Genomic DNA, 55,947 nt, shown 5'->3' on the forward strand with positions numbered 1-55,947 from the left:
CGCACCTGCTGTTCGAGGCGAACGCGCCCGCGCCGGAGCGACCGGGCGACGACGAGGCGACCGCCCACCGCCGGGAGTTCAACGGCTGCGTCGGCGTCGCCGTCTCGGAGTCGGGCGACCCGCTCTCGTGGGAGCTTCGCCCGCCCCTGCTGGACGCGGTCGAAGTCAATCAGGAACTGGAGCGCCCGCACGTCGTCGTCGCCGACGGGCGCTACTACCTGTTCGTCTGCAGCCACGTCCACACGTTCGCGCCGGGCGTGACCGGGCCGGACGGGCTCTACGGCTTCGTCGCCGACGCGCTCGACGGCGAGTACCGCCCCCTGAACGGCTCCGGGCTCGTCGCCACGAACCCGCCCGAAGCGCCGTTTCAGGCGTACTCGTGGATGGCGTTCGCCCACGACGAGGAGGTGCTCGTCCAGAGCTTCCTCAACTACTACGACTTCGCGGGCGACTCGCTCGACGCGATCGCCGACCTCCCCGAGGCCGAGCAGCGCGAGCGGTTCGGCGGGACGCTCGCCCCGACCCTCCGACTCGCGCTCGACGGCGACAGCACCCGGCTGCGCGGAACGCTCGACGCGTGGCGTATTCCCACCCCGGACGAGCCGCTACCGCCGGCCGACGATTCGGAACTCCCGGGCGGCGACGCGCTCAGCGGTCGGCTCCGAGAAGGCGGGAGCGGCGGCGGGTACGCCGGGGGACCGAGCGGCGCGGTCGACAGCGAAGGCGATAACTCGCTCGGCGACGCCGAAACGGGAGACGACGGCGGCTCTCACGGCGCTATTTAAATATCGAGCCGCCCGAGAACTCGCGAGTCGGACGCCGCTGGCGAGCGAAGTGACCGATCAGTCAGTCGGGGGTTCGGGGGAGCTGAATCCGATCGGCTCCGACGCGTGGACCGAAACGTCCGGATGCCGAGTGGTAGAAGGCTTATACCTGATCGACCGATAAGTTCGGGTATGCAGCGATCGACCTCGCAGAAGCGGCCCTGGCTCGCGGCCCTTCTCGGAGCGCTCGTGACCGGGTTCGGTCACCTCTACCTGCGTCGGTGGCGCCGCGCGGTCGGCTGGCTCGCGGTGCTGTTCGCGGTGAGCTACGTCTTCGTCGAGCCGGCGGCCATCGAAGCGCTCGCGGCCGGGGGGCCGGTCGATCCGCTGAGCATCGCCCCGACCCTGCTCGTGGGCGGCGCCAGCGTCGTCGACGCGTACGTCCTCGCCCGCGCGCAGAACGCGCTCACGCGGACGAGCGGCGCGGCTGAGTCGGCGAAGAATCCGGGAGAGCCGATCGACAGCTGTCCGAACTGCGGCAGGGAGGTCGATCCGGCGCTCGACTTCTGTCACTGGTGTTCGGCCGATCTGCCGGGCGGTGCGGAGGCCAGATCCCGGGGCGGTGAGCCAGAACGGTCGGAACGCTAAGCGTCGCCCTCACGGAGCGTCGCGTCGACGTACTCCGCCGCGGTCGCCCGCGCCCTCTCGTACTCGCCGACGTCGTCGAACACCACCGATCGGGTGCGGGCGCCGTCGACGATCGTCAACAGCGACCGCGTGACGCGGTCGGCGTCGACGTCCGCGAACGCGCCCTCGTCGATGCCGTGGTTGATGACGGCCTTGACCAGGTAACGGACGTACTCGTCGTTCTGGCGGAACCGCTCGGCGAACGCCTCGTTGTAGGGCGCTTGACTCCGCATTTCCAGTAGGGCGACGGACAGGTCCGGGTTCTCCTGCGGCGCGACGAGCAGCTTGTCGAGCAGAACCGTCAGGCGCGCTTCGGGGTCGGTCGTCTCGACCTCGCGGATGGAGGCGACGAACCGGTTCAGGATGTAGTCGAGAAACGCCGCCAGCAGCTCCTCCTTCGTGTCGTAGTGGTAGTGTATCGCGGCGGTCGACTTGCCGTACTCCGCCGCGATCCGCTTGATCGTAAGGTCGGCGTACCCGTACTCGCGGAGCGCGCGGTAGGTCGCCCGCATGATCTCCTCGTCCGCGTCCGAGAAGGTCCGCCCCGATGGTTCGGCCATGTCACGACGGTTCCGGCCACGGGCGAATAACGATTGCGGCCGAGATCGCCGTCCGTCTGCAGTATCTGACCGAGAGATCACCGGTGGAAAACGACTATGACCACCCAAAGACCGTACATGGATATCTACTCCGCCTCCAGAAAGTTTTTGACTAACTAGTTAGTAAGTTCGACAACGACCACGATGGAAGACGGAGCCACAGTGATCTCGAAAGTGACGGTCCGTACCGACAGCGAGCGCGGAGGATCGGGAGTCAGTCTCCCGGTCGACGGGCCGAAAAAGCGCGCGGAGGCGTCCCGCTGATGGGGCTCCTCGACCGCGTCGACGCCCTGTTCAAGGGCCCCGATGAGTTCGACCTCACGTCGGGCGGGATCGCGAAGCCGCTCTTTTTCCTCTCGATGCCGATCGTCGTCACGAACCTCTTTCAGACGGCGTACAACCTCGCGGACACGTTCTGGCTGGGGCAGTACAGCACGGACGCGCTGGCGGCGATCAGCTTCGCGTTCCCGATGGTGTTCCTGCTGATCTCGCTCGGGATGGGGATCTCCGTCGCGGGGAGCGTGCTCGTCGCGCAGTACACCGGCGCGGGCGAGGCCCGGGAGGCGGAGTACGCCGCCTCGCAGACGGTGACGTTCGCGGTGATCGCCTCGGTGGTCCTCGGCGGCGTCGGCTACTTCTTCGTCGGCGAGTTCCTCGAGTTGATGGGCGCGTCGGCGGACGTGTTGCCCCTCGCGGCGAGCTACATGGAGGTCATCTCGCTCGGGCTCGTGGCCATGTTCGGCTTCGCGGTGTTCATCGCGCTCATGCGCGGGTACGGCGACACGATCACCCCCATGCTCGTGATGTTCGGCTCCGTCGTCCTCAACATCGCGCTCGACCCGTTCCTCATCTTCGGCTGGGGGCCGTTCCCCGCGCTTGGGATCGAGGGTGCGGCGATCGCGACCGTGTTCTCTCGGGCGCTGGCGCTTGTCGTCGGGCTGGCGATCATGTTCCGCGGGGTGCGCGGGGTCCGGATCAACGTCGCCGACATGGTCCCCGACGCGAGCTACCTGCGCCGGCTCCTCCGCATCGGCCTGCCGGCCTCGATCGAGGGGACCGGGCGGGCGGTCTCGATGAACCTCCTGCTTTTCATCGTCGCGCTGTTCCCCGACCCGGTCGTCGCCGCCTACGGGATCGGTACGCGGGTGTTCTCCGTGATTTTCCTCCCGGCGATCGCGGTCGCCCGCGGCGTCGAGACGATGACCGGCCAGAACATCGGGTCGGACAAGCCCGACCGGGCCGAACGGGCCGCGAACCTGGCGGCCAAGACGCTATTCGCGGTTCTCTCGGTCGCCGGCGTCGCCGTCTTCCTCGTCCCCGAGCCGATCGTCTCGGTGTTCGTCGGCGCGGATCAGGCCGACGCCGGCCGGGTGGTCGCGGTCGGCTCGCAGTTCCTCCGGATCGTCGCGCTGACCTTCGGCTTCATCGGCATCATGCGCGCGTACACCGGGAGCTTCCGCGGCGCGGGGAAGACGCTCACCGCCGCGGCCATCTCGGTGCTGATGCTCGGCGTCGTCCGGTTCCCGATCGCGTGGGTCGCCGCCGGTCGGATCGGCGAGACCGGCATCTGGCTGTCGTTCGCGGTCTCGAACGTCATCGGTGCCGTCGTCGCGTACGCGTGGTACCGCCGGGGAACCTGGCGGAGCGGCGACCTCACTGACCGGAGCGCCGCCGGCGACGTCGACGAGCCGGTGGTGGCCGCGGAGTCGACGGACGATTGATCGACCGCCGTCTGGACCGCTCAGTCGCCGTCCGTCGGCATCGCCTCGCCGAGTTCCCACGCCGACAGCGACGCGATCTCCGCGCGCCCGCCCTCGGCCCGCGCGGAGACGCCGACCGCGTCGTCGCGGGTCGGGTACACCCGGCTCGTGAGACAGTGGCGACCGTTGGCGTAGATCTCGATCACGGAGCGGTCGAGGAAGACGCGCAGCGAGAGGGGCTCGTCGTAGGGAGGAACCGCCATCGATTGCGCGTCGGCAAACGCGCGCGGGTCTCGGCTCGACGGGGTGCGATCGATCGACAGAGTCCCGTCGCGCGCGTAGCGGATCGGGGTGTGTTCGGCGCGGTCGGGCGTCTCGAACACGGATATCTCGACCGCCTCGGCATCGTCAAGTGCGATCTCTATCTCTATCTCGATCGCCGCACCCGAGACGTCGAGGCGGCGCTGGTCGTCGGGCGCGAGCGCGACCGTTTCGCCGTCGGCGAGCCGCTCGGTCCGGAGGTCGGTCGCCTCGTCGGCCGGACGCTGGCGGAGGTCGCCGTCGGGGGCGGTCTCGATCACCCGGGGGAGCGAGAGCGCGCCCGACCAGCCGGCGTCCCACTGTGCGTCCACGTCGCGGGCCTCGGGGAGCCACCCCCACGTGAGCGAGCGCTCCGTATCAGTCTCATCTTCGGCACCTCGGTTCGAGTCCGAGAGGGACTGCGGCGCGTAGAAGTCGCCGTGGTCGAGCACCCCTTCGGAGTCGACCACGAACTCGCCGTCCTCGACGGTCCCGAGGAAGTAGACGACGTTCTCGTAGTCTGAGACGTGGAGGAGTCGGCGGTCGCCCAGATCGAGCAGTTCGGGGCACTCCCACACCGCGCCGGCGTCCGGCCCACCGGCGAGCAAGGGGCCCTCGTAGGTCCACTCGGTGAGCGTCTCTCCGGTGTACAGCAGGGCCGCGCCGCCGCCGTCGACGAGCCCGGTACCGACGAGGTGGTGCCAGCGCCCGTCCTCGCGCCAGACGTTGTGGTCGCGGAACTCGGCGCGCCAGTGCTCCGTTTCGAGCACGTCGAGGTCGGCCGGCGGCGACTCGATGACTGGGTTCCCCTCGTACTTCTCCCACGACCGGAGGTCGGGGTCGTCAGTCGTCGCGAGACAGGGGAGCTGATCACGGCCGTTTCCGCCGGTGTACAGAAGCGTTGGGGTACCGTCGTCGTCGACCGCACAGCCCGACCAGCAGCCGTCGCGGTCGGGGCCGTCCGGGGAGGGTGAGAGCGCGACCGGCTCGTCGCGCCACGTCACGAGGTCGTCGCTGACGGCGTGGCCCCAGTGGATCGTGTTGTGGAACGGGCCGCCGGGGTTGTACTGGTAGAAGACGTGGTACCGCCCGTCCCATCGGATCAGCCCGTTCGGGTCGTTCAGCCAGTTAGCGGGTGGCGTGAGGTGGTACTTGGGACGGCCGCCGGGGCCGTCCTCGCCGGCGTCATCGATCCGATCGCGGAGCCGGCGCATGTCGTCGGCGTCGGTCGGGCGAGCGGGCGTCCCGTCGTCGACGGCGAGGCTTCGGAGGCAGCCGGCAACGAGGCAGTCGCGCGTCCCGGCAAGCCCCGGGGCGTCGGGATCGTGGACCTCCAGATCGTGGGCGTGATCGTCGATACCCGGCGGATCGGCGAACAAGACGGGCGCGCCGAGTCCGACGACTGCACCCCCCGGCCCGCCGCGCTCGTCGCCCTCCCCGACTCGCCACGAGACCGCCGTCACCTCGTCCGGGATCGCGGTGTCGCCGCGGAGCGTGGAGGCGAGCGGTTCACCGCGCTCGGGGAGCACGCGCTCGTACCGGACCGTCGGGACCGTGCCGCGCTCCCGGACGTGGTGTCGGAGTCCCTCCAGCGACGCCATCGCCGGGTGGTCGGCGTACAGCGACCGCCACAGCACGCCGGTCGGCTCCCCGAGCGAGTCCTCGCCGACCCGGTCGGGCGGGACCGACTCGACGGAGAGGCGGTCGACCGACGCCATCGCGCGGAGCGTCAGGAGGAGACCACCGCCGGCAGCGAGGTATCGATCGATCCCTTCGGCCGCGTCGGCGAGGGGATCGCTCTCGGCGATCGGGGCAGCGCGATGCCACCAGAGCGCGTCGAACCGGCGAAGCGGGTCGGTTCGGGATCTGCGGTCACCGACACCTAGGCCAGGATACGACTCGTCCGGGGACGGGTGGGACGACTCTGCGGACACTTCCGTGGATGATTCCGAGGACGCATCCGAGATCGGTGCGGCGAGATCGTCGAACGCGACTCTCTCGATCGCGATCCCGTCGCGCGCGGCCAGCCAGTCGGCCGCGGCGCGCTGCTCCTCGGAGAAGTCCCCGTCGGTGAGAATCCCGACACGGGACGGCGACGCCGTCATACTCCGGTTCACTCGCTACCGAGTCAAAACCGTATCGCCCGGGCCGCCGGCGCCGGCAGGGTTTTTATCGTTCGGACGAAACATGTTCGCATGAGCACCGAAACGGTCGATACGGGAAGCAACCCGGCGATCGAGGTGACCGCAGACGCCGCGACAGAGGCGCTCTCGCTTTTGGAGGATGAGGGCCTCGACACGGAGGTGGCCGGGCTTCGACTGTTCGTCCAGCAGGGCGGCTGCGCAGGCCTCTCGTACGGGATGCGGTTCGACACGGAACCGGAAGACGACGACCTCGTTGTCGAACACCACGGGCTGCGCGTGTTCGTCGACCCGGCGAGCCGGAACTACATCGGCGGGAGCAAACTCGACTACGAGCACGGCCTGCAGGCCGCCGGCTTCGAGGTCGAGAACCCGAACGTGGTCTCCGAGTGCGGCTGCGGCGAATCGTTCCGAACGTAACCGGGCTGTCGGACCGAGTTCCGAATTGTCCCGGCCGCAACCCGGCCGGCGGTCCTGCGGTCGAGTCATCCTTTTAAACGGTTCCGACCGATACGGACGAGTATGAGTCTTGACGCGTCGACGACGGCCGACGGCGAGCGGGTGTACACCGACCGGACACAGGTCGAGCGGGGCGCCGAGGGCCCCTTCTACGTCGTGTTCGCCGACGCCGACGGGTCCTCGCGGTGGGGGTACCGCTGCGGCAACTGCGGCTCGTTCGACACCGCGATGGACACGATGGGACGGATCCAGTGTACGGAGTGCGGCAACCTTCGGAAGCCGGACGAGTGGGACGCCGCCCACGAGTAGCGGGACGCCCACAAGCGAGCGAGACAGCAGCGAGAGGGTGAGATCGAAGGCGAGAGGTGGTAGAGCAGTCGGAATCGCAGACGGGACCGTGGGCAAAATCGCCGACACGATCACGGCGACACGATCAGGGTTGGGATCGCGGGAAACCGAAATCGTGAGAAAGTTTATCACGGAAGCCGGCCAACGTCGAGGTAGATGGCCACTGCGAGCATCCCACCGACGACGGAGGCCAGAGACGTCTTTCGTGAACTCGGGTACACCGTCTCCGAGGGCGGACAGGAGTTCGTCGCGGAGCGAAAATGGCGGCGTGTGCTCGTAACCGTGTTGTGTATGGAGAACGACGATATCGGTCGGTATCTGGCTGACGGCGGCGACACCCCGCGCCTCCGCTGTTTCGTCACGTGGCGCAACCGGGCGGGAGATCTTCGGGACCGCCTCGTCTCCAAGAAACCACCGTACGACTGGGCGGTGATCGGCATCAACGCCGACGGCAAGGACTTCGCGGTGATGGAAGGCGCACCCGGCAGTCCCTGACCGGTCCCTCGTCCCCATCGCCCTCTTTCGTTCCCATCGCCCCCTTTTATATCGGTGTGTGTCCAACTAGCGCGTGACATGGTGTTTAAGAAAATCACGCTGATCGGGACGAGCGAGGAGAGCTTCGATGCCGCCGCCGACGAGGCGATCGACCGCGCCGAGGACACGCTGGAGAACGTCTACTGGGTGGAGGTAGAGGAGTTCGGCGTCGAACTGAAGGGCGCGGCCGATCGGGAGTATCAGGCGGAAGTCGAGGTCGCGTTCGAGCTCGAAGGCTGAGATCGATCCGCGTCTCGTCGAGCGGCGGTTTCGGTTTTTTAAGTGTTCGTGTGGATCGTGAAGTGTCCAGCCGCTCGTTTATAAGTGATAATTGCAGATCGGCGGTGACCACCTCCAAAGCCGCAGTCGCTCAGTTATAAGTGATCGCCGAGCCGCCCACCTATTTATCCGACCGCCACCACGAACCGCCAATGACTGCGTCACGCGCGCCGGCGGAACCCGAGGTGCGGGAGTTCGAGGCGACGGTCGAATCGGTCGACGACCGGGCGATCGTCCTCGACGAGACGTACTTCTACGCCGAGTCGGGCGGTCAGCCAGCGGATCGGGGAACGATCGACGGGATCCTCCTCGCAGACGTGATCGAGCGCGACGGCCGAGTCGTCCACATCCTCGACCAAGACGCCGAGACGCTTCCCGAGGCCGGCGAGACGGTCTCGGCGGTCGTCGACGACGCGTTCCGGACCTACTGCACCCGCGCGCACACCGCCTCACACGTCCTGTACGGCGCGGCACGCCGGACCTGCGATGACCTCGGCTACGCCGGCTTCGACATCTCGGCGACGAAGGTTCGCGTCGACCTGACGACCGCGGAGCCGCTCGACGACGCGGACCTCGTCGAGTTAGAGCGGCTCGCCAACCGGGCCGTCTGGGACTCGCTCCCGGTGTCGTGGGAGGCGCTCCCCGAGGACGAGGCCCGCGCGGTCGACGGGATCGCGTTCAACACGAAGACCGAGGAGGGTGCCATGAGCGGCAGCGAGGCGGTTCGCGTCGTGACGGTCGGCGAGCGGGGCGGCGAGCGCGACGGGGAACACGGCGGAGAGAACGCGCCGACGTGGGACGTGGCCGCCTGCGGCGGGACCCACGTCCGGAACACGAGCGAGATCGGCCCGATATCCGTGCTCGACCGGTCGAACCCCGGCGAGGGCGTGACCCGCGTGGAGTTCGCGGTGGGGCCGACAGCGATCGACCGCGAGGCCGCGGTCCACGCGGCAGCGCTCGACGCGGCGACGGCCCTCGACGCGCAGATCGGGGACCTCCCGGACGCGGTCGACCGGCTCCGAGAGCGAGCCGACCGGCTCGAAGCCGATCTGCAGGCCGCCACGGCCGACCTGCTCGCCGCGCGCCTGCGCGAGTTCCCGGTCAACAACGTCGACGCCGACGGCGACGATGGCGCGACGTGGGCGGTCGGAACGGTCGACGACGCGGACCCGAACGACCTGCGCGAGCCGGCCCAGCGCGTCCTCGCGGAGGCGGACGCCCCCGACGCGATTGCGGCGGTCGGGACCGGCGACTCGCCGTTCGTAGTCGCCGCGGTCGCGGAGGAGGCGGTCGGTGGGGGAGATGACGACAACGCACCCAATGCCGGCGCAGTCGTGGACGCCGTCACCGACGAGTTCGGCGGCGGAGGCGGCGGCGGCCCGACGTTCGCACAGGGCGGCGGGCTCGACGCCGACCCGGACGCCGTCGTCGCGTGGCTCCGCGACCGATGACCGGCAAGCTCGGTCCCGATGCGCTCGCAGAGGTGCTCGCGGCGACCGGCGCCGACGATGCCGCGGTCGACATGGGGCCCGCCTACGGCGAGGACGCGGCCGCGATCGACTTAGCGGGCACAGAGTCCACCCTCGTCGTCGCCGCGGATCCGCTGTCGCTGGCGGCGGACGCGGTCGGAGAGCTAGCGGTCCACGTCGCCTGCAACGACGTGGCCGCGAGCGGCGCGGACCCGCGGTGGCTCACCCACACGCTCTTTCTCCCCGACGACGACGCGACACGCCGGCGGACAGTCACGCAACAGGTCGACGCGACCGCCCGCGACCTGGGCGTCGCGATCGTCGGCGGTCACACAGAGGTGTTGCCGTCGCTGGAGCGCCCGCTCTGCTCGATGACGGCACTCGGCACCACGGACCGATTCGTGTCGAGCGGCGGAGCCGAGCCGGGCGACCGGCTCCTGCTCACGAAGGGCGCCGGCATCGAGGCGACCGCGATCCTCGCGACCGACTTCCGCGAGGCGTGCGCCGAAGCGGGCGTGTCGGCCGCGACGCTCGACGCGGCCGCGGGCTTCCTCGACGAAGTGAGCGTCGTCCCCGACGCGGCCGCCGTGCGCGACGCCGCGACCGCCATGCACGATCCCACCGAGGGCGGCCTGCTGACCGCGCTGGTCGAGACCGCGAGCGCGAGCGGGACCGTCCTGTCCGTGGAGCGCGACCGGGTCCCGGTTCGACCCGAAACGCGGGCCTGCTGTGACGCGCTCGGCGTCGACCCGCTGGCGACGTTCGGCTCCGGCGCGCTGCTGGCGGCGGTTCCCCCTGAGCGAGTCGACGCGGTGACTGACGCGCTGGCGGCCGCCGGAATCGATGTCGGCGAGATCGGAGAGGTGCGGGCGGTAGACGACAGCGAGGGTTCCGACGACGGACACCTCCTCCTCGACGGCGACCGGATCGACGAAGCGCCGCGCGACGAGCTGTACCCGTTCTGGGAGTAGCGAGCGGAGAAGACGACGCGCGGGCCCCCACCCCCGATCGCTCACCTTTTTCCGTGTGAGATCGAACCGGAAGGCATGACTGGCGCACGCGTCGGCTCGTCGCTCACCGACGAACAGGAGGCGATTCGCGACCTCGTCCGCGAGTTCGCGGCCGAGGAGGTCCGGCCCGGGGCCGGCGAGGCCGACGAGGCCGAGTCGTTCCCGGAGGAGGTGTGGGACGGGCTCGCCGAACTCGACCTGACCGGGCTGACGGTCCCGGAGGAGTACGGCGGCTTCGACGCCGACGAGACGACCTACGCGGTCGTCAACGAGGAGCTCGCGTACGGCCACCTCGCGGTCGCGACCGCGCTCTCCGTCCACTGTCTCGCTACCTCCTGTATCGCCGAGTTCGGCAGCGAGGCCCAACGGGAACGCTGGCTCCCGGAGATGGCGGCCGAGGGGCGACCCGTCGGGATGTTCTGTCTCTCCGAGCCGCACGCCGGGTCGAACCCGGCGGAGATGTCGACGACCGCGGAGTACGACCCGGAAGCCGACGAGTACGTCCTCAACGGTGAGAAGCAGTGGATCACGAACGGGCAGCGGGGCGGCGTCGCGATCGTCTTCGCGAAGACCGACGGCGACGATGAGCGGTCGATCACCCAGTTCCTCGTCCCCGCCGACACCGAGGGGTTCGCAGTCGGCAAGAAGGAGGAGAAGCTCGGTCTGCGCGCCTCGGACACGACCGGCATCTCCTTCGACGACTGTCGGATCCCGGCCGAAAACCGGCTCACTGAGGAGGGGAAGGGGCTCTCGGCCGCCTTCCGGACGCTCACCGGCGGCCGGATCGGAATCGCGTCGCAGGCGGTCGGACTCGCGCAGGCGGCCTTCGACGAGGCGAAGGCGTACGCCGCGGAGCGCGAGCAGTTCGGCGGGCCGATCGACGACATCCAGACGATCCAGCACACGTTCGCGGAGATGGCGACTGACATCTCGGCGGCCCGCCTGCTCGTCCGCGAGGCGTGTCGGCAGGCGGAGGCGGGAGAGGACAACCGCGTCGCGGCCTCGAAGGCGAAGTACCGAGCCAGCGAAACCGCGATGTCGGTGACCAACGAGGCCGTCCAGATCCACGGCGGCTACGGCTACACGACCGATTTCGACGTCGAGCGGTTCTACCGGGACGCGAAGATCACGGAGATCTACGAGGGGACGACGGAGATTCAAAAGACGATCATCGCTCGGGGGGTGTTGGGCAAATGACGGCGGACGACGGGCGAACGGTCGAGACAGGCGGAGACGCCCCCAAAAGCGCCGCCGGTACCGTCCCGAGCGTCGACCGACCGATCGACCTCGCCGCGTACGACGCCGTCGTCTACGATCTGGACGGCACCCTCGTCGAGCTCGCGGTCGACTGGGGCGCGGTCGCGGAGTCGGTCCTCGAGGTGTACGCCGAGCACGCGATGATACCCCCGACCGACGAGCTGTGGGGTCTGCTCGAAGCCGCCGGGGACTACGGGATCCGCGACCCGGTCGAGGAGGCCATCGCGGTTCACGAGCGGTCCGGCGCGCGCGAATCGGTGTTGCTCCCGCTCGGTGGGCGGCTGATCGAGAGCGTCGAAGACGGTCGAGAGAGCCCCCCTGCGGGCGTCTGTTCCCTCAACTGCGAAGAGGCCTGCCGGGTCGCCGTAGAAACCCACGGGCTCGGCGACGCGCTCGACCCGGACGCGATCGTCGGGCGCGACACGGTCGACACGCACAAGCCGGACCCGGAGTCAGTGCTCGCGGCGGTCGAGCGGCTCGGCGCCGACCCGGCGCGAGCGTTGTTCGTCGGCGACTCGCGACGCGACGCCGTGGCGGCGAAACGCGCGGGCGTCCCGTTCGCGTGGGCGGCGGATCTGATCGATCGGTAAGTCCGGTCGGTCAGCGAGTCAGGCGTCTCCGGCGTCCTCGTCGACCTTCTCAGCGCCTCCAGGGTCGTCGGCGGCATCGGGATCGTCGTCCGCCTCCGCCACCCCACCGTCGCCGGCGTCGGTACGTCGCGCGTAGACCGCGACGGCGACGGCGGTGGCGAACCAGATCGGAGCGCCGACCCGGACGGCGAAGGCCGCGCGGGCCGGCCACGAGTCGAGGGTGACGAACACGGAGAGGACGGCGACGACCGGCGCGCCCACGAGGATGGTGACGACGAACGTCGTCTGCATCACCCAAGCGTAGTCGATTCCCTCGTACTCGGCCCGCTCGACAGGTTGCACGACGAGCCCTCGGTGGCGGACGTGCAAATCGGTGACGGTCCACGCGAGCGGCAGAAGGGAGCTTCGAGGGCCGAGAGACGACCGAACTTCCGGATTCCGGCCATTTTAACCGGTCGCCCGGGTGTGTTCGAGGTATGACCACGACGCGGGGACTCCGGGATAGCGACGAGCCGATCACGATGCTGACCGCCTACGACGCCCCGACAGCGGCGGTCGTCGACGAGGCCGGGATCGACATCGTCCTCGTCGGCGACAGCATGGGCAACGCCGCCTTGGGCTACGACTCGACGCTACCCGTAACGTTCGAGGAGGTCGCGAGCCGGACCGCGGCGGTCGCCCGCGCGACCGAGGACGCGCTGGTCGTCGCCGACATGCCCTTCCTCTCGTTCGGCGTCGACGAGGCGGAGTCGGTGCGCAACGCGGGGCGACTCTTAAAGGAAGCCGACGCCGACGCGGTGAAGATCGAGAGCGGTCCGCACACCGTCGAGATGACGCGGCGGATGACCGACATCGGGATCCCGGTGATGGCGCATCTCGGGCTGACGCCCCAACACGTCAACCGACTCGGCGGGTACACCCGACAGGGAACCGATCAGGCCGCCGCCGAGGAGATCATCGACCTCGCCGGCGAGCACGTCGAGGCCGGCGCGTTCGCGCTCGTGTTGGAGCACGTCCCCGCGAACCTCGCGGGCGCGGTGACGGAGGCGCTGGAGATTCCGACGATCGGTATCGGCGCCGGCTCGGACTGTGACGGACAGGTGCTCGTGATCAACGACGTCGTCGGTCTGGGGGAGTGGTCGCCACCCTTTGCCCGGCAGTTCGGCGACGTGCGCGGCGAGATGCTCGACGCCGTCGAGGCGTACAAGGAGGCGGTGACGGGCGGCGAGTTCCCGGCCGAGGAACACTCGCACGTCGAGGAGGACCTCGACGACCTGTACTGATAGGGATTCTCGTCGAAATTCATAGCTTCGAGACGACCGGCGCCGCTCAAACGCTTGGCAGGGGACGCGTTCCGGATCGATCCGGTCAGTACGGACACGGCGACGATCGATGCCGGGAGTGAATCTCGCACGGTGGTAGAGCGGTTGTTTATACGTGATCGAGTGGTGTTGCTGTCGGATGTTTATACGTGATCGACGGCTCTGGGGTGACGGCCTCCAAAGCCCCAGCCGCTCGCTTATAAATAGCTGACCGGAGATCGACGGCGAGGACCTCCAAAGCCCCAGCCGTGAGGCGTCCAGACACTCGCTGCGCTCCTCGTCACTCGTTCGACTCGTTCCTGCGGTGCTTGCGTCGTCTCTGGGCGCCTCACGGTTGCCCCTTTGAGTCCCGCCCCGCACAGCGACCGCAGCCTCACGCCTCCCCAGCCTCGTCGCTGGCGGCGATCGCCGCCAGCGACTCCCTCGCGCGTGCTACTCGGCCGCGAGGCGGCCTCGCAGGCACGCGCCAACCGCATTCATTTATAAATGGCCGTCGCTCAACCTCTCGTTTAAATATGCTCTCGTCGCCACCGATCTGCAATACCCACTCCCGTCATCGATCAGAGAACACGCTCGGTGGCCGACCGCTTCGAACGAGAATCCGCTCGAAGAATCGGATTCCAACGGCACTACCGAGCCGGAGCTAGCGCCGAAACCGCCACACCCGGCGTGGGGTATATACGCTCCAACGGCCTACGTGAATACGTGACAACCCGGACCATCCGCGCCCGCGACCGGCCGGTGTTCGGCGTCGACGTCCACAGCGGCGACGTCCGCGGCGACGACCCCTCCTACGCCCTCGTGATCTTGGATCCCGTCGACGACGACGATCCGGACGCGCCCGACACGGACGAGCCGATGGCGCGGGTGACCCGCGACGTGGTGTCGTTCCGGAAGCTCTGCCGATTGATCGACGACCGCAAACCGCTGTACGTCGCCACCGACAACGCCTACGAGCTGGCGGCGAACAAAAACGATCTCGTGGGCTTCCTCCGATCGCTTCCCGACGGCACGCGGCTGGTGCAGGTGACCGGCGCGGAGCGCCCGGAGCCGCTCTCGCGGGTCGCCTCCAGACACGGGATCCCGTACGGGAAAGAGCCGATGAAGGAGGCTGAGGCGTCGGCCCGGCTCGCGGCCGCCAACGTCGGCCACGAGGTGACCGCCTTCACCGACGAGACGCAGGTGAAGGTGTCCCGCGGGCGCTCGACCGGGAAGGGCGGCTGGAGTCAGGACCGCTACACCCGGCGGATCCACGGGAACGTCCGGAAGCGGACCCGACAGGTCCAGTCGAAGCTGAAGGAGGCGAACCTCGACTTCGAGCGCGACGTGACCGAGAAGTACGGCGGCTACGCGAACGCGACGTTCGCGGTCGAAGCGCGCCCGGAGGACATCCCGGTGTCGAACTCGCGGGCGGGCGACGTGCGCGTCGAGGTCGAGCGCGAGCGCCGCGACGGGATCGAGTACGAGCCGCTCGTGAAGCGACGCGACCGGGTGATCGTCGGGATCGATCCGGGGACGACCACCGCGGCCGCCGTGGTCGGGCTCGACGGCACCGTCCACGCCCTCTACTCTTCGCGAACGTCCGACACGGCCGACGTGACGGAGTGGATCATCGAGCAGGGCCGCCCGATCATCGTCGCCGCCGACGTGGAGCCGATGCCGGAGACCGTCGAGAAGTTCCGGCGTTCGTTCGACGCCGCGGGCTGGCGACCGACCACGGACCTGCCCGTCGACGAGAAACTCCATCGGACCCGCGAGACCAACTACGACAACGATCACGAGCGCGACGCGCTGGCGGCCGCGCTGTACGCCTACGACGACCACGAGGACCAGTTCGAGCGCATCGCGGCGAAGACCCCGCCTCGGCTCGACCGCGAGGCGGTGATCGCGGGCGTCGTCGCGGGCGGGTCATCCGTCGAGGCCGTCATCGAGGGGCTGAGCGAGGACGACGGGAGCGGCGGTGGTGACGGGGGTGGCGACGGCGGCGCGGAGGAGACGGACCCCACCGAGCCCGAGCGCACCGAAGAGGAGGAGACGATCCGGCGGCTCCGCGAGCGCGTCGGCCGGCTGGAGTCGCACGCGGAGTCGCTGGAAGCGGACCTCACAGAGCGCGACGAGCGGATCGCGGAGCTAGAGGGCGAACTGGAGGAGGCGAGGCGGGAAGAGCGGATCGAGGCGCGGAGCCGGCGGGCGGTGTCGCGGCTCGAACGCGAGACGGACCGGCTGCAGCGCGAGCGCGACGAGGCCAGAGAGCGGGCGGACGAATTAGAGGGGAAAGTGGAGACGCTGAAAGAGCTGTGGCGGCTCGATCACTCCAACTTCGGGGACGTGGCCGCGGATCAGGGGCTCGCGAGCGTGAAAGTCGTCGAGCAGTTCACGCTCGACGCGCTGGAGGCCGCAGATGAAGCGTATGGCCTCGTCGCCGGCGACGTGGTGTACCTTCGGGACGCTTCCGGAGCGGGACGGCGGACCGCAGAGCGACTGGCGGAGACGGAACCGCGGGCAGTGATCCGCGACGGGAACCTCTCGGAGGTGGCCGACCAGGTGCTCTTCGACCACAACGTGCCGGTCCTCCCGGCCGACGCGGTCCCGGTGCGCGAGGTCGACGAACTGGCGGTTGCGAGCGAGGAGGCCGTGGCGGCCGCCGTCGACGACTGGGAGCGACGAGCCGAACGCCGGCGAAAGGACGAGAAACAGGAGCACCTCGACCGGATCATCTCGGAGCATCGAGCGGGGCGGACGCTACCGGAGACCGAAGAGTAGTCCGGCGGGGCCGACGGCGGACCCCTTCCATCGAGACCCCCTCGCCATCCGTCCGCACGCATCCAGAAGTCATATGTCCGACAACCGCACAGTCGGGAGTATGGATGCCTACGAGCGGATCACCCGGAACGCGGCCGAGGTGGTCACCGAGGAGGAGATCGAGGCTATGGCCGACGACCCCGACGGGAAGCGGGCGTACGTCGGCTACGAGCCCTCGGGCGTCCTCCACATCGGGCACATGCTCACCGCGAACAAGCTCATCGACCTCCAAGAGGCCGGGTTCGAGGTGACGGTGCTGCTCGCCGACGTACACGCGTATCTCAACGACAAGGGGTCGTTCGAGGAGATCCGCCACACGGCCGAGCGGATGCGCGACCAGTTCATCGCCTACGGGCTCGACGAGTCGAACACGCAGTTCGTGCTCGGCTCCGACTTCCAGCTCGACGACGACTACACGCTGGATCTCCACTCACTGGAGTTAGAGACGACGCTCGCGCGGGCCGAGCGCGCGATGGCCGAGATCACCTCCGGCGACTCCGTGAAGGTGTCGCAGGCGGTGTACCCCCTGATGCAGGCGCTCGACATTCCGTACCTCGGCGTCGACCTCGCGGTCGGCGGGATGGAGCAGCGGAAGGTCCACATGCTCGCGCGCGACGTGCTTCCGAGCATCGACCGCGAACCGCCGACGAGCCTCCACACCCCGCTCATCGCCGATCTGGGCACTGGCCGCGGGAAGATGTCCTCCAGCGAGGGCGTCACCATCTCGATGGAGGACTCCCGCGAGGATATCGAGTCGAAGGTGAACGACGCGTACTGCCCGCGGACGGCCGACCCCGAGCCGACCGACGACGGCCAGTCGCGGGAGAACCCCGTTCTGCAGGTGTTCGAGTACCACGTGTTCCCGCGGTTCGACACCGTCGTCGTCGAGCGCCCCGAGGAGTACGGCGGCGACTTGGAGTACGACAGCTACGACGCCTTAGAGGCGGAGCTGGAGTCGGGCGAACTCCACCCCGCCGACGCGAAGGGGGCGCTCGCGGAGTACCTCAACCGGCTGATCGCGCCGGGGCGCGAGCAGCTCGCGGAGTAGGCGGCTTCGCTTCGGTCGATTCGTCTCGGTCGGTTTTTCTCGCCGTTTCTACTCGCTCGCCGTGTGGCCCTCGTACTCACAGCTCCCGTCCAGACAGCCGCGGCCGGCGGCCGTCTCGAAGACGGGGAGCCCGCAGTCGCACTCGTCGACGACGACGCCGGAAGGGATCGAAAAGGTGGTCTCACAGCCCGGGCGGTTCTCGCAGGCGAGGTAGACGCGACCGGGCGCGGACTGGACGGTGAGGTCGCCCTCGCAGTCCGGGCAGCCCCAGACGCGGTCGAACCGGTCGCTGACGGCGGCTTCCATCGGGTCGCACGCGGGGTCGAGACAGAGGTGGAACGGCTCGCCGCGCTCGATCCGGATCTTCGGAAGCTCGCAGTCCTCGCAGACCCCGTCGGTGACGCTCGCACCGGCGGGGAGTCCCCAGCGAGTCTCGCAGTCGAGACAGACCACGTCGCCCCGCGAGCGCACGAGTACCCCACCGTCCTCCGGGCAGGTGCCGACCGGGAATCCGGCTTCGGTAACCGGGAGCGCGCGGCTGGCGGTCGCCTCCTCGGCGACGACTCGGAGCCGGCGGGTGCCGTCGCGGGCGGTGATAGAGAAGCCGTCTCCGTCGCCCTCAACGACGACCGAGTCGGGACGGGTGAGCCACGCGACCGGCTGGTAGCCGTCGGCGTCGTGCACGAGGGTGGTGTCGTCGGGCTTGATCAGGACGACGACGCGCCCCCGGTGGGTCCGAGAGCGGTCGCCGCGTTCGGTCACTCGGCAGTCGCCTGCGAACACGCGGAGTCGTTCGGGCATGTCGCGGGGTTGCCCCGTTCTCCGATTTAAGCATGGGCGGTGAGGCCGAACCGCGAGCGACCGGCTCGCGATCTTCGGATGGGGAATTGTGTGTTTGATTTAACAAGATCGTTTCCGTAGGTCTACATATGAGCGAGAACTCCGGTTCGGCTCCGTCGAGAACAACGGACTCAGCGTCTCCCGTTCGAGTCGGGGTATTGAGTTTTCACAACAGCAAAGAGACCAAAGCGATCCTCAACGCCGTTCACGCGCTGGGGCACGAGCCGGTCTGGCTCCGCGAGGAAAACGCCCGGTCCTGGATCGAAGCCGGGAATCTCCGTTTCGACCCCGACGTAGAGGTCGTCTCGAACCGGCTGCTGACGACGAAGGCCGCACAGCCGCTCGACGACCTCGGAATCGCGACGAGTTACGCCGCTTCGTGTCCCGTGTTGAACCCGCCGGCCGTCGTCGTCCAGGCCATGCACAAGTACGGCGCCGCGGCGACCCTCACTGCGGCCGGGATCCCGGTTCCGGACGCCTACATGGCGTTCACGCACCGAACGATCAACGAGGGCAACCGACTGACGAGTGAGAAAGCGGTCCACAAGTCCGCGATCGGGACGAACGGGGCTCGGATGTCGATCGTCGGTGCGGACGACACCGTCTCTCCGCATATCGCCCACCGACGAGCGTTCTTACAGGAGTTCATCGACACCGGCACGGAGCGACCGTTCGACGTCCGGGCGTACGTCGTCGACGACCGTATCGTCGGCGCGATGAAACGGTACGCGCCGCCGGACGAGTGGCGTACGAACGTCGCCGTCGGCGCCGAAGTCGAGGATTTCACCGCCGACCTCCCCGAGGAGGCGGCGCGGCTCTCGCGGGAGGCGGCCGACGTGCTCGATCTCGATTACGCCGGCGTGGACCTGTTGTGTCGTGACGGCGCGTGGTACGTTCTCGAAGTGAACGCGACGGCGGGATTCAAAGGACTCTTCGAGGCGACGGGGACCAGCCCCGCGCCGTTCATCGCCGGCCTCGCGATCGAGAGGGGCGGCGGCCGGGTCGACCTCGATCGCGTCACCGACCTCGCGGCGGAACTGGACGACTCGACCCCGGAGTGTAAGCCGTCGATCGACCCGGAGCCGACGGAGTCGGCGGCGATCGGCTACACCGAGCGCGTGACGGTGGGCGCCGGCGGACGAACGATCGACGCGATCGCCAAATCGGACACCGGCGCCCGGCGGACGAGCATCGACCTCGACGTCGCCGCGGATATCGGCGCCGGTCCGATCGTCGGTACGGTCCACGTGAAATCAGGATCGCAAACCGGGCGGCAGAAGCGCCCGCTCGTCGAGATCGACGTCAAAATCGGCGACCGCTGGCAGACCGTAACCGCGAGCATCGAGAACCGGAACCACATGGCCTACCCCATACTGCTTGGTCGGGACATTCTCGACGGCTACCGCGTGGACGTCACGAAACGGCAACGCGGGGAGTGAGCTACTTCACCCGAACCGTTCGCGTCGCTTTGACGGGCATCAGCGGGAGATCGGGGAAGACGACTTCGACGACGAACTCCAGTTCGTCGGCGTCGGGCGGACCGAACACGCCGACTGGGACCGTCGTCTCGCCGTCGAGGTACGTCGTCGTCGCGGTCATCTCCACGTCGTTGACGGTGACCCGGATCCCCGTGCGGGCGCTCCCGGAGACGGTCGAGACCGCGACCTCGCACATCTCGTTTTCGCCGACAGCGATCGCGTCGGGGAAGTCGCCCCAGTCAACGTCGATCCGGGGGCAGTCACGGGCGGCGTCGACGATGCGCTCGGCGACGGAACCGCTCATGCCGGCGTTTTCCAGCGCTCCGGCGCCGGCGTCGACGACGGCGGCGGGAGAGGTGAGCCCGGCGTCCGCGAGGCGCTCGGCGCGGCCGGAGCCGACCCCGTCGATCGCGGTGAGCGCGACGGCCTCCCGCGAGACGCCGTGCTCGACGCGCGCCTCGACGCGGCACGCGAGGTTGGCGGCGCGGGGGCCGGCGAATCGGTCGAGAAACTCCGAGAGCGCGGCGAGCAGGCGGAGCGCGTTCTGCCGGATAACCCACGCGTCCGAGCGTAGGTCCGAGGGGATCGAGTCGGCCATCCCGGCGAGCAGAATGGCGAACACCTTGCGGTGGCCGTCCTCTAAGTCGGTGTCGCGACCGTCGAGGATCCGGTCGATCGCGTCCGACTCGGCCGAGCGCGCGGAGACCGAGTCGAACTCGCCGGCCGACGCGACGGTCTCCAACACCGAATCGACAGTCAGCGTCTCGTGGTCAGCGAGCCGCCGGAAGCGACGGGCCGTGTCGAGCCGGAGGTAGTACTTCGAGGCGAGCCGCCCGAGTCCCGTCGGCTCGATCGCGAGGTCGTCGTCGGCCGCGACGAACCCGTCGTCGACGAGCGATTCGAGGGTGTCGCGGACGCGGTCGCGGAGGGTGGCGAACTCGTACTCGTCGGGCTTCGACTCGGCGCGGACGTAGTAGAAGGTGGTCTCCAACCACTCCATCACGTCTTCGAGCCCGCGGATGGTGCCCATCGCGATCTCGGCGTTGAGGTGCGATTCGAGTTCGGCGGCGAGCCGCGACTCGATCTCCTTGCCCTCCCTCAGTAGCGCGCGGTACTTGTCGGCGTCCGCGCGGTCACAGACCACCCAGCCGTACCCCACGTCGTCGTAGCCGGGGCGACCCGCGCGCCCGAGCATCTGGAGCACGTCGAGCGGCGAGATGTCGGTCTCGCCCTCCAGCGGGTCGTGATACTTCGTGTCGCGGATGACGACGCAGCGCGCCGGGAGGTTCACCCCCCACGCCAGCGTCGACGTCGAGAAGAGGAGCTTGATCTTCCCCTGCTTGAACCACTCTTCGACGCGGTCGCGGTCCTCCTTCCCGAGCCCCGCGTGGTGGAACCCGACGCCGTCGGTGACCGATTGCCGGAGGGTGTCGTTGGTGAGCTCCTTCGCCTCGTTGTGGAAGTCGTAGTCGCCCCGCGAATCGATCGGGATGTCCCGTTCCGTTATCTCGTCGCGCGCCTTCTTGGCCGCCTGCACCGTGTCCTGCCGCGAGGAGACGAACACGAGCGCCTGCCCGTCCTCTCGCACGTGCGGCTCGGCCAGATCGAGCGCGCGGTAGAGCCGCCGGTACTTGTCGGCGAAGGCGTTCGAGCCGTGCGAGTACGTCTTCACGCCGGTTTCGAGGTCGACGGGGCGGTACTCGTCGCCGAACTCGTAGGTCGTCTCCGCGGGCGCGTCGAGCCACTCGGCGACATCCGCGATGTTCGGCATCGTCGCCGAGAGCGCGACGACGCGGGGGTCCTGTAGGCGGCGGAGCCGCGAGACGGTGACTTCGAGCACCGCGCCGCGTTTTTCCGAATCGAGCAGGTGGACCTCGTCGATGACGACGCAGTCCACGTCAGTGATGAAGGAGTACCGCCCGGAGTCGTGCTTGCGCGTCGCGCTGTCGGCCTTCTCGGGCGTCGTCACGAGCACGTCCGCGCGCTCGGCACGGCGGGGGTTGAGGTCGCGCTCGCCGGAGACGACGTACACGGAGTAGCCGAGATCCTCGAACCGCTCCCACTCGCTCTCCTTCTCATTGGTGAGCGCGCGGAGCGGCGCGATGAAGAGCGCAGTCCCGCTCTCTGAGAGCGTCTTGCAGATCGCGAGCTCGGCGAGCGCGGTCTTGCCGGAAGCTGTCGGCGCGGAGGCGACCACGTTGTGGTCGGTCTCCAAGATTCCCGGCAGCGCCTCGCGCTGCATCCGGTTGAACTCCTCGAACCCAAAGGCGTCGGCGAACTCCGGCACCGCGTCCGCGACCTTCACGCCGCACCACGCCCGTGGGCGACTCGACGGCGACCGAGAGTCGTTCGCATCACGTCGAACGGGGGGCTTCAAGCGCAAAGGCGTTTCTCATGCGGGCGGCCGGACCGAGCGGTCGGTGCGGGCGAGCGCGTCCGTCGCGTTCGGGCCCCACCGCCGACCCCGAGTGTTTACGTGACCGCAGGTCGACCGCCCGGTATGTTACCGTCGTCGCCAGTCGTCATCGGTGCCGCCGCCGTGATTGCCCTGCTCGTCCTGCTGATCGCCGTCCGCCGTCTGCGCGCCCCCTCGTCGGAGGCGCGCGAGTCGAAGCGCGCCCACGACGCCGCCCAGAAGCGCGAACCGCCGGTCGCGATCGGCGAGACGTACGAGTTCGGCGTCACCGAACTCACCGACCACCACTCGGGCAAAGAGGTCGCCGTCGGCAAAGTCGAGGGGTTTGTCCTCTTCACCCAAGACATTCCGAGAGACATCAGCGAAAGCGACGTGATCCGCGCCAAGGTGCTCTCCTTCAACGAGGGGCGCACCTCCGCGGACGCGACGTTCGTGACGAAGGCCTAGCGCGGTCGCGTCTCGAACGCGAACGGACCGCCATCGAGTTCGCCTCTGCTCCGAACATGAGGTTCATACGTGGTGGCGACGAAGTGATTTCGTAATGGCTCAGGCCGGGAATCAGGACCTCACGGAGCGGTTCATTCAGTTCTACCGTAACTACTACCGCGAGGAAATCGGCGGCCTCGCGCAGCGATACCCCAACGAACAGCGATCGCTGTACATCGAGTACGACGACCTCTACCAGTTCGACCGCGACCTCGCCGAGGACTTCCGCACGAAGCCGGAGCAGATGCGCGAGTACGCCGAGGAGGCGCTGCGGCTCTACGATCTCCCCGCAGACGTCAGCCTCGGGCGCGCGCACGTCCGGATCGAAAACCTCCCCGAGAGCATCGACATCCGAGGAATTCGCGTCCACGACGATCACATCGGCAAGCTCGTCTCGATCAAGGGCATCGTCCGTAAGGCGACCGACGTTCGCCCGAAGGTAACCGAGGCCGCCTTCGAGTGCCAGCGCTGCGGGACGATAACGTACATCCCCCAAAGCGACGGCGGGTTCCAAGAGCCCCACGAGTGTCAGGGCTGTGAGCGACAGGGGCCCTTCCGCGTCAACTTCGACCAGTCGGAGTTCGTCGACTCCCAGAAGCTCCGCATTCAGGAGTCGCCCGAGGGGCTCCGCGGCGGCGAGACGCCTCAGAACATCGACGTCGACATCGTCGACGACATCACCGGCAAGGTGAGCCCCGGCGACCACGTCACCTGCGTCGGCGTCCTCCACATCGAGCAGGTCGAGCAGGGCAACGAGAAGTCCGCCATCTTCGACCTGTACATGGACGGCGTCTCCATCGCCATCGAGGACGAGGAGTTCGAGGACATGGACATCACCGAGGCGGACAAACGCGAGATCATCGAGCTCTCCAACCGCGAGGACATCTACGACGCGATGGTCGAGTCCATCGCCCCGGCCATCTACGGCTACGAGGAGGAGAAGCTCGCGATGATCCTCCAACTCTTCTCGGGTGTCACCAAACACCTTCCCGACGGGTCGCGGATCCGGGGGGATCTGCATATGCTCTTGATCGGAGATCCGGGTACTGGAAAGTCCCAGATGATCAGTTACGTAGAGAATATTGCACCGAGATCAGTTTATACGTCTGGTAAGGGATCATCTGCTGCGGGTCTTACCGCCGCAGCTGTAAGAGATGACTTCGGCGACGGTCAGCAGTGGTCACTCGAAGCCGGCGCTCTCGTCCTCGCTGACAAGGGAATCGCCGCAGTCGACGAGCTGGATAAAATGGATTCGTCGGACCGCTCTGCGATGCACGAGGGGCTCGAACAGCAGAAGATCTCCGTCTCGAAGGCGGGGATCAACGCGACGCTGAAAGCGCGGTGTTCCCTCCTCGGCGCGGCGAACCCCAAGTACGGTCGGTTCGATCAGTACGAGCCGATCGGCGAGCAGATCGACCTCGAACCCGCGCTCATCTCGCGGTTCGACCTCATCTTCACGGTGACGGACAGCCCGGATCCGGATCACGACTCCCGACTGGCGAAACACATCATCAAGACGAACTACGCCGGGGAGATCAACACGCAGCGCGAGGAGCTGGCGAGCTCGGAGTTCACGCCGGAACAGGTCGCGGAGGTGACACAGGAGGTCGCGCCGGAAATTGACGCGGAGCTGCTCCGAAAGTACATCGCCCACGCGAAACGCTCCTGTTACCCGACGATGACGGAGGAGGCGAAGGATCTCATCGAGGAGTTCTACGTCAACCTGCGCTCGAAAGGCGCCGACGAGGACGCCCCGGTCCCGGTCACCGCCCGGAAGCTGGAGGCAATGGTGCGGCTTGCGGAGGCGAGCGCGCGGGTCCGGCTCTCGGACACGGTCGAGCGCATAGACGCGGACCGCGCGACCGACATCGTCGAGTCGTGTCTCAAGGACATCGGTGTCGACCCGGAGACGGGGCAGTTCGACGCCGACGTGGTCGAGACAGGGACCTCCAAGAGCCAGCGCGACCGCATCAAGAACATCAAGGGGCTCATCGCGGATATCGAGGAGGAGTATCAGGAGGGCGCACCCGTCGAGGAGGTGCTCGACCGCGCCGGCGAGATTGGGATGGACCCCGGGAAGGCCGAACGCGAGATCGAGAAGCTCCGCACGAAGGGCGAAGTGTACGAGCCCCAGCAGGGTCACCTCCGGACAACCTAGATGGACCGGATTTCCGCGATACGGAACGTCGAGGATGCACTCCGTGCGTTCGAGAACGGCGACGCCGACCTCGCCGACACCGAGCGACGCGTGGCGGCGGTCCTCCGGACGTACGCCACCGAGTTCGACGGCGACGACGACGTGTTCCGCGCTGTTGGCGAAGATCCGATCGACGGAACGATCGTGGTCGCACCCTCGGCGCCCGCGGCGCGGGAACGCGTGCTCGCGCTCATCGGGCCCGATAGTTTAGAAGATGTGACAAAGATAAGAGGCGACTCTGTCCCCGAATTCGACGTGGAACGAGTGTGATCGTCGTACCAGTTCGGAACCGATAAGTTCCGGAGTCGATCAACCGCGTTCGTGCTGCTGGTCGTGACGTATTCGACGGCGGCTCGCACCGGCCTCCGAAACCTGTGTCGCCGTCACGAAGAGACGGTCGTTCGGCGGTTCGGGCGGGCGGCACTGCTCGACGCGACGGTGTACGCCGCGTTCCTCGCGCTCCGGTTGCGCGAGTCGTACGGCGGGGACGTACAGATCGAACAGACGGAGCCGTTTAACGAGTTTGTCGCGCTCGACAAACCGGTCCGCGAGGCCGCGGGCGCGTACGCGAACCGTAACGCGAAGTCGACGCCGTACGCCGCGTTTGCTGCTGGAACCGACCATCCCAATCCCGACTCGATGCGAGGCAACGAGCTGTGAGCGGTGCGGACGGACGGCGCAATCGGGACGAACCCGACGAAGCGCCCAAAAGCGAGGAGCGGGCCGACAGGCTCGACGGCAAAACCTACGGACAAGACGATATCGTGGCGACTCCCGATCCGGTCATCCCCGATCCGGCTGCCGTGATCGGCCGCGTCCCGACGGAGACGAGCCTCTGGCGTGAACTTGCGGCGGCGGCCCGGACGCTTGGGCTGGCGTCGTCGATCGAGGGCGAACTGATCGAGATCCGCGACGCTATCGCGTCGATCGAGATTGAATCGGTCGATCTCGACGCGGCCCGGCGCCAAGTCGCAGCCGCGAGCGGCGAGGAAGAGCGACTGAAAGAGCGCGTTGCGGCCCTCCGCGGGGGCGTGCAAGCGCGCCGAGAGGTCGAGGCGGAGACCGACGAGGCCCTCGGCGATCTGGAGTCGGCGGCCGCTGAGCTGTCGGCCGCACAGAGCGAGCGAATCGCGGCCGAGCAGGCACTCCAACACGCCCGGAAGCGAGCGGCCAGCGCCCGCGACGACCGGGAACGACGCCTCGAACTACGGGACCGGCTGCGGAATCGGCGTCAAGACGCCCGTCGAGAGCTCGCTCGTGAAGTGTACCCGGCGTTCCGCGACGCGCTGTCGGTCGTTCCGGGCGCCGGCCCCGCCGACGCCGGTGCGAAGCCTACGGCGTACGACGGCCCGCCCCTCGCGGCGTCGCTGGCGGCGGTTCGGCTCGCGAATCTCGACGGGCCGGTCGCGCTCGGTGCGGAGGCGATCGGGTGGATCGTCGACCGCGGCGGAGTGGTGCCGGAATCGGTGATCGACGCGCCGGTGGTCCGGCCGTGCAGGCGGTCGCAGTCCTAACAAGGGAAAGTCGGACCGTCCCGACGTTCGAACGGCGCTGGGTCGGTGATCACGCCCCGTTCGATGGGTTTTATCCGGTCGTGTCGCGTGGATTCGGTGTGAGTCAGTTCGATCGAACCGCCGGCGCGGACGCGGGTGCGGAGACCGACACAGCGACCGAAACGGAGCCGGCGGCGGAGACAGACGCGGGGTCGGACATCGACTCCGACGACGACCTGACGGCCGCCCTCCGGACGGAGTCCCGAGTGCTCCCCGCGGAGGTGTTCGCCACCCTCGGCAATGATACTCGAGTCGACATCCTGCGCGCACTCCTTGAACTCGGCGCCGACGAGGAGCCGGTGAGCTTCACCGATCTCTTCGAGCGGGTCGACATTGACGACAGCGCCAACTTCAACTACCACCTCCGACAGCTCACCGGTCACTTCGTCAAGCGGAGCGACGACGGCTACGAGTTCCGGTACCCCGGCCGCAAGGTCGTCAGCGCGATCTTCACCGGCACCCTCACCGATCGGGCGCAAGTTGGGTTCTTCCCGGTCGAGGGGTCGTGTTACGACTGCGACGGCGACCTCCACGGCTGGTACGTCGACGACACGCTCACCGTGGGGTGTGCCGACTGCGGCACGATTCAGGTGAGCTACCCGTTCCCCTCCGGTGGGCTCGACGACCGCACAACCGACGAGCTGCTGCAGGCGTTCCACCACTACGTCCGCCACCACTACTGTCTGGCCGCGGACGGAGTTTGCCCCGAATGCACCGGCGCGGTCGAGACGACGCTCGTCCGCGACCCCGACGAGGAGGATCTCGACGTCGCCGTCGAACACGTCTGTCAGCGGTGTAACTACCGGCTGCGGTCGACGGTCGGGGTCACCCTCTTGGACCACGCCGAGACGCTGCTGTTCTTCTCCGAGCGCGGCGTCGACCTGAACACCGAGCCGTTCTGGGGGTTCGACTGGTGCGTGAGCGACGAGCGGACGACGATCGTTGCCGAGGACCCACTCCGGGTCCAACTCTCGCTTCCTTGCGGGGGCGACGAGCTTCGCGTGGTCGTCGACGGGTCGGTCGATGTGGTGGAGACGACGCTGGTTGAGTAGGTTGCGGACGATACTCGCGGAGTAGAAGCGTCCACCGGGCGGGCCGAACGACCCGGCGGGCAGTAGAATATCTCGGTAGGATCGGTCAAATTTCGACCGATCGATCGACGTTCGTTACTCGAACAGCTCGACGGCCTGCTCGTAGCGGGTCGCGGGCTCGTTCCAGTCGACGACCTCGAAGAAGTTGTCGACGAACTCGCCACGAGCCGGGCCGTAGTCGTGGTAGTAGGAGTGTTCCCATACGTCCAGCGCGAGAATCGGGTGGCCGCCCCAGATCGCGCCCTGGTCGTGCTTGTCGACCACGACGTTCCGCAGCTGGTTCGAGAACGTGTCGTACACTAAGAGCGCCCAGCCGGACGCGGCGGACGCCGCCGCCTCGAACTCGCCCTTCCAGGCGTCGTACGAGCCGAAGTCCTCCTCGATCTGGTCGGCAAGTGCGCCTTCAGGCTCGTCGCCGCCTTCCGGACTCATGTTCTGCCAGAACAGATCGTGCAGGATGTGACCCGACGAATTATGGGTCACGTTTCGGATCGCCCCGCCCGACGATGAGAAGTCTCCAGCGTCGCGGTTCGCCTCAAGCGTCTCCTCGGCCGAGTTCCACCCGTTCACGTAGCCCTGGTGGTGAGTGTCGTGATGCCATTCGAGCACCTGCTCGGAAATGTGCGGCTCCAATGCGTCGTAATCGTACGGCAGCGGATCAAGTTCGTAGCTCATGTCTACATTCATTTCCATGTTCGGGACGGGTAAGAGCGTTCTCTGTAGCACTTTTCAGTAAGAGGTTTGTCTTTTCCAAATGACTCAGAAATCCCCCATAAATCCGTTTTAAACCATAATCGGAACAAATATATTTATTATCTAGTTGTTTTTGACTACCGGCGACGCGGGCCTTATCTGTGCCGAACTCGTCAGATCGAATATGACACCAGACGAGAGCGGCGCGAGCGTCGAGCCGCTCTCCGGCGAGACGGTCCGGCACGGAACCGGCGTGAACTCCGACCGTGCGTTCCCGACGAACGGCCATCCCGACAACCTCGACCCGTTCGTGCTGTTCGAGCGGTTCTACATCGACCCCGACAAGGGGTTCCCGATGCACCCGCACAAGGGGTTCGAGATCGTCTCGTACATGATCGAGGGCGGGATGGACCACGCGGACTCGCTCGGCGTCGAGCACACCGCGCGCGAAAACGAGGCGATGCGGATCACGACCGGGAGCGGCATCCGCCACTCGGAGTTCCCCGCCGACGACGAGGCCTGCAACGGGCTCCAGCTCTGGGTGAACCTCCCGCGCGAGGAGAAGGAGGCGGATCCGGACTACGTCGACGCGAGCGCCGAGGAGCTCCCCACGACCGAACTCGACGGCGCGACCGTCACGACCGTCGTGGGCGAGGGCTCGCCGATCGAGTTGCACACCCCGATGGAGTATCTCGACGTTCACGTCAGCGATACGTGGACGTGGGAGATTCCCGACGAGTGGTCCGGATTCCTCTACGGCGTCGAGGGGAGCGGGACCGTCAGGGAGGGCGACGCAGCCGCCGGTGCCGGTGCCGACATCCGCTGCGAGTTCGGCGCAGGCGACGTGCTACCGAACGCGGACGCACGAGACGTGACGGTCGAGAGCGACGAGGAAGATGGGCTTCGCTTCGTCGCCGTCTCCGGGCGGCCGCACGGCGAACCGATCCGCCAACAGGGGCCGTTCGTCCTATAAAAATCACCGTCCGGAGGGAATCGATCTGCGATCGAGCGAACCACGGGGTATGATAACGCGGCGCGCCGAAGGGACGACCGAATGCCACTCGATCCGGACCGCGTTCAGACCGTCACCTTCGACTCGTACAGCACCCTCGTCGACGTGGAGGCGGCCGAGGCGGCGCTCGCCGAGCGCGTCCCCGACCCGGAGCCGGTGTCGCGGCTCTGGCGGTCGCGGTCGCTGGCGTACACCTTCGTCGCGAACGCGATCGACGCCTACCAGCCGTTCTACGAGATGAACCGCGACGCGCTGACGTACGCCTTGGCGGCTCACAACGTTGATCTGTCGTCCGCCGAACGCGACGAGATCCTCGCGGTGTACCACGAACTGGAGGTGTTCGACGACGTGCGCTCAGGGATCGAGCGCCTACGGGAGGGCGGCTACGAGCCGTACGTGCTCTCGAACGGAAACCCGGAGATGCTCGATTCGATGGTCGAACACGCCGGTATCGGCGATCTCATCGCTGGGACGATAAGCGCCGACGAGGTGGAGACGTTCAAGCCGGCGGCGGAGCTGTACCGCCACGGCGCCGCCCGAACCGGGACACCGATCGACGAGATCGTTCACGTCACCGCGGGCTGGTTCGATGTGTTGGGCGCGTCGCACGCGGGGATGCAGGCAGTTCGCGTCGACCGGAAGGGGACGCCGTGGGAGCCGTTTGCGGGCGATCCGGATATGACAGTCGAATCGATCCACGAGCTGGCCGACGCGCTGGGAGTCTGAGGCGGTCGCGTCCGGCGTCCGGGGACGCTCGCGCTCGGTGAAGAAAATCTGCGATCTCAGTCCCGCTCGGCGATGATCGTCTCGCCGGCGCGCACCGCGTCACCCTCGCTCACGAGGAGGTCAGTCTCGTCGATATCGGCGGGGAGGATCACGTCTGCCCGCGAGCCGAACGAGACGTGGCCCACGCGCTCGCCGCGGTCGACGGCATCGCCGGGCTCGACCGAGGGATGGATCCGGCGAGCGAACCAGCCGGCGATGACCAACAGTTCGTACTCGCCGAAGTCGATCGCGACCTGCTCGTTGCGGTCGGACTCCTTGTCGAAGGCGGGCCGATTCGCGCCGGGGCGGTGCCGAACCTCGCGGACCTCGCCCGCGAGCGGCGCGCGATTCACGTGCACGTCGGTGACGTTCATGAACACGCCAACGCGGAGCCGTTCGCCCTCCTTGCGGACGACCGAGACAGTTCCGTCGGCGGGGGCGACGACAATCCCCTCGGCATCTGGCGTCGAGCGGTCGGGGTCGCGGTGGAACCAGAGGACGCCGAACGCGAGCGCCAACAGGCCGATCCCGACCGGCGGCAAGAACGGCAGCGTCACGGCGGCGGCGAGCGCGGGCGCGAGCGCCAGCCGCCACGCTTCGTCGACGACGTCGAACGGGAGGACCGTCGCGAGCGGGGGGTTCCGGGCCATCGTCAGGCCTCCACGGGGTCTCGGAGGTCTGGTCGGAGCTCGGTGCGCCCCGCGGCCCACGCCGAGAGCAGGTGAACGAGGTGGGTGCGGTCGTCGAGCCCGTCGACGAGATCGAGGTCGGCCTCGCCGGCGAGGACGTGGAGCCGCGCGAGATCGTCGCCGCCGTACTCGGAGCCGGCACGGGCGACTCGCAAGGTCTCGCGCAGCAGTTCCTCGCCGTCGTATCCACCATCGTCGAGCAGGTCGTCAAGGGTCGAGCGAGCGTCCTTGAAGTCGCCGGCACGGGCATCGGCGAGCGCCTCCCGGATCGCGTCGTCGTCGCCGACCTCGCCGAGCGTCTCGTAGGCGGTCGACATGGTGATCTCGCCGCCCTCGGCCGCGGTGGCCTGCGCCGAGAGGATCGCCTTTCGGAGATCGCCGCCGGCCGCGCTGGCGACGAACTCCAGCCCGTTGCCGTCGTAGTCGACGCCCTCGCGCTCACAGATCGTTTCGAGGACGTCGATCGTCTCGTCGGTTGTCGGCGCACGCACGCGAACCGGAAAACATCGCGAGCGGATCGGCGCGATGAGTTTCGACGGCTGTCGGGTGGCGATCACGAACTGTGTGGTACGATGGTGCTGTTCCATCACACGTCGGAGCGCCTGCTGGAAGTCCTCGCGGATGGCTTCGGCGTTGTCCAACAGGACCGTTTTGTACTCGCCCGACATTGGCGCGTACGACGCCGACTCCTTCAGCACCCGGTTTATCATGTCGCGTTTCGCCATCCGGCTTCGACCCTGTAGGAACCCCTCAAAGCGGGGATCGCTCCGGATCTCCTTTTTGGTCCGGCCGAAGAAGTCGGCGACATTGATCTCGATCAGGTCGGCGTCGGGGGTTTCGTGGGCGACCCGGGTCAACGCCCGCGTCGCTGCCGTCTTTCCGACACCGGGCGGCCCCTGCACGACGAGGTTCATCGGCTCATCGACCGCGCGCTCCAGCCGCTGGCGGGCCTCGTCTTGACGGATCTCATCGAGCGCCGGGGCGTGCGCGTCGATCCACAGCGGTCCCTCCATATCGCATCTTCCGGGCCACGCGCTCAAGAATCGGTCGGTCCGACCCCCGGATAGTCGAGCCTCAGGCGGCCCGGCCCCGGTTACGCTGTGCTCGGCTCTCACACCGAGCGCCCAAACTCATCAACACGTAGACATTTCAGCGTCCCAACAGTGGCCGTGACAACTCTCCTAGGTGATACGTGACAACCACCCCAGGTGAGATAGCTGATCGCGCGCCTGTTCAAGGATTAGCGTGTAGACATTTTTAACAATCGGAGTAAATGAACATCAATCGTTAAATATAGGGAGGGAGATCATCATTATACATGTCACACGACAGCCGATCCGACGACAACAACCGCCTTACGCGTCGCCACTACGTGGCCGGCGCCGGTACCCTCGCAACCGTGGGGATCGCCGGCTGTTCCGGCGGTGGCGACGGCAGTGACGGTTCCGACGGCAGTGACGGCAGTGACGGTTCCGACGGCTCCGACGGGAGCGACGGCGGCTCCGGTGAGCCTGTCGAGGTACTCCACGGCTGGACCGGCGGCGACGGCGCCGCCGCGGCCGAGGCATTGGAGGCAGCGTTCAACGAGGTTCACCCCGATGTCGGCCTCGAGATGAACCCCATCGGCGGCGGCGGCAACCAGAACCTCGACGCAGTCGTCGCGAACCGACTCCAGAGTGACGATCCGCCGGGATCGTTCGCCGGCTGGCCCGGTCCGAACCTCCTCCGCTATCAGGGGGTCCTCGGCAGCGTCGACGACGTTTGGGAGGAGAACGGCTTCGAGGACGCGATGGTCGAGGAGGCGGTCGAGCTCCACAAGCAGAACGGCAGCTACCGCGCCGTGCCGCTCGGCTCCCACCGACTGAACTGCCTCTTCTACAACGTCTCCGTCGTCGAGGACGCGGGGATCGATGTCGACTCGCTGAATAGCCCCTCGGCACTCATCGACGCCTTCGAGACGGTTTCCAGCGAGACCGACGCGATTCCGATGACCCACGGGATGTCCGGGACGTGGACGACGACGCAGCTGTGGGGCGCCGTGATGCTCGGCGTCAACGGCTACCAGCCGTATATGGACTTCCTCGAGGGTAACGGCGACGAGAGCGCCGTCCGGTCGGCGTTCGAGACGACCGCAGAGATGCTGGAGAACCATATCAGTGACGACGCGGCTTCGATCGGTCTGACCCAGTCGAACCAGAACATCATCAACGGCGACGCCGCGTTTATCCACCAAGGTAACTGGGCGGCGGGCGCGTTCCGGAACGCCGAGAACTTCGAGTACGGAGACGACTGGGGCTTCAAGACGTTCCCCGGGACCGAGGGAATGTACACCCTCCACTTCGACTCGTTCCTCTACCCGTCGGACAACCCGACGCCCGAGGCCTCGAAGACCTGGGAGGCGTTCGCCGGCAGCCCGGAGGCCCAGATCGCGTTCAACCAGTACAAGGGCTCGATCCCGACTCGGACCGACGTGAGCATGGAGGAGTTCGGTCCGTACCTCCAGGAGACGGCCGAGGACTTCGCGAACGCGGAGTACCGACCGCCGAACCTTCAGCACGGCCTCGGCGTCCCCTCCGAGACGATGACGGCGCTCAACGACGTCATCTCTTCGGAGTTCACGGGACCGTACAACGTCGACGCCGCGACGCAGGGCTTCCTGAACGCGGTGTCGAACTGAACTCCACGCGATGCTCGATTTTTACCGTCGATTGCACCGGACGATCAGTCCCTCCTCGAGGGACGACGACAGCGAGGTCCGTACCGACGGCGGGGTCGTGAGCGACGGCCCTGGCGCCGACCCGGCGCCGGAACCGGACCGGGACCTGACGACCCGTCTCAAGGCGACCTTGGACCAGCGCTTCGGGAGCGACTTCATCGAGTCGTCCGTCTTCTGGCTCCCTCCGTTCCTGCTGATGGGGCTGTTCGTCTACGGTGCGATCATCTGGAACCTGCTGATCTCGCTGACCGACTACCAGCGCTTCGAGAACGCGCCGGACTACTCGAACCTCGACTTCGAGATGTACACGCGTGCGCTCGCAGACACCGGGTTCATCGACGCCGCGATCAACACGCTCATCCTGCTTATCGCGTTCACGGCGGGGACGCTCGTGGTCGGCCTCGTGCTGGCTATCCTAATCGATAGAGGGATCCGGTTCGAGAACACGTTCCGGACGATCTATCTCCTGCCGATGAGCCTCTCGTTCGTGGTGACCGCCCAGTTCTGGCTGTGGATCTACAACTACAACAACGGGATCGCCAACAACGTCATCGGCACTGTCGGTCTCGGCCCAGTGAGCTGGCTCGGCAACCAGGACATCGTCCTCTACGCGGTCATCTTCGCGTTGATGTGGCAGTTCTCGGGGTACGCGATGGTCGTGTACCTCGCTGGGCTCCGAGCCATTCCGACAGAGCACTACGAGGCGGCCACGGTCGACGGCGCGTCGACCCTGAAGATGTACTGGCGCGTTATCATCCCCCAGTTGAAGGGCGCGACGATCAGCGCCGCCGTAGTGCTGATGGTGTTCGGGATGAAGGCCTTCGACTTCCTCTACTCGCTGTCAGGGGGATACCGGCCGCCGAACGGCGCCGATATCTTAGCGACGAAGATGGTTCGTGAGGCGTACGCGAATCTCAACTGGGCGTACGGGTCGGCGATCGCGATCGTCCTGTTCGGAATGGCGCTCAGCGTCATCGGCCCCTACCTTGTGTACGAATACCGGAGGGACAACCTATGAGCAACGCAAAACCTCGAACCGACGGCGGCGCAACGGCGACGGCGCGGCTGCGCCGGACCATCGATCAGCTGACGGCCGAGGATATCGGCCTGTACGTTGTCCTGACACTCGCGGCGGCGTTCTACCTCGTTCCCATCGAATCTGGCCTGGTCACGTCGTTCAAGACCGGCACCGCGATCATCGAGACGGCGCCGTTCGCCCCACCCGGCCCGTCCGGGTTCACACTCGAGAAGTGGCAGACGGCGACCGATACCCTGCTGCGTGGGATGGGGAACAGCCTGCTGTACGCTGTGCCCGCGACGGTCATCTCGGCGTTCGTCGGGAGCGTCACGGCGTACGGCCTGACGATCCCAACCTGGAAGAAGTCGTACAAGGCAGTGGTACTCATGCTCATCGTCGCCGGGATCTTCATCCCGTATCAGGCGGTGCTGGTCCCGCTGACCCAGTTCTGGTCGCAGTGGGTCCAGCTCGGCGACGCGTTATCGTTCGTCTGGGCGCTCGGGATCGACGACGACTACGTTGGCATCATCGAGTTGGTGATCACCCACGTCGCCTACGGGCTCCCCATCTGTACGCTCCTGTTCCGGACGTACTACAAGACGATGAGCGACGAGATGATCGAGTCGGCCCGCCTTGACGGAGCGACGCTCCGTCGGGTGTACCGACGGATCGTCCTCCCGCTCTCGGGACCGATGTTCGCCGTCGTCTTAATCTATCAGTTCACCCAGATCTGGAACGATCTCCTCTTTACGCTGGTGATCGTCTCGACGGAATCGAGCCCTGCGGCGCCCGTCGTGTTGATCCTTGCGGGACTCGGGAGCTCGCTGGAGGGACAAGACTTCGCGCTCCGGATGGCCGGGGCATTCTTCGCGGCGCTGCCGACGCTTGCGGTGTACATCCTCTTCGGCGAGGAGTTCGCCGAGGGGGTGGCGGCGTGACCCGCACGCCGACCCCGTCCAGCGACGGGACCCGTCCGAGACGAGGGCGTCCGGGATGCGACGCGGCGCGACGCGCAAACGACCACACGACACCGACCACAACACACAGATATGGCAACGCTTGAACTCAACTCGATAACGAAGACGTTCCAGGACGGCGACGAGGAAATCGTCGCGGTCGACGATGTGTCGATGTCGATCGACGACGGCGAGTTCCTCGTCGTCGTCGGTCCGTCCGGCTGCGGGAAGTCCACGACGCTCCGGATGATCGCTGGCTTGGAGACGATCACCTCCGGCACGCTCAGCATCGACGATCGCGTCGTTAACGACGTGAAATCACAGGACCGGGATATCGCGATGGTGTTCCAGTCGTACGCGCTCTACCCGCACATGAGTGTCCGGCAGAACATGTCATTCGGACTGGAGGAATCGACGGACCTCCTCGACGACGAGATTAACCGGATGGTGTCTGAAACCGGCGAGATGCTCGGAATTTCGCCGCTGCTCGATCGAAAGCCGAGCGATCTCTCGGGCGGGCAACAGCAGCGCGTCGCACTCGGCCGCGCCATCGTCCGCGACCCTGAGGTGTTCCTGATGGACGAGCCCCTCAGCAACCTCGACGCGAAGCTCCGTGCGGAGATGCGGACGGAACTACAGCGGCTTCAGAACGATCTCGGTGTGACGACGGTGTACGTCACGCACGACCAGACCGAGGCGATGACGATGGGCGATCGGATCGCCATCCTCGACGGCGGCAAACTGCAGCAGATCGCGTCGCCGCTGAAGTGCTACCACGAGCCGGCCAACCAGTTCGTCGCGAGCTTCCTCGGCGAGCCCTCGATGAACTTCTTCGACGTGACGCTCGACGGCGACCGGCTGGTCGGTGACGTCTTCGAGTATCCCATCGGCGACGACGTGCGTGTGGACCTCGGAGAGACGGCCGATCTTGTCATGGGGATTCGTCCCGAGGCGATCAAGCTCGTCGCGAGCAAGTCCGACGCACACGAGTTCGAAATGACCGTCGACGTCGTCGAACCGATGGGCGACGAGAACACGGTGTACCTCCATTTCGACCCCGACGCAGACCCCGAGTCCGCTGCGACCCTCGTCGCGACGATCGACGGGTTCACGCAGGTCAGTGAGGGAGACTCGGTCGTCGCGCAGATTCCGGAGGACGCGATCCACATCTTTGATCGCGTCACCGGCGAGGCGCTCCACAACCGGTCGATGAAGGACGCCGCTGATCAGGTCAACCTCGCCTGACCGGATCCGGAACCGTTTCGATTTTTCCGTTTTTCGCGGGTCGCCGTCACCAGTAGCCAGTTCGATCGACGCTCTCGGCGATGAGCGCCGCGGCGGCGACGTGGGCGTAGGCACACCACCCAAGCACGAGGAGCGCGGCGACGCTCCGTGTGGCCGTCGCTGCAAGCGCGCTCCATGCGACGACGACGAGCACGGTCGCGCCCACCCACGCGAGGAAGTACGTGCTCGACGCCGTACCGCGGAGAGCGTCCCGCCGGAGACCCGCACGGAGTCCGTCTCGAACGCTCACGACGGCCGCCGCCGGGAAGAGGTACCCACAGACGACCGTGACGAGCAGCGCGGCGGTCGCGAGGGTCGCGAGCGTCACGCCGCCCAGCGCGTCCGGAACCGTCCCGCTCGCGACGACGTAGCCGGCGGCGACCACAGTGATAGCCGCAGGGAGGAGGTAGACGGTAGCGACGCCGAGGAGCCGACCGGCGAGACGCACCGTATCGGTTGTCGCCAGCGGGGGGAACCCGCCTCCGGCGAGGACACCTCCGAGGAGGCCGAGAAACGCGAGCAGAGGAGCGACGGCGAGCAGAAGCGGTGCCACCAACGCCCAGTCGGGCCAGAGGCGTGCTGCAAACCGAAGCAGCACCCCGCTGAACAGGAGCGCTGCGAGACACTTCGCGGTGCCGTCTAACCGCGTTCGATCGGCAAGCGGGTACCGGAGTGCGTCGACAAACACGTCAGATCCTCTCGCTAGCGCCGCGCAAAACGATGACGGTCGCGGTCGAGATCTGGATCGGGATCGGGATCACTCGCGAACCCGCTCGACTTCGCGCCGGAGTCCGTCGCGAACGCGCTCGGCGAGGTCCTCGGCGTCGCTGCGGTCGACGGTCTCGGCGTCTTCGGTCTCCAGCAGCCGGTCGAGCTTGCGCTCGAACTCGCGCTCGTCGATCTCGCCGCGAGCGTAGCGCTCGCGGAGCGCGCGGAGGGCGGGGTCGTCGGGGGCATTGGCGTCGGAGTCGTCGCTATCCTCGTCGGGCACCGGCTTCGTCAGCGTGTGAAGGACGGGCAACGCGACGAACAGCCCGAAGAACCAGACGAGCGGCAGCGACCACCAGAGCCCGGTGATGAGCGGGGCGGCGACGCCGATACCGATCACGAGGAGCGCGAATATCCGCCGCCAGCGGTGGCGAAGGTTCCACGCGATCCGGCGAGAGAGACCGGTCATGGCTTGGTCGACGCCCGCGAAGGGCAAATCGGTTTCGTCGCGGGGTACGGTTTTGTCGCGGTCAGTCCACCTCGAAGACGAGCCGGTCACCCGGCCCGACACCGTTGCGCTCGCTCCACCCTCGCGGCGCTTCGAGGACGTACCGACCGGTGCCCGCATAGCGGGTGTACGGGCGCGAGTCGGGCGCCGCCTCGTGGATCTCGGTGACGGTGCCGTTCGGCGCGACGAAGACGATGTCGAGCCCGAACGACATTCCTCGCATCACGTAGGCGTGTTTGCCCGTCTCGTCGTGGACGAACAGCATTCCCTCGTCGTCGGCGAGCTCGTCAGTCTCGGAGAGGCCGACGTACTGCTTCGCGAAGCCGTCTGCGACGCGCGTCTCGACGGTTGCGAGCGAGTCGCCCGTCTCGCCGTCGACCGCCTCGACGGTCGTGGTGTCGTAGCCGGCGATCAGGAGGGCCGGGTTCGCCGCGATCGCCGCGACGAGCAGGAGGGCGATGGCGCCGAGGGCGCTAGCGATCGCGAGGAGGCGGCGGTTCACGATCGATCCTTGCGCCGCAGAAAGAAACCGTTTTCCGCTGCCGGCGGGTTTGAAACTCTGAGGGCTCGTGGTCTAGCTGGTCATGACGCGGCCTTTACAAGGCTGAGGTCGGCGGTTCGAACCCGCCCGAGCCCATTTCTGGGACGAACGAAGTGCGTCACAGAAATGTATGTGAGGGCGGGTTCGAACCCGCCCGAACTCCCACGCGATGAGGATCGATCGAGACATAGGTGCGACTGGTGGTGTCGATCGGTCGTGAGTCGGCGCGATCAGCTACTCTGCGGTGACCACTCGGAGGCGCGCGCCACCGCACAGCCATTTATAAGTGCATACTGATTGACTAGAGTCAGCCATAGCGTTTTGTGTGCCCGCCGTGACGGGAGCGTGTATGCCCGAAAAAGCGGTTCACGAGTCGCGGCAGTCACGGAGCCGACAGGCGCTTGCCACCTACTTCCGACGCATCGCACGGGCGCTCGGTCGCGGGGAACCGGTCCCCGTCGACGACGCCGGTACGGTGACGGTCGATCCGGCCCCAGAACAAGAGGTCGAGATCGAACTCGAACGCGAGGACGGGATGGTCCACTTCGAGATTGAGATGGAGTGGCCGGAGACGGAGGGTGAGATCAACGACGACGCTGCCGCGAGCAAGGCGGCCTTCGAACTATACACAGACAGCGTCGACGAGTGGCGCTGGCGGCTCGTCCACGACAACGGGAACATCATCGCCGACGGCGGCGGTGGGTACTCGGACAAACGCGACGCCAAGTCGGGCATCGAGAGCGTCCAGCGGAACGCGCCCGGCGCCCACGTGATCGACATCTCTCGCGACGAGGAGGCACCCGACGAAGGAGGGAGCGACGCCACCTTCGAGATATTCAGGGACACGGCGGACGAACACCGCTGGCGGCTCCGCCACGACAACGGGAACGTCATCGCCGACGGCGGACAGGGGTACGCCTCCAAACAGAAAGCGAAACAGGGACTTAACAGCGTGAAGTCGAACGCGCCCGGCGCGGCAGTCGAGGAGGCGGGAGACGGCGAGCCAACTGACGAGGAGGAGTAGCCGAACGATGGTCCCCGACGACACACCCTCCACTGACGACATCGCTTCCACCGACGCTCGCTCCCCAGGCGCGGACAGCACCGCATCGACCGACTTCCTCGCCCCCGGAGACGGTACCCCCGCGGACTTGGTCGACGTACTCGTCTACGGGATCGTAGGCGGAATCGCCGGCTCGGTTCTGTCGTTCGTCCCCTTCGCCACCGTGCTCGGCGGCGCGGTCGCCGGCTACCTCTGTGGCGGCCGGTCGAGCGACGCGCTCAAGGCGGGCGCGGTCGCCGGCTACCTCTGTGGCGGCCGGTCGAGCGACGCGCTCAAGGCGGGCACGGTCGCCGGGGTCGTGATGACCCTACCATTCGTGGCCGTCGTGTTCTTCCTGCTGTTCTTCCTCGGATTCGCCGGAGCGCCCGCGGAGTTCGGGCTTATCGCGCTGTTCGTGATCGGCGTCGCCGTCATCTACACCCTCGGGTCCGGGATCGTCGGCGGGGTCCTCGGGCACTACCTCCGCGGGCGGCTCTAAGTCCGTCTCACGTGGTTCTCACCTGCTCCCCGATGCACCCATCCGCGCCGACGCGGACCGCACCGCTTATTCGCCGCCCGTTGCTACCTCGGCCCGGACATGGACGCGCTCGACGCCAAGTACCCGTTCTTCGCGACCGCCCGCGAGGCGGTCGCCGACGCCGCGGTGTCGCTGCCGGAGCTCGTCGCGGCCGACGCGCCGGCGGTCGAGCGCGCCCGCGAACGCGTGGAACGCGCTCTGATGGACGGGACGGTCGCGTCCGAGAGTGGCGCCTTCCCCACCGAGTCGGCCTACGACACGCAGGCCGAGTTGCTCTCGTATCCGATCGCACGGATCCTCGTCTCGCTGCTTGACTCCGACCCCGCGATCGAGAAGTACGCCGCCGCCGAGGCCGCAACCGCGATCGACCGGATCCGCGAGGACCTCGCGACCGACGACGAGCTGCGGTCGATGTCGACGCCGACCGTCGCGCTAGACGACGTACTCGCCGAGTTCGACCTCGCGGATGCGGTGCGACCGGAATCGCTCCGATCCGACCCGGGGACCGGCGGCACAACCGCGACAGGGTCCGGCTCCGCCCCCGGCCGCGACCCGGAACACTACTGGATCGCCGTGGGACCGTATCTTCGGCTCACGTCGCCCTCGTGGGGTGAGTCGTGGCGGCTCGTCAACCGCGCGCTCGACGACGGCGAGGTGCGCATCTCCCGTGAGGAGCTTCTGGATGCGCTCGAAGCCGCGGTCGAAGATCGGGTCCGAGAGGGCCTCCCGTTCGAACTCGCCGCCGGGGAGGGGATCGCCGCCGAGCTCGAATCCGGCGTCGCAGACCTCAAGCGGCTGCTCTCCGAGCGCACCTACGCCGGCCCGGTCGATGTGGTCGCCCCTGACCTGTTCCCGCCCTGCATGCGGAACCTGATCGAGAAGGCCGAGCGCGGCACAGAGCTCTCCCCGCCGGAGTCGTTCGCGCTGATGGCGTTTCTCGTCGGAATCGGGATGACGCCCGACGAGGTAGTGACGTTTTGCGCCGACACGAGCCTCGACGCCGAAGGTATCCGATACCAGACCGAGTACCTGAGCGATGACCGGGGGAGCCAGTACCCGCCGCCGACCTGCGAGACGCTGGCGAACTACGGGATCTGCCACAACGAGGACGACCACATGCAGGTCGCTGCCGACCCACTCGCGTACTACGAGGCGCGCGTGGACAAAGCCGACGAGATCACCGACTGGCGCGAGCAGAACGCGGCCGCAGGAAAAGCCGAAATCGAGTAGTCGTCCTACGCGTCGTCGTCGCTCGCGCGGATGAGGTACGCGCCGACGAGTGCCATCAGCAACACGAACGCGGCGAGCAGCGCAACGAGGGCGATCGCGCCCGTCTCCGGCAGCCCTTCGGGACCGCCGAACGCGACCCCGATCCCGACCAGTCCGGCGACGAAGATCGCGGCCGCCGACAGCGAGACCACGATCTGTCGACGGAGCTCCGCGTCGATTTCCATATCCGCGAGTTTCCGTCGCCACTAAAAAAGGACTTCGATGAGGGCGGCGAGGTCAGCACGGTCGAGTCGACGAGGGCGTTCCGAACGTGGAATATCCGCGCTCGACCCATCTCAGCGGCGTATTTATCCGTTTCCGTCTCGTATATTGACGTGAAGCGAGAGTCCTCTCGCAGTCACTTATGACGCACACCCGAGACGCATCCGCGTCAACAGCCGGCGAAACGACCCCGTCGCGAGAGCCGTCCTCGACGCCGCCAGCGGCGTCTTCCGGCGAGCACGACAACCGATCCACGCGCGCCGTCACGGAAGAGATGACGATCCGCCCGCTTCGCGACCGGCGCTACGTCGTCGAGACCGACGGCGGCACCTACGTGGTTGCGCTTGACGCCGGCACCTGTACCTGCCCGGACCACGCGATCCGCGGCTCGCGCTGCAAGCACCTCCGCCGCGTTGCGATGGAGGTGACCGCGGGGTCCATCCCCGCCCCCGACCAGCGTATCGGCGCCTGTGCGGTCTGTGGCGCGGAGACGTTCGTCCCGTTCGACGCCGGCGGCTCGCACCTCTGTGACCGACACGCGTTCGAACCGGGCGCGATCGTCCGCGATCGCGAGACGGGGAAACGACTCATCGTCGTCGCAGTCACGACCGACCGGGCCGACGCCTACCGGACCGACGAGGGGCGTGTCATCGCCGAGTACCCCACGAACGCCGGCTACGGCGCCCACGAACCCGTCGTCGAGGCGGTCTACGCGGACTCGCTCCGGCCGGGACGGAGCGTCGCGGACTGCGACCGGTACGGGTTCCCCGCCTCGCGGCTCACCCGGCGAGATGACTGATGTCCCGACGGAGCGTGTACCCCTTCGGCACTCCGACGGCACCCAGACACTCCTCGCACAGCACTCGCTCGTAGTCTCGGTTCGTCTCCTTCTCGAGCAGCGAGACATCCTCGATCGGGAACACCGACTCGCACCGATCGCACTCGACCTTGTCGCCGTCGACGATCTTCATCACCTCTCCGTTTCCGAGATCGGTATATAAACTCGTGGACGACGTTATCACTCCGGATAGCGAAGTTCAATAAAAATCGGATGTTTGAGAGTCGGTCGACGCGGTCGAAGTCTCGGCTATCGTCCGGCGTTAGCCGAAGAGCTCGCCGAGGCCCTCGCCGCCGTCGTCGTCCTCGTCCTCGTCGTCCGCCGCTTCCTCGGCGGCGTCGTCCTCGTCGTCGCTCTCGTCGGCGGCCTCGTCGGCGTCCGCGGCGTCCGCGGAGCCGCCCGCGGCGGCGCCGGCGGCGGGGGCCGCGGCGGCCGTCTCGATGGCCTCCTCGATGTCGACGTCCTCCAGCGCGGCGACGAGCGCCTTGACGCGGGATTCCTCGACGTCGACGCCGGCGGCTTCGAGCACGCCGGTGACGTTGTCTTCGTTGATCTCTTCGCCAGTCTCGTTCAGGATGAGCGCAGCGTAAACGTATTCCATTGGTGTATCCTCGTGGTGTTATCCGAACATCGCGCCGAGACCGTCGCCGCCGTCGTCGCCGTCGTCGGCGTCGTCGTCGGCTGCCTCAGCGTCGTCCGTGTCGTCTTCTTCCTCCGCCTGTTCCTCTTCCTCGTCGGCGTCGTCCGTCTCAGGAGCCGGGGCAGCTTCGACGCCCTGCAGCTCCTCGGGAAGCGCCTCCTCGTCGTCGATCTGGGCCGCGAGCGAGCGGAGCTGGGCGTCGGCCTTCCCGATGAGGTCGGGCACGACGTCCGGGCTCTCGATCTCCGCGAACAGTCCGACGGACTTGGCCTCGCCGGACGCCTTCGCGAGAAGGGTGCCGGCGGTGGCGGCCGTCGGGTACGCGGCGTTGACCGAGAGGTTTCGCGCGGCGGCGGCCGCCGAGCGGATGTCCGCTTCGTACTCGTCGACGTCGATTTCGAGCTCGTCCGGCTCGAACAGGACGCCCTCGGAGTAGACGCCCTTGAGGTCGAGTCCGACTTCCTTCGGCTCGATGCCGAGTTCGGTCAGGACGTTCGCGAGGTCGTCGTCGACGACCTCGCCCTCTTCGAGGACCTTCGAGTCCTCGGTGACCATGATCGAGCCGTCCTGAATGCGCGCGGCGGCCCCGACAGTCTGGAGCTCGCCGACGAACGGTCCCGGGTCGACGCCCGTGTCACCCTCGGGGATGACGACGTCGTTGGGGGCGACCTCGCCCGCGTTGATCGGGGCGGGGGTCTTCGAGGCTTCCAGCTGCTTGAAGAGGCCGAACGGGTTGTCGTTCGTGCCGATGAGCGCGACCTGACCCGCGACGTACTGGGTCAGCTCTTCGACGCCGTCGTTTACCTCTTCGAGCGCACGGACGGTGAGCGTGTTGCGGCTCATCCGGACGTCCGCGGAGCCGTGCAGCTCGCGGCGCATGGCCTGAAGCTGGCGGCTCGGGATGCCGGCGACGCCGACGATCCCGACGGAGTTGAACGACTCGATAAAGTCGACGAGCTCGTCGACCTCCTCCTGTTTCCACTGCGGGATCGTCTCGGTCTTGCGGACCGAGCTCATACGGGCACCTCCTTGGCGGGACCCATCGTGGTCTTCACGTAGATCCCGTCAATGTTGAGCGGGCCCTTCTCGAGGCTCGCTTCGAGCCGCCGGATGATGACGTCGATGTTGTCCGAGATCGCGTCGGGGCCCATATCCTCGGCACCGACACGGGTGTGGAACGTGCGCCGGTCACGCGACCGGAGCTGCACCGTGTTCTTCATCCGGTTGACTGTGTCGACGATGTCGTCGTCCGGCTGTAGTGGGGTAGGCATCTTCCCGCGCGGACCGAGGACGGTACCGAGGTACCGACCGATGTCCTGCATCAGGTTGGCCTCTGCGACGAAGAAGTCGGTCTCGTCGGCCAGGTCCTTTGCGCGGTCGTCGTCGTCTCCTAAGTCCTCAAGGTCGTCGCTGTCAAGCACTTGATCAGCAACTTCCTGAGCGCGGACGGCGGTTTCGCCCTCCGCGAAGACGACGATCTGTGTCTCCTGCCCCGTTCCAGCCGGCAGCACGACGGACTCGTCGATTCGGTTCGACGGATCGTTGAGGTCGAGGTCTCGCAGGTTGATCGCGATGTCCACGGTCTCGCGGAAGTTCCGCTCGGGCGCATCGTCGAGTGCGAGGGTTACGGCCTCTTGTATTGTGTCTGCCATTTTCACCTCCGTAGTACGCAGGTCGCTCCTACGGGTCAGTGAAACAGGCGAAGCCTGTCTCACCGGAAAGTGGTCCATCGGAGGTTTAAAAGCGTCGAACCGGCCGTCAGAGAGTGAACCCGAGACAGGGGCCGTGCGGACGGTTCCTCAACGCGAGGTCCTGCTTCGACACCGAGTTCGACGCCGGGCCCCGCTTCGATACCGAGTTCGACGCCTGTCGAAGGCGAAAACGTCGCATAGGGGAACCCTTTTGATGCCGCTCGCCGACCCACGAGGTAATGACTCAGGGTGGTCCGGCGTGACGATGGACGACCGTATCGAGGATCTCCGCGAGCGTCGAGAGCGGGCGGCACTCGGCGGCGGCGAGGATCGGATCGAGTCCCAACACGAGAAGGGGAAGATGACCGCGCGCGAGCGGGTCGACTACTTCCTCGACGACGGGACGTTCCACGAGTTCGACCGGTTCCGCACCCACCGGAACAACAATTTCGGAATGGAGGAACAGCAGATTCCGGGCGACGGTGTCGTCACGGGATACGGCGAGGTGAACGGCCGGAAAACGTTCGTCTTCGCACACGATTTCACCGTCTTCGGCGGGTCGCTCGGCGAGGTGTTCGCCGAGAAAGTCTGCAAAGTGATGGACAAAGCGATGGATGTCGGCGCGCCCGTGGTCGGACTCAACGACTCCGCGGGTGCCCGCATTCAGGAGGGCGTCGCCTCGCTCGGCGGATTCGCTGAGATCTTCCGGCGCAACACGGAGGCGTCCGGCGTGATCCCGCAGATATCGGCGATTATGGGCCCGTGCGCCGGGGGTGCGGTCTACTCTCCGGCGATCACGGACTTCACGTTCATGGTCAAAGACACCTCGCACATGTTCATCACCGGCCCGGACGTCATTGAGACCGTCACGGGCGAGGAGGTGAGCTTCGAGGAGCTCGGCGGCGCAGTCACCCACTCGTCGACCTCCGGCGTCGCGCACTTCGCAGAGGAGAGCGAGGAGGACGCGCTCGACGACATCGCGCGACTGCTCTCGTACCTCCCCGCCAACAACGTCGAGGATCCGCCGCGCGTCGAGCCGTGGGATGATCCCGAGCGCACCGACGACGAGTTGGGCGACATCGTTCCCGACGCCCCGCGAAAGCCGTACGACATGAAGGACGTGATCGGCAGCGTCGTCGACGAGGGCTCCTTCTTCGAGGTGCAGGAGAACTTCGCGAAGAACATCGTCGTCGGGTTTGCCCGGCTCGACGGCCACTCGGTCGGGATCGTCGCCAACAACCCCCGCGTGAACGCGGGCACGCTCGACATCGAGTCGAGCCAGAAGGGCGCCCGATTCGTCCGCTTCTGCGACGCGTTCAACATCCCCATCCTCACCTTCGAGGACGTGCCCGGGTTCATGCCGGGAACCGATCAGGAGCACAACGGGATCATCCGCCACGGTGCGAAGTTGCTGTACGCCTTCTCGGAGGCGACGGTTCCCCTCCTGACCGTCATCACCCGAAAGGCGTACGGCGGAGCCTACTGCGTGATGTCGTCGAAGCATATCGGCGGCGACGTGAACTACGCGTGGCCGACCGCCGAGATCGCGGTGATGGGGCCGAAAGGCGCCGTCAACGTGCTCTATCGCGAGGAATTGGCAGCGGCCGACGACCCCGACGCGCGCCGACAGGAGCTCATCGACGAGTACCGCGAGGAGTTCGCGAACCCGTACACCGCCGCCGACCGCGGCTTCGTCGACGACGTGATCGAGCCCACGGAGACGCGCGCACGGCTGATCGACGACCTGACGATGCTGAAGGGGAAGCGCTCGGAGGCACCTGAGAAGAAGCACGGCAACATCCCGATCTGATGGCGACCGACGCATCTGAATCAGACGATGTCGCACCGAGGTCGGGTGACACCGCACCCGGCGTATCAGCCGTCCTCGACGGTCTGTCGATCCCGGAGCACGCCGACGACGCGGAGGCAGCCGCTATCGCCGCCGCGGTCGCGGCCCACCTCCGAGATGGCGAGCGTGCCGCGGCGGCCGCGGCCGCCGCGGCGGACGACAACCCGGACTGGGAGGGCAAGCGCTGGTCGTTCGCTGGTCGAGTCGACCGCCTGCAGAATCGATCGGTCCGCGTTCCCGTCGACGCGCCGACGGACCCGTGGACCGCAGCCGGACGCGCCGACCGGTTCTGAGTCGAAACGCGCGCATACCCTAGGCGGCAGACCTCGGTGGGTTGCGGCGATTTGACCGCCACACGAATCCTTCACAGAGTGTGTCCGAGGGTATCACCGATTGCGTAGATATCTATGGCCGCCGGATCACGCCTCGCGCGACTCGTCGGCGTCGCTGTCGCCGTCTCCAATCCCCTCGGTCGGCTCGTCGCGCCAGTCGTTGGTCGAGCCGCCGCCGAGGATCCGATTGAGGACGATCGGCACGACGCCCGCGAGGAAGGCAAGGATGCCGATCCGGACCAGCAACGAGGCGTCCGTCAGAAGCGTTACGGCGAGATACGCGCCCGCCGCGACCAGCACCGACGGCAACACGTAGGGATTTCCGGCCGAGAGCATGTCCGGATGTGGCGGCCGGCAGGCTCTTAACCGTCTCGGGAAGTCGCGGGGGTGACATCCTCCCCGGCGTAAACGCCGGGGCTTCCCGTACCGCAGGTGGGATATTTGCTGGTTTACGATACAACCTGTTCTCTCGGGCGAACCGTCCCGCTCTCGCGGTCGAACAGGTGTACCGATGGCTGTGCCACACAGCCGTTACTCCTATCCTCTCCGTGAGGACTCGGAGTTATCTTCTGGCGCATGTTCTCCGCCCCGTTACAATCCGCATTGGCTACCAATTCACACGACGAACACACGTACAATCCACGTTCGACACGGTTTGACGTCGTGTCGTCGCCACACCGTGAACACGTCTTCGAGGTGTCCCATTCGTTCTCTTTCAGTACTTCGACTCCACGTTCTTCGCCCTTGTATTCGAGGTACTGGTAGATGCGATCGAACGCCCACGTGTGGAGTTTCTTGTTGCCGGTCTTCCCCCAGTCGGAGTCTCGAACGTCTTCAGGCCAGCTCACTGCCAGCGTTCCAACACCACGTTCGACACACTCTGTGATGATGGTGTCTGAGAGAACGTGGAAAAAGTGTGTCTCGCGGTCAGCAAGTTTTCTACGTGCCCACGTCGACTTGTTAGATGGGCCGTTTTTACCTTCCGTGTCGTACTCTGAACGCTTGAAGTAGTGTTTGTCCTGCTTGATCGAGTTACCGGGATACAAGACGTATTCGTCCGGAAATGCGACCGTAGCGATGTTTGTGATGCCGAGGTCAATCCCCGCTACTTCATTTCCTGTGGAGTCGTTGGTTTTGAGCTTGACTTTACAGACGAAGTGTAGTTCCCACTCGTCACCGTTCCAGACCGCACGAACGTTCTGTACCGAGTTGACTTCTGAGAGATCAACGTCAGGGCGGGTCTGGTATTCGCACAGCAGGAAATCCGACCAATACCCCTTGAGATTGGAACCTTTCGAGAGTCGGACGCGGTTGTTGTCGGGGTCGTGTTTGAACCCGTCTTCTTTGAATGAGACCGTACTGCGCGGTCGTTCGTCTCCGTGTTTGCGGTAGCCGGGAGGATTCGCCGTGTCGTCTTTCTGCCGCAGGTCGAACCATGACTGGAAAGCGTCAGAAAGTTCTTCAATGACTTTCTGACTCGATTGTGCGTTCAAGTCCTTCCAGCACGCTTGGTTCTTCATGTACGCTTTCAGAACGCTCACATCGGGAATTTTGCCAGTTTCGTCCCAGATGCGGTTCGCTGTCCACCGTGCGACGTTTCAGATTTTCGAGGCGGAATCACCGAGCAAATCCAGACCACTCTGTACCTGACGCTGGTTCTGTATGGAACCAATGTAGGTACGAGTAACCTGAATCGCCATATATAGCCTATGTAGATTAATTGAGTTAATAGTTCGGAATAGCGTTGAATATCCGTCCATAGCGTCGTTGGCGGATCGTTTGGGGTTGTCGGATTCACTCTCGCCGTAAACGGCGGGATTCTCTCCTCGGGGAAAGATAGCCGACGGAGTACGACAATCGTCGTCACCGTTCGTCGTCACGGACCGATAGAATGAGGTGGGTTATGGTGGAAGGAACGTGCAGGAATGTTCGATAAGGTTCTGGTCGCGAACCGCGGAGAAATCGCGGTTCGGGTGATGCGCGCCTGTGCTGAGCTGGGTGTCGACACCGTCGCCGTCTACAGCGACGCGGACAAACACGCGGGTCACGTCCGGTACGCGGACGAGGCGTACAACGTGGGACCGGCCCGCGCTGCCGACTCGTACCTCGACGGCGAGGCGGTCGTCGAGGCCGCGAAGGCGGCCGACGCCGACGCGATCCACCCCGGCTACGGCTTCCTCGCGGAGAACGCCGACTTCGCGGCCCGCGTCGAGGCGACCGACGGGATCACCTGGGTCGGTCCGTCGAGCGACGCGATGGAGCGGCTCGGGGAGAAGACCCACGCGCGCCGCGTGATGGACGACGCCGACGTGCCCATCGTCCCCGGGACGACCGAGCCCGTTACCGACGTCGAGGCGGTGACCGAGTTCGGCGACGAGCACGGCTACCCCGTCGCGATCAAAGCCGAGGGCGGCGGCGGCGGCCGCGGGATGAAAGTCGTCGAGAGTGCCGACGAGGCCGAGAAGGCCCTCGAATCCGCGAAACGCGAGGGCGAGGCGTACTTCTCGAACGACTCCGTCTACCTCGAACGCTATCTACAGAACCCCCGCCACATCGAGGTCCAGATCGTCGCAGACGACCCCGAGGGTAACGGGTCCCTCGACGAGAGCGACGTGGTCCACCTCGGCGAGCGCGACTGCTCGCTCCAGCGCCGCTACCAGAAGGTGATCGAAGAGGGGCCTTCCCCCGCGCTCTCCGACGAACTGCGCGAGCAGATCGGCGAGTCCGCTCGCCGCGGCGTCGCCGCCGCCGACTACACCAACGCCGGCACCGTCGAGTTCCTCGTCGAGGAGGACGTGGACCGCGACCCGTCGGACCTGCTCGGGCCGGACACGCCCTTCTACTTCCTCGAAGTCAACACGCGGATTCAGGTCGAACACACCGTCACGGAGGAGCTGACGGGGATCGACATCGTGAAAGAGCAGCTCCGGGTCGCCGCCGGGGAGGGCATCTCCGTCTCGCAGGACGACGTCGAGCTTGACGGCCACGCGATCGAGTTCCGGATCAACGCCGAGAACGCCGCCGCCGACTTCCAGCCCGCCAACGAGGGACGCTTGGAGACCTACGACCCACCGGGCGGAATCGGCGTCCGCGTCGACGACGCGCTCCGACAGGGCGACGAGCTGGTCACCGACTACGATTCGATGATCGCGAAGCTGATCGTGTGGGGTTCGGACCGCGAGGAGTGTCTCGCGCGGTCGAAGCGCGCGCTCGCGGAGTACGACCTCGAAGGAGTCGTCACCATCGTCCCGTTCCATCGTCTCATGCTCGACGACGAGCGGTTCGTCGCGGGCACCCACACCACGAAGTACCTCGACGAGGAGCTCGATGAGGCGCTGGTCGCGGACGCACAGGAGAAGTGGGGCACCGAGTCGTCCGCGAGCGGCGACGACGATGAAGAGGTGTCCGAACGCGAGTTCACCGTCGAGGTGAACGGCAAGCGTTTCGAGGTCGAACTGGAGGAGCGCGGCGCACCCGCGATCCCGGTGCCGGAGGGCGGGATGGGCGGCGCCGGCGGCAGTGGTGGCGAGCAGCGGCCCCCGCAGGCGAAGTCCGACGACGGGAGTGACGACGGTGTCGACATCGCTGAGGGCGGCGAGGCGATCGAGGCGGAGATGCAGGGGACGATCCTCTCGGTCGACGTCGACGAGGGCGACGAGGTCGCCGCCGGCGACGTGGTCTGTGTGCTCGAAGCGATGAAGATGGAAAACGACGTGGTCGCCGAGCGCGGCGGCACCGTCGTGAGCGTTCACGCCGGCGAGGGCGACAGCGTCGATATGGGCGACGTGCTGATCGTGTTGGAGTAGCGCGGCGCAATCCCCAGCGCGATGGGTTTTAAGTGAGAGAGTGGTGTTGCTGTCGGCTGTTTAGAGCCGTCAGCGACTCCCGTCCTGACCGACGGTGTTTAACCGAACGCCCGAAAAGAGGGCGATATGGAGCCGGTCGACGACTGGCAGGCGGCGATCGCGGAGGCCGGGGAGCTGACCGGCCCGATCGCCGCGGCCGTCGTCGACGAACACGGCGACCGCGGGAAACGCGCCATAGAGGCGGTCGGCGAGGGACGGGTCAAGCGCTACCGCGATTTCACCGTCGTCGTCGGCCACGACGACGAGTACGTTATCGAGGACGGCGAGTGTACCTGCGCAGACGCGACCTACAACCTCGACGCCGAGGACCCCTCGGAGCGGTGCTGGCATGCGATCGCGGTCGACGTGGCGGACGCGGTCGACGCGGTCGATCACCACGATATGTGGTACTCGGAGGTCAGGGAGTTCCTCTAGGTCGGCGTTGGGACTCGACCGACTGATCGATTTACCCACCGTTCACCCGAATGAGGCGCCGATACGCCGGATTCATCGGCCGCCCAGTCGAAAACGTTTCAATGGCGGCCGGTCTCTTCTACGGTATGGCGGACTGTCCACTCGCCGACGATTGCCCCAGCTTCGACGAACGAATCGAGGGAATGGGGTGCCAACACTACGGCAACAAGGGCGGCGCGGAGTGGTGTAACCACTACGACATGCCCATCTACGAGCTGAAACAGCAACCGGTCCAGCCCGGCGAGGAAATCGTCGTCGAGGTCGACGACATCCACGAGAGCGGCGCCGGCGTGGGGCGTACCGACGACGGCTTCATCGTCCTCGTCGACGGCCTGCTCCCCCCGGCGCGTGCCGAGGTCCGGATCCACCGCGTGAAATCGAGCCACGCGACCGCGCAAGATGTCGTCGAGCGCCTCCCCGACGATCCGGAGGAAGGCGAGGGCGACGACGGCGACGGGGATGACCCCGCCGGCGACGACGTTGACGACGCCGACGACACCGAGGAAGATGACGGCAAAGGCGACCGGCGCCGCGACCGTCCCGACCGCGAACGGCTCGGCAGCCGCGAAAACTTCTGGGGCAAGTAGACCGTCCCGAGAGCGGTCCCACCCCACGGACAGTCCAGACGTTACCGATCCGTCGCCGACTCTGGTCCCGTTTTGCACCCTCTCTGTTCCGTCCACTCCCGTTGAAACCGCCGTTTTTTGGGCGCGCGTCTCCTGATGACACGTATGGTCGCAGACGACGGGCCCCCCGATCCAGACCGGGACCCTGACCCCGACAACGTCGACGCCGCGGCGCTGTTGGAGCGCGCGGGGTTCGACGCGGACGAGAGCGTCCTCACCCGCCGGCAGGCCGAGGTGCTGGCCCTCCGCGAACGGGGGCTCCGCCAGTCCGACATCGCGGACTGGCTGGGTACCTCCCGTGCGAACGTCTCTAGCGTCGAGGCCAGCGCCCGCAACAACGTGGCGAGCGCCCACGAGACGGTCGCGTTCGCGGAGGCGCTCGCCGCTCCCGTCCGCGTCGAGATTGAGGCGGGAACCGACCTCTATGACGCGCCGAAGCGCGTGTACGACGCCTGCGACGACGCGGGCGTGAAGGTGAACCAGACCGCACCCGACCTGATGAAGACGATCGGGGAGCGTGCGGGCGACGCGGTCCGCGGACGCGAGGTTCGCGATCGGCTGTTTGTCACCGTCGACACCAACGGCACGATCCGGGTGCGGCAGCCCTAACTCGAAGTGGTCGGAGGAACCCGGTTCTTCCTCTCGCGGCCGCCGGCTGGGCGGGTCGATCGCAGACGCCAAATCGACGGGTCGACCACGGACGCTAAGTCGGTGGGCCGTGGATGCCGAGCCGAGATGCGGGTCACCCTCCTCGGAACCGGCGACACGACCGGGACGCCGACGGTCGGCTGCGATTGCGACACCTGCGCCGCGGCGCGCGAGCGCGGGGTGTCGCGCTCGCGGTTCTCGGTCCACGTCGCGAACGAGCGCACAGGCGAGTCGCTACTCGTCGACTTCAGCCCCGATTTCCGGAGCCAGTTCCTCGACAACGACGTTCCGCTGCCCGACGCCGGCATCGTGACGCACATCCACTTCGACCACTTGGACGGGCTCGGCAACGTCTACCGGCTGGTCGACGGGCTCCCGGTCCACGCGCCGTCGGAGACCGATCCCGCGACCGACGAGAGCGTCGCCGAGACGATCCGAAGCAAGTACGACTACTTGGAAGACCGGATCGGCGTCCACTCCCGCGACCCGTTCGACCCGTTCGAGAGCTGCGGGTTTGAGGTTCGGTTCGTCCCCGTCGACCACCCGCCGCTCCTGTGTTACGGCGTCGTGATCGAAGACCCCGAGACGGGCGCCAAGCTCTCGTTGACGGGCGACACGAGCTACGACGTGCCAGAGCGGTCCCGCGACGCGCTCGCCGACGCCGACCTCCTGCTCGCCGACGCCATCGTCCCCGCGTCGCTTTGCGACCATCACCCGATCGGCGGGCGCCACGAGGGCCCGGACGGGGTCCCGCGCACGTTCGGCTCGAAACACATGACCCGGGAGGGCGCGCTCGCGCTTGCCGACGAGCTGGACGCGGACCGCACCCGCCTCGTCCACCTCGCGCACTTCTACCCGCCCGACGAAGCGTTCGAGGAGCCGCTGGCGGTGGATGGGGAAGTGTACGAGCTGTGACGACGCTTTTGTCCCGGTAGCACCTACCACGGCCGAGATGGACGTGAGATCCCGGATCGGTGGGGCGCTCGACCGGCTGGAGCCGCCGCCGCGCGCGGTCGACTGGTCACTTTTCGCGTTCGTCGTCGCCGAGGCGATGACCGGGCTCGTCTCGTTCACCGTCGGCGTCCCCGAGGGATGGCCGCTGTTCTGGCTCCACCGCGCGCTCGGGATCGGGATCGTCGCACTGCTCGCGTGGAAACTCGCGCGTGTCGGCCGTCGGCTCACGGATCCGAGCCTGTGGCGGCGGTCGACCGCGCTGTCAGTCCTGACGCTCGTCGCCGCGCTCGGCACGCTTGCGACCGGGATCGTCTGGGTGTTCGGGCTCGACGTGCGACTCTCCTACTGGACCCTCCTCTCCGTCCACGTCGGGTTCGGCCTCGCGCTCGTCCCGCTTGTAGCCGCGCACGCGGCGACTCGGTTCCGGCTCCCGCGACGGGTCGACTTCGAGCGGCGGCGCACCGCGATACGCTACACCGTCCTGCTGGCCGCGGGCGCGGCGACGTACCGCCTCCAGCAGGCCGCCAACGACGCGCTCGACACGGCCGGCTCCGACCGGAGATTCACCGGGTCACAGCCGCGGGAGGGCGAGGGGAACGGCGCGTTCCCGATCACCTCGTGGGTCGCCGACGACCCCGACCCGATCGACCGAGAACCCTACCGACTGATGGTCGACGGACTCGTCGTCGACCCGATCGCCCTCAACGCCAGCGACCTCGCCGCGGGCCACGAGACGGAGGCCCTGCTCGACTGCACCAGCGGCTGGTACACGGTCCAAGAGTGGGGCGGGATCCGCGTCGGCGACCTCCTCGACGCGGCCGGCGGGGTCGCGGCCGCGGGGGAAACCCCCGGTGCGGATTCCGACCGCGAGCCGGCATACGTCCGGTTCACGTCCGTGACGGGCTACCGCTGGAGCCTCCCGATCGAGGAGGCCGAGGACGCGCTGCTCGCAACGCACGTGGGCGGCGAGCGCCTCTCGCACGGGCACGGCGCGCCCGCTCGGCTGGTCGCGCCCGACAGGCGGGGGTTCCAGTGGGTGAAGTGGGTGACGCGGGTGGAAGTCAGGTCGGAGTACGACCTCGGCCAGTGGGTGGTGACGCTGGTGAGCGGGTTCGAGTAGCCGGCTCGCTGGCGGAAACGCGGGCGTTACTCGTACTCGCTCCCGACGACTTCACGGATGCGCTCGGCGGTCACCGGGCCGACCCCGTCGACCTCCAGTAGGTCGTCCTCCGGCGCGGTCATCACGGCCTCGACGGTGCCGAAGTGTTCGAGAAGCGTGCGCGCGGTGACCGGGCCGATGTCGGCAATGGAGGAGACGACGTACTCCTGCTGTTCGGCGCGGGTCTTCGCCGTCTTCTCGCCGTGGACGCTCACCTCGCGGTCCCGCGTCTCCTGCTCGCGCTTGGCGATCGTCGCGAGCAGTTCGGTGGTGTCCGACTCGCCCTCGGTGCGGAGGACGCTCACATCGAAGTCGACCGCGAGCGACGCGAGCGCGCCGCGAATCGCGTTGGGGTCGATGTCGCGCTGGCCGTAGAGGTTCGTCCCCTCGACGACCATCACGGGGCGGGCGTACGCCCGCGAGAGCTCGCCGACCTGCTCGAACATCGACCGATCGGAGTCGAGCATCGAGTCGACGAAGTCCGCCGCCGACTTGCGCTCGACGGCAACCCGGTCGGAGAGCACGTAGTCGCCGACCGCGAGCGTCTCCAGCCGGGTGACGAGTCCGTCGCGCGTCGAGAGGTCCTTCGCGATGGTGGAGTCGAGCTCGCGCTGATCGACGACGACTTCGACGCCCTCGTCGACGCCAGCGGTCGCGACGACGCCGGCATCGTCGCTGTCCCCCTCGCTTGCCTCGACCTCGCCGGCATCGTCGCTGTCTCCCTCGCTCTCGTCGCCCCCGTCGCTCTCGTCGCCTCCGTCGTCATCGTTATCCTCCCCATCGGCGTCTCCGTCTCGCGCCTCCGCCGCGAAGTCGGTGAGTCCGGCGTCGGTGTTGTCGTCGTCGCCGCCATCGTCACTGTCTGCCGCGCTATTGTCGGCTTCCGGCTTCGTGTCGTTCCCGGCGGATCCCCCGGCGAACGCGTCGAGCCCCGCCTGTCCATCGTCGACGGTCTCTTCAATGTCGTCGGTCGCTTCCTTCAGTTCGGCGAGCTGGCTGGCCATCTTCTTCTCGCGGCGCCGCGAGATCCAGAAGAACGCCTCGTCGCGGGTGTCTTCTGCCATCAGGACGACGACTTTCCCCTCGGCCTGCCGGCCGGTCCGGCCCTTGCGCTGGATCGAGCGGATCGCGGTCGGGACCGGCTCGTAGAAACAGACGAGATCGACCTCTGGGACGTCGAGCCCCTCCTCGGCGACGCTCGTGGAGACGAGTACCTCGAAGTCCCCGGCTTTGAACTCGTCGAGCGTCTCCTGTTGCTGTTTCTGGCTCATTCCGTCGGAGCCCTCCTTGTCGCCCTGTCCGACGAACTTCCGCACGTCGAAGCTCGTCGAGAGGAACTCCACGAGCGCCTCCGCGGTGTCGCGGGACTCGGTGAACAGAATGGCACGCTCGCCCTCGTTGATCCCGAGCGTCTCCGCCAGCAGGATGCGGGCCTTCGAGAACTTCGGGTGGAGCCCGTCGAACGCCTCGGCCTTCCGCATCGCCTCGCGCACTTTGGGGTCCGCGACCATCCGCTGGCTCGCCTTCGAGGCACCGGAGGAGCGCGCGGCCTCGCGCTGG

General features: G+C 67.1%; 57 protein-coding genes, 1 tRNA gene and 1 pseudogene (2 of these 59 running past the window's edge). 40 read left to right on the forward strand and 19 right to left on the reverse strand.

Annotation, left to right across the window (positions count from 1 at the left end; genetic code table 11):
• Both HLAC_RS12350 and HLAC_RS12355 read left to right on the forward strand, forming a co-directional pair.
• Positions 1–785: the 3' portion of a glycoside hydrolase family 68 protein gene (locus HLAC_RS12350; RefSeq protein ID WP_015911173.1), read on the forward strand. 631 nt of this gene lie to the left of the window's left edge; the window shows 785 of its 1,416 coding nt (coding positions 632–1,416); its start codon lies off the left edge, out of view; it ends in the stop codon at positions 783–785.
• 171 nt (positions 786–956) lie between these two features.
• Positions 957–1,412 carry a zinc ribbon domain-containing protein gene (locus HLAC_RS12355; protein ID WP_015911174.1) on the forward strand — a complete coding sequence of 152 codons (456 nt, stop codon included), beginning with the start codon at positions 957–959 and terminating at the stop codon, positions 1,410–1,412.
• Here the strand turns inward: HLAC_RS12355 and HLAC_RS12360 are convergent.
• On the reverse strand, positions 1,409–2,011 hold the full coding sequence (locus HLAC_RS12360) for a TetR/AcrR family transcriptional regulator (RefSeq protein ID WP_015911175.1): 603 nt from the start codon (positions 2,009–2,011) through the stop codon (positions 1,409–1,411). The two genes, HLAC_RS12355 and HLAC_RS12360, sit on opposite strands and share 4 nt — an antisense overlap.
• Before the next feature lie 302 nt (positions 2,012–2,313).
• Between HLAC_RS12360 and HLAC_RS12365 the strand changes: the two genes are divergently transcribed.
• On the forward strand, positions 2,314–3,771 hold the full coding sequence (locus tag HLAC_RS12365) for an MATE family efflux transporter (RefSeq protein WP_015911177.1): 1,458 nt from the start codon (positions 2,314–2,316) through the stop codon (positions 3,769–3,771).
• Between the two features lie 20 nt (positions 3,772–3,791).
• Here HLAC_RS12365 and HLAC_RS12370 read toward each other — a convergent pair whose 3' ends face one another.
• Complete coding sequence (locus tag HLAC_RS12370; protein WP_015911178.1) at positions 3,792–6,155, reverse strand: glycoside hydrolase family 32 protein; 2,364 nt, start codon at positions 6,153–6,155, stop codon at positions 3,792–3,794.
• 90 nt (positions 6,156–6,245) lie between these two features.
• On the opposite strand from HLAC_RS12370, the gene HLAC_RS12375 reads away from it, so the two are divergent.
• From HLAC_RS12375 to HLAC_RS12410, 8 genes are all read left to right on the forward strand, one after another.
• Positions 6,246–6,611: a HesB/IscA family protein gene (locus HLAC_RS12375; protein WP_015911179.1), complete on the forward strand. Its 366-nt coding sequence runs from the start codon at positions 6,246–6,248 to the stop codon at positions 6,609–6,611.
• A 102-nt stretch (positions 6,612–6,713) separates the two neighbouring features.
• Positions 6,714–6,959 carry a DUF5816 domain-containing protein gene (locus HLAC_RS12380; protein WP_015911180.1) on the forward strand — a complete coding sequence of 82 codons (246 nt, stop codon included), beginning with the start codon at positions 6,714–6,716 and terminating at the stop codon, positions 6,957–6,959.
• Positions 6,960–7,154: 195 nt separating this feature from the next.
• On the forward strand, positions 7,155–7,493 hold the full coding sequence (locus HLAC_RS12385) for a DUF7116 family protein (protein ID WP_015911181.1): 339 nt from the start codon (positions 7,155–7,157) through the stop codon (positions 7,491–7,493).
• A 78-nt stretch (positions 7,494–7,571) separates the two neighbouring features.
• Positions 7,572–7,772 carry a dodecin gene (locus HLAC_RS12390; protein WP_015911182.1) on the forward strand — a complete coding sequence of 67 codons (201 nt, stop codon included), beginning with the start codon at positions 7,572–7,574 and terminating at the stop codon, positions 7,770–7,772.
• Positions 7,773–7,963: 191 nt separating this feature from the next.
• A complete protein-coding gene (locus HLAC_RS12395; protein ID WP_015911183.1) occupies positions 7,964–9,262 on the forward strand; it encodes an alanyl-tRNA editing protein in 1,299 nt (432 codons plus the stop codon).
• Positions 9,259–10,251: an AIR synthase family protein gene (locus tag HLAC_RS12400; RefSeq protein WP_015911184.1), complete on the forward strand. Its 993-nt coding sequence runs from the start codon at positions 9,259–9,261 to the stop codon at positions 10,249–10,251. The genes HLAC_RS12395 and HLAC_RS12400 overlap by 4 nt, the downstream gene beginning before the upstream one ends.
• Before the next feature lie 75 nt (positions 10,252–10,326).
• Complete coding sequence (locus HLAC_RS12405) at positions 10,327–11,487, forward strand: acyl-CoA dehydrogenase family protein (RefSeq protein ID WP_015911185.1); 1,161 nt, start codon at positions 10,327–10,329, stop codon at positions 11,485–11,487.
• Positions 11,484–12,137, forward strand: coding sequence for an HAD family hydrolase (locus tag HLAC_RS12410; RefSeq protein WP_015911186.1), 654 nt, complete (start codon positions 11,484–11,486; stop codon positions 12,135–12,137). Before HLAC_RS12405 ends, HLAC_RS12410 begins: the two co-directional genes overlap by 4 nt.
• Positions 12,138–12,155: 18 nt before the next feature.
• Here the strand turns inward: HLAC_RS12410 and HLAC_RS12415 are convergent, their stop codons facing one another.
• Complete coding sequence (locus tag HLAC_RS12415; protein ID WP_015911187.1) at positions 12,156–12,479, reverse strand: DUF5822 domain-containing protein; 324 nt, start codon at positions 12,477–12,479, stop codon at positions 12,156–12,158.
• Positions 12,480–12,613: 134 nt separating this feature from the next.
• Here HLAC_RS12415 and panB point away from each other — a divergent pair, with 134 nt between their 5' ends.
• From panB to HLAC_RS12430, 3 genes are all read left to right on the forward strand, one after another.
• Positions 12,614–13,420: a 3-methyl-2-oxobutanoate hydroxymethyltransferase gene (panB, locus tag HLAC_RS12420; RefSeq protein WP_015911188.1), complete on the forward strand. Its 807-nt coding sequence runs from the start codon at positions 12,614–12,616 to the stop codon at positions 13,418–13,420.
• Between the two features lie 744 nt (positions 13,421–14,164).
• A complete protein-coding gene (locus HLAC_RS12425; RefSeq protein WP_049933600.1) occupies positions 14,165–16,222 on the forward strand; it encodes a DUF460 domain-containing protein in 2,058 nt (685 codons plus the stop codon).
• Positions 16,223–16,322: 100 nt separating this feature from the next.
• The gene (locus HLAC_RS12430) at positions 16,323–17,309 is read left to right on the forward strand and encodes a tyrosine--tRNA ligase (RefSeq protein ID WP_015911190.1); all 987 of its coding nucleotides are present in this window, start codon (positions 16,323–16,325) and stop codon (positions 17,307–17,309) included.
• Positions 17,310–17,357: 48 nt separating this feature from the next.
• Here HLAC_RS12430 and HLAC_RS12435 read toward each other — a convergent pair whose 3' ends face one another.
• On the reverse strand, positions 17,358–18,110 hold the full coding sequence (locus HLAC_RS12435; RefSeq protein WP_015911191.1) for an endonuclease NucS domain-containing protein: 753 nt from the start codon (positions 18,108–18,110) through the stop codon (positions 17,358–17,360).
• 128 nt (positions 18,111–18,238) lie between these two features.
• On the opposite strand from HLAC_RS12435, the gene HLAC_RS12440 reads away from it, so the two are divergent.
• Positions 18,239–19,588, forward strand: a complete 1,350-nt coding sequence (locus tag HLAC_RS12440; RefSeq protein WP_015911192.1) for a putative ATP-dependent zinc protease — start codon at positions 18,239–18,241, stop codon at positions 19,586–19,588.
• Position 19,589: 1 nt separating this feature from the next.
• On the opposite strand, the gene HLAC_RS12445 is transcribed toward HLAC_RS12440, so the two are convergent.
• Positions 19,590–21,932, reverse strand: coding sequence for a DEAD/DEAH box helicase (locus HLAC_RS12445; protein WP_015911193.1), 2,343 nt, complete (start codon positions 21,930–21,932; stop codon positions 19,590–19,592).
• A gap of 195 nt (positions 21,933–22,127) precedes the next feature.
• Between HLAC_RS12445 and HLAC_RS12450 the strand changes: the two genes are divergently transcribed.
• From HLAC_RS12450 to HLAC_RS12475, 6 genes are all read left to right on the forward strand, one after another.
• Entirely contained in the window at positions 22,128–22,490 is a 363-nt protein-coding gene (locus tag HLAC_RS12450) for a hypothetical protein (RefSeq protein ID WP_015911194.1), read from the forward strand.
• 94 nt (positions 22,491–22,584) lie between these two features.
• Entirely contained in the window at positions 22,585–24,687 is a 2,103-nt protein-coding gene (locus HLAC_RS12455; RefSeq protein WP_015911195.1) for a minichromosome maintenance protein MCM, read from the forward strand.
• Positions 24,688–24,996, forward strand: coding sequence for a DUF7854 family protein (locus HLAC_RS12460; RefSeq protein WP_015911196.1), 309 nt, complete (start codon positions 24,688–24,690; stop codon positions 24,994–24,996).
• 51 nt (positions 24,997–25,047) lie between these two features.
• The gene (locus HLAC_RS12465; protein ID WP_015911197.1) at positions 25,048–25,386 is read left to right on the forward strand and encodes a DUF7855 family protein; all 339 of its coding nucleotides are present in this window, start codon (positions 25,048–25,050) and stop codon (positions 25,384–25,386) included.
• Positions 25,383–26,240 carry a DUF7856 family protein gene (locus tag HLAC_RS12470; protein WP_015911198.1) on the forward strand — a complete coding sequence of 286 codons (858 nt, stop codon included), beginning with the start codon at positions 25,383–25,385 and terminating at the stop codon, positions 26,238–26,240. The genes HLAC_RS12465 and HLAC_RS12470 overlap by 4 nt, the downstream gene beginning before the upstream one ends.
• A gap of 98 nt (positions 26,241–26,338) precedes the next feature.
• Positions 26,339–27,331: an ArsR/SmtB family transcription factor gene (locus tag HLAC_RS12475; protein WP_015911199.1), complete on the forward strand. Its 993-nt coding sequence runs from the start codon at positions 26,339–26,341 to the stop codon at positions 27,329–27,331.
• Positions 27,332–27,445: 114 nt separating this feature from the next.
• On the opposite strand, the gene sod is transcribed toward HLAC_RS12475, so the two are convergent.
• Positions 27,446–28,045 carry a superoxide dismutase gene (gene sod / locus HLAC_RS12480; RefSeq protein WP_049933754.1) on the reverse strand — a complete coding sequence of 200 codons (600 nt, stop codon included), beginning with the start codon at positions 28,043–28,045 and terminating at the stop codon, positions 27,446–27,448.
• 202 nt (positions 28,046–28,247) lie between these two features.
• On the opposite strand from sod, the gene HLAC_RS12485 reads away from it, so the two are divergent.
• Complete coding sequence (locus tag HLAC_RS12485) at positions 28,248–29,036, forward strand: pirin family protein (protein WP_015911201.1); 789 nt, start codon at positions 28,248–28,250, stop codon at positions 29,034–29,036.
• A gap of 81 nt (positions 29,037–29,117) precedes the next feature.
• Entirely contained in the window at positions 29,118–29,801 is a 684-nt protein-coding gene (locus HLAC_RS12490) for a haloacid dehalogenase type II (RefSeq protein WP_015911202.1), read from the forward strand.
• Between the two features lie 56 nt (positions 29,802–29,857).
• Here the strand turns inward: HLAC_RS12490 and HLAC_RS12495 are convergent, their stop codons facing one another.
• Positions 29,858–30,490: a protein sorting system archaetidylserine decarboxylase gene (locus HLAC_RS12495; RefSeq protein WP_015911203.1), complete on the reverse strand. Its 633-nt coding sequence runs from the start codon at positions 30,488–30,490 to the stop codon at positions 29,858–29,860.
• A 2-nt stretch (positions 30,491–30,492) separates the two neighbouring features.
• Positions 30,493–31,542 carry an AAA family ATPase gene (locus tag HLAC_RS12500; protein ID WP_015911204.1) on the reverse strand — a complete coding sequence of 350 codons (1,050 nt, stop codon included), beginning with the start codon at positions 31,540–31,542 and terminating at the stop codon, positions 30,493–30,495.
• A 305-nt stretch (positions 31,543–31,847) separates the two neighbouring features.
• Here HLAC_RS12500 and HLAC_RS12505 point away from each other — a divergent pair, with 305 nt between their 5' ends.
• The 4 genes from HLAC_RS12505 to HLAC_RS12520 all read left to right on the forward strand — a co-directional run bounded on the left by HLAC_RS12505 (position 31,848) and on the right by HLAC_RS12520 (position 36,464).
• On the forward strand, positions 31,848–33,206 hold the full coding sequence (locus tag HLAC_RS12505) for an ABC transporter substrate-binding protein (RefSeq protein ID WP_015911205.1): 1,359 nt from the start codon (positions 31,848–31,850) through the stop codon (positions 33,204–33,206).
• A gap of 31 nt (positions 33,207–33,237) precedes the next feature.
• Positions 33,238–34,263, forward strand: coding sequence for a carbohydrate ABC transporter permease (locus HLAC_RS12510; RefSeq protein ID WP_049933756.1), 1,026 nt, complete (start codon positions 33,238–33,240; stop codon positions 34,261–34,263).
• Positions 34,260–35,201 carry a carbohydrate ABC transporter permease gene (locus HLAC_RS12515; RefSeq protein WP_015911207.1) on the forward strand — a complete coding sequence of 314 codons (942 nt, stop codon included), beginning with the start codon at positions 34,260–34,262 and terminating at the stop codon, positions 35,199–35,201. The genes HLAC_RS12510 and HLAC_RS12515 overlap by 4 nt, the downstream gene beginning before the upstream one ends.
• Positions 35,202–35,312: 111 nt before the next feature.
• On the forward strand, positions 35,313–36,464 hold the full coding sequence (locus HLAC_RS12520; protein WP_015911208.1) for an ABC transporter ATP-binding protein: 1,152 nt from the start codon (positions 35,313–35,315) through the stop codon (positions 36,462–36,464).
• Between the two features lie 46 nt (positions 36,465–36,510).
• Here HLAC_RS12520 and HLAC_RS12525 read toward each other — a convergent pair whose 3' ends face one another.
• From HLAC_RS12525 to HLAC_RS12535, 3 genes are all read right to left on the reverse strand, one after another.
• Positions 36,511–37,191: a hypothetical protein gene (locus HLAC_RS12525; protein WP_015911209.1), complete on the reverse strand. Its 681-nt coding sequence runs from the start codon at positions 37,189–37,191 to the stop codon at positions 36,511–36,513.
• 69 nt (positions 37,192–37,260) lie between these two features.
• Entirely contained in the window at positions 37,261–37,680 is a 420-nt protein-coding gene (locus tag HLAC_RS12530; RefSeq protein ID WP_015911210.1) for an SHOCT domain-containing protein, read from the reverse strand.
• Between the two features lie 61 nt (positions 37,681–37,741).
• The gene (locus HLAC_RS12535) at positions 37,742–38,221 is read right to left on the reverse strand and encodes a DUF192 domain-containing protein (RefSeq protein WP_015911211.1); all 480 of its coding nucleotides are present in this window, start codon (positions 38,219–38,221) and stop codon (positions 37,742–37,744) included.
• A 61-nt stretch (positions 38,222–38,282) separates the two neighbouring features.
• Between HLAC_RS12535 and HLAC_RS12540 the strand changes: the two genes are divergently transcribed.
• From HLAC_RS12540 to HLAC_RS12555, 4 genes are all read left to right on the forward strand, one after another.
• Positions 38,283–38,356 (forward strand) — tRNA-Val (locus tag HLAC_RS12540).
• Between the two features lie 253 nt (positions 38,357–38,609).
• The gene (locus HLAC_RS12545; RefSeq protein ID WP_015911212.1) at positions 38,610–39,284 is read left to right on the forward strand and encodes an HVO_2922 family protein; all 675 of its coding nucleotides are present in this window, start codon (positions 38,610–38,612) and stop codon (positions 39,282–39,284) included.
• Between the two features lie 7 nt (positions 39,285–39,291).
• Positions 39,292–39,801 (forward strand): DUF5518 domain-containing protein, encoded by a 510-nt coding sequence (locus tag HLAC_RS12550; RefSeq protein WP_015911213.1) that lies wholly within the window; start codon positions 39,292–39,294, stop codon positions 39,799–39,801.
• Between the two features lie 99 nt (positions 39,802–39,900).
• Positions 39,901–41,070: a DNA primase gene (locus tag HLAC_RS12555; RefSeq protein WP_015911214.1), complete on the forward strand. Its 1,170-nt coding sequence runs from the start codon at positions 39,901–39,903 to the stop codon at positions 41,068–41,070.
• A 5-nt stretch (positions 41,071–41,075) separates the two neighbouring features.
• Here the strand turns inward: HLAC_RS12555 and HLAC_RS12560 are convergent, their stop codons facing one another.
• A complete protein-coding gene (locus HLAC_RS12560; RefSeq protein WP_015911215.1) occupies positions 41,076–41,294 on the reverse strand; it encodes a DUF7472 family protein in 219 nt (72 codons plus the stop codon).
• Positions 41,295–41,473: 179 nt separating this feature from the next.
• On the opposite strand from HLAC_RS12560, the gene HLAC_RS12565 reads away from it, so the two are divergent.
• Positions 41,474–42,130, forward strand: coding sequence for an SWIM zinc finger family protein (locus HLAC_RS12565; RefSeq protein ID WP_049933602.1), 657 nt, complete (start codon positions 41,474–41,476; stop codon positions 42,128–42,130).
• Here HLAC_RS12565 and HLAC_RS12570 read toward each other — a convergent pair.
• The 4 genes from HLAC_RS12570 to HLAC_RS12585 form a co-directional block, all read right to left on the reverse strand.
• Positions 42,111–42,302 carry a hypothetical protein gene (locus HLAC_RS12570; RefSeq protein ID WP_015911217.1) on the reverse strand — a complete coding sequence of 64 codons (192 nt, stop codon included), beginning with the start codon at positions 42,300–42,302 and terminating at the stop codon, positions 42,111–42,113. The genes HLAC_RS12565 and HLAC_RS12570 overlap by 20 nt on opposite strands.
• 129 nt (positions 42,303–42,431) lie before the next feature.
• On the reverse strand, positions 42,432–42,770 hold the full coding sequence (rpl12p, locus tag HLAC_RS12575) for a 50S ribosomal protein P1 (protein ID WP_015911218.1): 339 nt from the start codon (positions 42,768–42,770) through the stop codon (positions 42,432–42,434).
• A gap of 18 nt (positions 42,771–42,788) precedes the next feature.
• Positions 42,789–43,826, reverse strand: a complete 1,038-nt coding sequence (locus tag HLAC_RS12580; protein ID WP_015911219.1) for a 50S ribosomal protein L10 — start codon at positions 43,824–43,826, stop codon at positions 42,789–42,791.
• A complete protein-coding gene (locus HLAC_RS12585) occupies positions 43,823–44,461 on the reverse strand; it encodes a 50S ribosomal protein L1 (protein ID WP_015911220.1) in 639 nt (212 codons plus the stop codon). Before HLAC_RS12585 ends, HLAC_RS12580 begins: the two co-directional genes overlap by 4 nt.
• Before the next feature lie 304 nt (positions 44,462–44,765).
• Here HLAC_RS12585 and HLAC_RS12590 point away from each other — a divergent pair, with 304 nt between their 5' ends.
• Positions 44,766–46,310, forward strand: a complete 1,545-nt coding sequence (locus HLAC_RS12590) for an acyl-CoA carboxylase subunit beta (protein WP_049933758.1) — start codon at positions 44,766–44,768, stop codon at positions 46,308–46,310.
• Positions 46,310–46,642, forward strand: a complete 333-nt coding sequence (locus HLAC_RS12595) for a DUF8022 family protein (RefSeq protein WP_015911222.1) — start codon at positions 46,310–46,312, stop codon at positions 46,640–46,642. Before HLAC_RS12590 ends, HLAC_RS12595 begins: the two co-directional genes overlap by 1 nt.
• A gap of 126 nt (positions 46,643–46,768) precedes the next feature.
• Here the strand turns inward: HLAC_RS12595 and HLAC_RS12600 are convergent, their stop codons facing one another.
• Together HLAC_RS12600 and HLAC_RS12605 are read right to left on the reverse strand one after the other, a co-directional pair.
• Positions 46,769–47,017: a DUF7987 family protein gene (locus HLAC_RS12600; protein WP_015911223.1), complete on the reverse strand. Its 249-nt coding sequence runs from the start codon at positions 47,015–47,017 to the stop codon at positions 46,769–46,771.
• 113 nt (positions 47,018–47,130) lie between these two features.
• Positions 47,131–48,381: pseudogene (locus tag HLAC_RS12605) on the reverse strand (RNA-guided endonuclease InsQ/TnpB family protein).
• Between the two features lie 225 nt (positions 48,382–48,606).
• Here HLAC_RS12605 and HLAC_RS12610 point away from each other — a divergent pair.
• The 6 genes from HLAC_RS12610 to HLAC_RS12635 all read left to right on the forward strand — a co-directional run bounded on the left by HLAC_RS12610 (position 48,607) and on the right by HLAC_RS12635 (position 54,348).
• A complete protein-coding gene (locus HLAC_RS12610) occupies positions 48,607–50,487 on the forward strand; it encodes an acetyl-CoA carboxylase biotin carboxylase subunit (protein ID WP_015911224.1) in 1,881 nt (626 codons plus the stop codon).
• Between the two features lie 126 nt (positions 50,488–50,613).
• Positions 50,614–50,961, forward strand: a complete 348-nt coding sequence (locus HLAC_RS12615; RefSeq protein ID WP_015911225.1) for a hypothetical protein — start codon at positions 50,614–50,616, stop codon at positions 50,959–50,961.
• A 125-nt stretch (positions 50,962–51,086) separates the two neighbouring features.
• Entirely contained in the window at positions 51,087–51,587 is a 501-nt protein-coding gene (locus tag HLAC_RS12620) for a TRAM domain-containing protein (protein ID WP_015911226.1), read from the forward strand.
• Between the two features lie 144 nt (positions 51,588–51,731).
• Entirely contained in the window at positions 51,732–52,235 is a 504-nt protein-coding gene (locus HLAC_RS12625; protein ID WP_015911227.1) for a Tfx family DNA-binding protein, read from the forward strand.
• A 126-nt stretch (positions 52,236–52,361) separates the two neighbouring features.
• On the forward strand, positions 52,362–53,189 hold the full coding sequence (locus HLAC_RS12630) for an MBL fold metallo-hydrolase (RefSeq protein WP_015911228.1): 828 nt from the start codon (positions 52,362–52,364) through the stop codon (positions 53,187–53,189).
• Between the two features lie 37 nt (positions 53,190–53,226).
• Complete coding sequence (locus HLAC_RS12635; RefSeq protein ID WP_015911229.1) at positions 53,227–54,348, forward strand: molybdopterin-dependent oxidoreductase; 1,122 nt, start codon at positions 53,227–53,229, stop codon at positions 54,346–54,348.
• 26 nt (positions 54,349–54,374) lie between these two features.
• Here HLAC_RS12635 and HLAC_RS12640 read toward each other — a convergent pair whose 3' ends face one another.
• A protein-coding gene (locus HLAC_RS12640; protein ID WP_015911230.1) for a DEAD/DEAH box helicase crosses the window boundary here: on the reverse strand, positions 54,375–55,947 show its 3' portion. 938 nt of this gene lie beyond the right edge of the window; only the last 1,573 of its 2,511 coding nucleotides appear in the window; its start codon lies off the right edge, out of view; the stop codon is at positions 54,375–54,377.

The organism is Halorubrum lacusprofundi ATCC 49239 (assembly GCF_000022205.1).
In the GTDB taxonomy this organism is placed as follows: Archaea; Halobacteriota; Halobacteria; order Halobacteriales; family Haloferacaceae; genus Halorubrum; species Halorubrum lacusprofundi.

Bases quoted from the DNA above. Each gene is read 5' to 3' on its own strand.
- panB (WP_015911188.1), top strand. From the start codon at position 12,614: ATGACCACGACGCGGGGACTCCGGGATAGCGACGAGCCGATCACGATG.
- HLAC_RS12520 (WP_015911208.1), top strand. From the start codon at position 35,313: ATGGCAACGCTTGAACTCAACTCGATAACGAAGACGTTCCAGGACGGC.
- HLAC_RS12635 (WP_015911229.1), top strand. From the start codon at position 53,227: ATGGACGTGAGATCCCGGATCGGTGGGGCGCTCGACCGGCTGGAGCCG.
- HLAC_RS12600 (WP_015911223.1), bottom strand. From the start codon at position 47,017: ATGCTCTCGGCCGGAAATCCCTACGTGTTGCCGTCGGTGCTGGTCGCG.
- HLAC_RS12545 (WP_015911212.1), top strand. From the start codon at position 38,610: ATGCCCGAAAAAGCGGTTCACGAGTCGCGGCAGTCACGGAGCCGACAG.
- HLAC_RS12550 (WP_015911213.1), top strand. From the start codon at position 39,292: ATGGTCCCCGACGACACACCCTCCACTGACGACATCGCTTCCACCGAC.
- HLAC_RS12440 (WP_015911192.1), top strand. From the start codon at position 18,239: ATGAGCGAGAACTCCGGTTCGGCTCCGTCGAGAACAACGGACTCAGCG.
- HLAC_RS12360 (WP_015911175.1), bottom strand. From the start codon at position 2,011: ATGGCCGAACCATCGGGGCGGACCTTCTCGGACGCGGACGAGGAGATC.
- HLAC_RS12405 (WP_015911185.1), top strand. From the start codon at position 10,327: ATGACTGGCGCACGCGTCGGCTCGTCGCTCACCGACGAACAGGAGGCG.
- rpl12p (WP_015911218.1), bottom strand. From the start codon at position 42,770: ATGGAATACGTTTACGCTGCGCTCATCCTGAACGAGACTGGCGAAGAG.
- HLAC_RS12580 (WP_015911219.1), bottom strand. From the start codon at position 43,826: ATGAGCTCGGTCCGCAAGACCGAGACGATCCCGCAGTGGAAACAGGAG.
- HLAC_RS12455 (WP_015911195.1), top strand. From the start codon at position 22,585: ATGGCTCAGGCCGGGAATCAGGACCTCACGGAGCGGTTCATTCAGTTC.
- HLAC_RS12375 (WP_015911179.1), top strand. From the start codon at position 6,246: ATGAGCACCGAAACGGTCGATACGGGAAGCAACCCGGCGATCGAGGTG.
- HLAC_RS12615 (WP_015911225.1), top strand. From the start codon at position 50,614: ATGGAGCCGGTCGACGACTGGCAGGCGGCGATCGCGGAGGCCGGGGAG.
- HLAC_RS12515 (WP_015911207.1), top strand. From the start codon at position 34,260: ATGAGCAACGCAAAACCTCGAACCGACGGCGGCGCAACGGCGACGGCG.
- HLAC_RS12505 (WP_015911205.1), top strand. From the start codon at position 31,848: ATGTCACACGACAGCCGATCCGACGACAACAACCGCCTTACGCGTCGC.
- HLAC_RS12500 (WP_015911204.1), bottom strand. From the start codon at position 31,542: ATGGAGGGACCGCTGTGGATCGACGCGCACGCCCCGGCGCTCGATGAG.
- HLAC_RS12620 (WP_015911226.1), top strand. From the start codon at position 51,087: ATGGCGGACTGTCCACTCGCCGACGATTGCCCCAGCTTCGACGAACGA.
- HLAC_RS12630 (WP_015911228.1), top strand. From the start codon at position 52,362: ATGCGGGTCACCCTCCTCGGAACCGGCGACACGACCGGGACGCCGACG.
- HLAC_RS12430 (WP_015911190.1), top strand. From the start codon at position 16,323: ATGGATGCCTACGAGCGGATCACCCGGAACGCGGCCGAGGTGGTCACC.
- HLAC_RS12610 (WP_015911224.1), top strand. From the start codon at position 48,607: ATGTTCGATAAGGTTCTGGTCGCGAACCGCGGAGAAATCGCGGTTCGG.
- HLAC_RS12390 (WP_015911182.1), top strand. From the start codon at position 7,572: ATGGTGTTTAAGAAAATCACGCTGATCGGGACGAGCGAGGAGAGCTTC.
- HLAC_RS12570 (WP_015911217.1), bottom strand. From the start codon at position 42,302: ATGAAGATCGTCGACGGCGACAAGGTCGAGTGCGATCGGTGCGAGTCG.
- HLAC_RS12625 (WP_015911227.1), top strand. From the start codon at position 51,732: ATGGTCGCAGACGACGGGCCCCCCGATCCAGACCGGGACCCTGACCCC.
- HLAC_RS12485 (WP_015911201.1), top strand. From the start codon at position 28,248: ATGACACCAGACGAGAGCGGCGCGAGCGTCGAGCCGCTCTCCGGCGAG.
- HLAC_RS12555 (WP_015911214.1), top strand. From the start codon at position 39,901: ATGGACGCGCTCGACGCCAAGTACCCGTTCTTCGCGACCGCCCGCGAG.
- HLAC_RS12460 (WP_015911196.1), top strand. From the start codon at position 24,688: ATGGACCGGATTTCCGCGATACGGAACGTCGAGGATGCACTCCGTGCG.
- HLAC_RS12435 (WP_015911191.1), bottom strand. From the start codon at position 18,110: ATGCCCGAACGACTCCGCGTGTTCGCAGGCGACTGCCGAGTGACCGAA.
- HLAC_RS12565 (WP_049933602.1), top strand. From the start codon at position 41,474: ATGACGCACACCCGAGACGCATCCGCGTCAACAGCCGGCGAAACGACC.
- HLAC_RS12590 (WP_049933758.1), top strand. From the start codon at position 44,766: ATGGACGACCGTATCGAGGATCTCCGCGAGCGTCGAGAGCGGGCGGCA.
- HLAC_RS12365 (WP_015911177.1), top strand. From the start codon at position 2,314: ATGGGGCTCCTCGACCGCGTCGACGCCCTGTTCAAGGGCCCCGATGAG.
- HLAC_RS12395 (WP_015911183.1), top strand. From the start codon at position 7,964: ATGACTGCGTCACGCGCGCCGGCGGAACCCGAGGTGCGGGAGTTCGAG.
- HLAC_RS12385 (WP_015911181.1), top strand. From the start codon at position 7,155: ATGGCCACTGCGAGCATCCCACCGACGACGGAGGCCAGAGACGTCTTT.
- HLAC_RS12530 (WP_015911210.1), bottom strand. From the start codon at position 37,680: ATGACCGGTCTCTCTCGCCGGATCGCGTGGAACCTTCGCCACCGCTGG.
- HLAC_RS12495 (WP_015911203.1), bottom strand. From the start codon at position 30,490: ATGGCCCGGAACCCCCCGCTCGCGACGGTCCTCCCGTTCGACGTCGTC.
- HLAC_RS12585 (WP_015911220.1), bottom strand. From the start codon at position 44,461: ATGGCAGACACAATACAAGAGGCCGTAACCCTCGCACTCGACGATGCG.
- HLAC_RS12370 (WP_015911178.1), bottom strand. From the start codon at position 6,155: ATGACGGCGTCGCCGTCCCGTGTCGGGATTCTCACCGACGGGGACTTC.
- HLAC_RS12410 (WP_015911186.1), top strand. From the start codon at position 11,484: ATGACGGCGGACGACGGGCGAACGGTCGAGACAGGCGGAGACGCCCCC.
- HLAC_RS12355 (WP_015911174.1), top strand. From the start codon at position 957: ATGCAGCGATCGACCTCGCAGAAGCGGCCCTGGCTCGCGGCCCTTCTC.
- HLAC_RS12560 (WP_015911215.1), bottom strand. From the start codon at position 41,294: ATGGAAATCGACGCGGAGCTCCGTCGACAGATCGTGGTCTCGCTGTCG.
- HLAC_RS12380 (WP_015911180.1), top strand. From the start codon at position 6,714: ATGAGTCTTGACGCGTCGACGACGGCCGACGGCGAGCGGGTGTACACC.
- HLAC_RS12490 (WP_015911202.1), top strand. From the start codon at position 29,118: ATGCCACTCGATCCGGACCGCGTTCAGACCGTCACCTTCGACTCGTAC.
- HLAC_RS12400 (WP_015911184.1), top strand. From the start codon at position 9,259: ATGACCGGCAAGCTCGGTCCCGATGCGCTCGCAGAGGTGCTCGCGGCG.
- HLAC_RS12595 (WP_015911222.1), top strand. From the start codon at position 46,310: ATGGCGACCGACGCATCTGAATCAGACGATGTCGCACCGAGGTCGGGT.
- sod (WP_049933754.1), bottom strand. From the start codon at position 28,045: ATGAGCTACGAACTTGATCCGCTGCCGTACGATTACGACGCATTGGAG.
- HLAC_RS12450 (WP_015911194.1), top strand. From the start codon at position 22,128: ATGTTACCGTCGTCGCCAGTCGTCATCGGTGCCGCCGCCGTGATTGCC.